Raw genomic sequence first — 57671 nt, forward strand, 5'->3', positions numbered from 1 at the left:
TAGCTTCAATGTTTACTGAGTAACCCATTATTTTGCAGAAGGACGAGTTATTTACACAAAATTATTGACGCTCCCTTATTAATAGTCAGGGTAGAAATGATATCTGCGGAGTTACTAAGATATAATCTTAAATCAACAGTGATAAAGTACTCATTTTTAACGATATGAATTGCCTATCAAATGGATGGTTAATGTACTTTATCATAATTAATCAATCAAGATAATCTTTTGCTTATTATATTCTTTACGAATTTTATCAGGGATTTCTTCTGAAATTAGATAGGTCAGATCATTTACCGGTCCAACAATATGATTACTAATAGTACCAAATTTATCATTAGTAATCATTCCTAAGACCTCAGTAGAAATCCGAACCATTTCACGCTTTATTTCTGATTCTTGCGTAGTTGGTACACTTGTTCCAGTATCCAAATCTAGATTGTAGATTCCCATGATATAAAGATCTGCTCGAATATTTTGTAATTGTTTATGGGTTTGTACACCAATATTTATCATAGATTGTTTGTAAAAAATTCCACCAATATTAATGATTTCAAGGTTTGGGTGTTGTGCTAATTCGATGGCTATTGGCGGACTATTAGTAATGATTGTTGCACGAAAATCTTGTGGAATTTCTTTCGCTAATGCTAAATTTGTTGTACTTCCATCAATAATAATTACAGAATCTTCTTTCAAAAAAGGCAGAGCTTTACGAGCCAAATCTTTTTTTCGATCACTAGCTACAGTTTCTCGATAATTAAAATCAGTAATTGGCGGACCTACTCGTAAAGCCCCACTATGCACTCTTTTTAGGAGACCTTGACTATCTAACTCTTTTAAATCTCGCCGTATCGTATCTTCAGAAACAGCAAAACGTTGACTTAAATCGCTAGCAATTACTTTTTGTTCGATATTTAATAAATCTAAAATCTTTTGGTGACGTTCCTCTTTTAGCATAGTGCATCTCCTTTCGTTTTATCGTATTTATCATGCCATGTATGCGTTTTTATGTCAATTTTGATTTCGATAAAACTATAAACAAGCAAAAACATGCATATAAAATTAAAATATAAGCTTGTTTATATTGACTTATGATTGTTAAGCGATTACAATTGGTTTGTAGATAAGGAGGTAGACTTATGAAAAATGAAATTATTTTATCACCATCAATTATGTGTGGAGATTTGGTCAACTTAGAAAAAAGTATTACAGAATTAACAGAAATTGAGATGGATACATTGCATATTGATGTCATTGATGGATCATTCAGTCCAAGTATGCCATTAGGAATTGAAACAATTAAACGAATGAGAGAAATCACTTCGATGAATTTTGATGTACATATCATGTCAAATGATAATGAATTCTTTATTGGTGAGATGCTGAAAATCGGAGTTGAAGGAATTACTTTCCATCATGAAACAAGTTTGCATGTTGATCGATATATTCAGTTAATCAAAAATGCGGGGACAAAGGTTGGTATTGCATTAAATCCAGCAACTCCGCTAAATGTTTTAGACTATATTTTGCCAGAAATTGATCGAGTATGTTTGATGTTGATTAATCCTGGGTTTGCGACAAACAAAAATGAAAAACAAATTCCTTATGCATTAAAAAAAGTAGCTGATTTACGTCAATTGATTGACCGACAAGGACTAGAAGTGGATATTCAAGTTGATGGACGGGTCTCAATAGCAACGATCCCAGATTTATTAGATGCAGGTGCGACAAATCTAGTATTGGGAAGTACAGGATTGTTTATTGCTGGAAATACGCTAGCAGAAAATCGTCAATTGCTGTTCGAAGCAATAAATAAAGCACAATTAAAATGAGAAGATCGTTTAAAGTGAAAATAGGAGGGAAAATCATTGGAATATAAAATAGTAGAAAAAAAAATTGTAAAAGAAATTGCTGCTACTTTAGATAGTATTGATGTACAAGAAGTAGAACAATTGGTTGTAGAAATTGAAAAAGCTAATCGTGTATTCTTTGTAGGAGTTGGTCGAGTATTACTTTCATTAGAGGGTATCGCTAAACGTTTAGCACACTTAGGTATTCAAACCGTAGTAGTTGGCCAGATTACAGAACCAGCAATTACAGAAAACGACTTGCTAATTGTCGGTTCGGGAAGTGGAGAAAGTTCATTTCCATTAGCTATTGCAAAAAAAGCTAAGAGTTTTAAAGCAAAGGTAGCGCATATTGGATCAAATGCCAACAGTTCAATGAAAGAATACAGTGATTTTTTTATTCGTATCCCCGTACAAACCAAATTAGCTTTACCTGGTGAGATTTCTTCTGTTCAGCCAATGACAAGTTTGTTTGAACAATGCTTACTTTTGCTAGGTGACAGCATTGCTTTAATGATGATAGAAGAAAAATCAATTGATATGCCTAGTTTGTGGCAATATCATGCTAATTTAGAGTAGGTGTAGAAAATGAAAGCGGTACATTTCGGGGCAGGAAACATTGGACGTGGATTTATTGGACAAATCTTACATCAGAATGGTTTTGAATTATGTTTTGTTGATACAAATGCTGATTTAATTCAACAATTAAATCATGATGGTGGTTATTCAATTGAGATTATTGATGAAAATGCTACGACAGATTTTATTAATCAAGTCACAGCACTCAATAGTTTATCTGAAACGGAGAAAGTAATTTCGGCGATTGAAGAAGCAGATATTTTAACAACATCTGTTGGTGCAACTAATTTAGAGAAAATTGCGCCGGTTATTGCAAGAGGATTGAGTAAACGTTTTGAGCAAAAGAATAGTATTAATATTTTAGCAAATGAAAATATAATCAATGCAAGTGATATTTTAAAAAAGGCTGTGTATTCTTTAGTTTCTCCAGAAGAAAAAATTATTTTTGATCAGTTTGCCTATTTTGTAAATACAGCCATTGATCGCCAGTCTTTAGGAAAAATTGTCGATGGGAAATCTATAGCTGTTGTTGAACCTTATTATGAGTGGATAATCAATCGGCGACAATTGGATCCAACGCTATCATTAGAATTAACACATGTAGTTTTGATAGATGAGATGCAACCTTATATTGAACGAAAACTTTATATTGTCAATGCAGCACACGCTGCAGTAGCTTATTTAGGTGCGTTACAAGGATATGAAACTATTCAAGAAGCTATTCAAGATAGAGAAATTTTAATTTTAGTCAATCAATTTCTAGCAGAGAATCTAGAATATTTCGTACAAGAGTATCAGTTTTCACGAAAGGAACTAGAAGATTTTATTGAAAAAACACTAAAGCGTCATGGTAATCAAAAACTTTCAGATGCGATTGTTCGTGTCGGCAGATCGCCAATCAGAAAACTAGGACCTAACGACCGTTTGATTGCACCAGTAACGAAACTAAATGCGAAAAATCTGCCTTATGGAGCAGGTGTCAAAGTCATTGCTGCAGGATACCACTATCGGAATGCTACTGATCCAGAAGCTGAAAAATTAAATATGTTGATTGTAAATGAAGGGTTAGAAACGGCGATTAAACAAATTTCAAAATTAGATGGAGAAGTACTTCAAGAAGTCATTGTTGCGTATGAGTCACAGATATAGGAGGTAAATATGTTAAAAGAACAATTAAAAGGAAATACAATGTTTGTTGATAAAATTGATTCTTGGCAAGAAGCAATCCGTAAAGGTGCGCAGCCTCTTTTAGAAAAAAATCTTATAGAAGAAGCATATATTGAGGCAATGATCCAAAATGTTTTAGACAATGGGAATTATATTATTTTATTGCCACAAGTCGCAATGCCTCATGCACGACCAGAATATGGAAGTAAGGGAATTGGAATCACTTTTTTACATTTAAATGAGGCTGTGCTATTTCCTGGCAAAGAACCAGTAAATGTTTTATTTACACTAGCATCAGATTCACCAGATGGTCATCTAGAGTTAATTGCAAATTTAGGTGAATTATTAAGTGATGAAGAATTATATCAAAAGGTAATCAAGGTTAATTCTGAACAAGCATTGCTGGATTTGATTAAAGAGTAAAGGAGAGAAGGAAATGGATGGAACGAATGTAGAAAAAAAAGTGTCCACACGTGCGAGAGTTCAAGCTTTTGGTGGATTTTTAACAAATATGGTACTGCCTAATATTGGTGCCTTTATTGCTTGGGGAATTGTGACAGCATTATTTATTCCAACCGGTTGGTTTCCTAATAAAGCACTAGGGGAATTAGTATCCCCCACAGTCAGTTATTTATTGCCATTATTGTTAGCCTATACTGGTGGACGCATGATTGGTGGCCAACGTGGTGCAGTTTTAGGTGCACTGGGAACTATTGGATTGATTATCGGTGCAGATATACCGATGTTTATGGGTGCTATGATTATGGGCCCACTAGGCGGTTGGATTATGAAAAAAACAGATAATTTTTTAGATGGAAAAATTCCTGCCGGTTTTGAGATGGTTGTCAACAATTTTTCTATCGGAATTATTGGATTTGTGTTAATGTGCTTGTCGTACCTAGTTGTAGGGCCTACGATCCAATCGGCTAACCAATTTGTAACTAATGCAATTGAAGCACTAGTAGCCACTGGTTTTTTACCATTATTATCTTTAATTAATGAGCCCGCAAAAGTTTTATTCTTAAATAACGTGATTGACCAAGGTGTCTATTACCCACTAGGTATGCAACAAACACTGGAAGCTGGAAAATCAATCTATTTCATGGTAGCATCCAATCCCGGACCAGGGTTAGGTTTATTATTGGCATATTCTTTCTTTGGGAAAAAAGTCGCAAAACGAACAGCACCGGGAGCAATCATCATTCACTTCTTTGGTGGAATCCACGAAATGTATTTTCCTTACGTGTTGATGAAACCGATTACTATTTTATCGATGATTGCAGGTGGTATGGCTGGAACATTGACATTTCAATTACTTGATGTAGGATTAGTTGCTGGGCCAAGTCCAGGTTCAATCTTTTCCTATCTAGCTTTAACACCTCGAGGAAATTTTTTCGGTGTTATTGCTGGTGTAGCAATTGCCACAGTAGTTTCTTTCTTAGTGACGTCTGTAATTTTAAAAGCAGATAAGTCAGAAGATGATGATGAAAGTTTTGAAGAGTCGGTTCAAAAATCAAAATCGATGAAATCAGAAGGAAAAGAGTTATTAAATGGTGAACATTCTAAGATGGAAAACTCAGTTACTGCAGGATTGAGCAAAGTATCCTTCGCTTGTGATGCAGGAATGGGGAGCAGTGCAATGGGAGCGACAACATTTAGAAAAAAATTACAAAAAGCAGGTATTACTGATATCGAAGTAAAAAATTATCGAATCGAAGATGTACCAGAAGACAGTGATATGGTAGTTGTTCACCAAGACTTGGAGGAACGAACGCAGAAGGCACATCCGAAAATGAAGATTGTAACGTTGAAAAATTATTTACAAGATCCAGCAATCGATAAGTTAGTTGATGAAATTGTAAAAGCAAGAAACAAAGCATAAGATTGACACCGGTAAATTTTTTGCCGGTGTTTTTTGTTGGCTGGGCATAATTTATAAGAGCAATGTCTGCTTCTTCGTTGACGGTAGGATCGATTGGACTTATCATGAAAGAAGGACGAAAATAGGAGGCTGACATGAAGAAATTTAAGAAAATGGTTGCGATTGAGCCAACCAAGTTGTTGCCTAAATGGGATGAAAAATTAAAAGATTTGGCAGAAGAAACAATTTTTTATAAAGATATTCCGACAGAGGCCGCAACGATTAGTGAACGAATTGGCGATGCTGATTGTGTGTTGTTGAGCTTTACAAGTTTTATTGATAAAGAAGTGCTAGATGCTTGTCCTAATATTCGTTACATTGGGATCTGTGCTAGTTTGTATGCACCAGAAAATGCCAATGTAGACATTCTTCATGCAGAAAAAAAAGGAATCGTTGTGACCGGGGTTCGTGACTACGGTGATGAAGGGGTAAAAGAATATGCCATCAGTGAGTTGGTTCGTTTGCTACAAGGGCGTGGTCCGGCAATGTGGAAAGCAGAACCAATGGAATTGACCGGCGTTAAAGTTGGAATTGTTGGAATGGGGACAGTGGGCAGTTTATTGGCGCGAACAATGACTTTTTTTGGAATGGATGTAAATTACTATAGTCGGACGCGTAAGCCTGAATTAGAAAAAGAATTGGCGATGGAATATCTCCCATTAAATGACTTACTACAAAAAGTAGACATCATGATTACTTGTCTAAATAAAAATGTTGTTTTGTTAGATGAAACAGCGTTTAAATTTTTTGGTAATGGGAAAATTTTGATGAATGTGTCGATTGCCCCTTCACATGAAGTGGCAGCCTTGAAACACTGGTTGGCTCAACCAGGAAATTTTGCGTTTAGTGATACTGAAGCAGGCTTAGGTAAAGAAGTGATAGGGCTACCCAATGTTTTTGTAGGGAAAACCAATGCTGGTTTGACCTCGATGGCCAAAGTCCGTTTAGCTCAAAAAGTGATCGAGAATATCAAAGTTTTCCAAAAAAACAATTAAATACAATTGATTGGATAATTTTAAAGCTTCAAGTATTACTGCTTGAAGCTTTTTTTGCGTGTATCAACGATATTACCGATAATAAAAATTAAAATTCCTAACCAAATAAAGGCAAAAGCAATGAATTGAGGCAACGCATAGGGTTCATGAAAGAGAAAAATTGCCATAATTAACATGATTGTCGGATTAACGTACTGTAAAAAACCAATCGTGATGTAGGACAATTTTTTAACAGCTATTGCAAATAACAATAATGGAATTGCAGTGACTATTCCAGCTCCGATAAGTAATAGATTAGTATTAAATGAATACTGCATAAATCCAGTTGGAGAAACAAAGAATAAATATCCTAGCGCTAGCGGTGCAATAATCAGGGTTTCCAAGGTAATACTGGTAGCGGCGCTTAGTTGTAACTGTTTTTTGGTCAATCCGTATAAACAAAAACTAGCAGCAATAAAAAGTGAATGAAAAGGAAATACGCCTGTTTGAACGGTCAATAATACGACACCAGTAAAAGCTGAAAGGCTAGCTAATTTGGCTTGTTTTGATAGAGGTTCTTTTAAATAAATCGTACCAGCTAATACATTTAATAAAGGGTTGATGTAATAACCTAAACTAGCTTGTTGAACTTGCCCAATGGAAACTGTGTAAATATAGATTCCCCAGTTAAGAGAAATAAAAATCGCCGCTGCAATGATGGCGAAAATTTTTCGTCTACTTTTTAAAAGTTCTTTGACTTCTTGAATAAAAACAGGCAGTTTTTGTAAACTGGTCAAATAGATAAACATGAAAATCAACGACCAAATAATTCGATAGAATAAGATTTCAATAGGTCCGACATTTCCCAATAATTTCCAATAAAGTGGTAAAAATCCCCAAAATATATATGCGCTAAACCCATAAATCAACCCAGAATCTTTTTTCATTAGAACCTCCGTTAATCACAATATCCATTATTTTAACACAGGAAAATGTGTTAGTCGGTAGAAAAAAGAAAAACCTGTACGTTCACATCCAAAATCTGATTGATAGGTTTACACAATTAAGCAAGTTAGAAAAAAAGATTACTTTTACCAATCTGATAAAAGTAATCTTTTTTATTAACCGATTTTAGTTGTTCCGCTGCCGATATGAGCAACATAAAATTCCGGAGCATAACCAATTATTTTTAAATACTTGTCATATACTGCATTTTTAAATGCAGGGATAGTTTCTTCTTTGACTAAAGCAATGGCGCAGCCGCCAAACCCTGCCCCAGTCATGCGAGCTCCTAGAACACCTTCTTGGGCTTGTGCCGCATCGACTAAAGTGTCTAGTTCAATCCCAGTTACTTCATAATCGTAGCGTAAAGAATGATGTGAAGCATTCAATAATTTCCCGAAAGCAGCCAGATTCCCTTTTTCCAGTTCAGCCTTGGCTAAGAGAGTTCGTTGATTTTCTGTGACAGCATGACGTGCACGACGAATCAATGTATCATCACCAATCAAGTTGCTTTGCGCGTTGAATGTCTCTTCGTCCAGTTCGCCGAGTGAGTGGATAGTTAATTGTTTTTGCAGACGGATTAAGGCTTCTTCACACTCGCTGCGGCGCTCATTGTACTTGGAATCTGCTAATTCACGCCGTTTATTCGTATTCATGATAACAACCGCATAACCCTCAAGTTTTACGGGAACCATTTCGTAAGCTAATGTGTTGGTATCTAGTAAGATTGCGTGATCAACTGCCCCAAAGCCAATAGCAAATTGATCCATGATTCCTGAATTTACTCCGATAAACTCATTTTCAACTTTTTTTCCTGTTTTGACTAACTCAAGTCGCTCCGTTTTTAAGTTAAATAGATCTTCTAAGACAACCCCAACTAATAGCTCCAAAGAAGCGCTGCTCGACAGTCCAGCACCATTTGGGATAGTTCCTTCGACTAATAATTCGAACCCATGATCAATCAAATGTCCAGCCTCTTTTAATTTTAAAACCATTCCTTTGACATAATTTGCCCAGTGATCATTTTTATCATAAGCCAGTTTATCGATACTAAAAGCCAGCACACCGATTTCTTCAAAATTGGTAGAGTAAACGAGAACTTGATCGTCCTCACGTGCTGCTGCAACGCCGTAAGTCCCATAGGTGATAGAAGCAGGGAAGACATGACCACCGTTATAATCAGTATGTTCTCCAATCAAATTGATTCGTCCTGGTGAAAAATACTGTGTTGTTTTTTTGGGTCCAAATATTTGAGCAAATGTAGTATTCAGTTTACGATTGATTTCCATGATTTTTCACTTCTTTCAAGTGTATTTGATAGTTAGTTATTGTTTCAAAGGGTTCATTTGCGGCTAGTTTTATTGAGCCAAAATCTGAAAATTGTTCAGCCCCAGGGGCGATTTGTGTTTCAAAAGTGATTCCGCCATGATCAGCTAAGGGTTTTCCGTGTATCTCTAGAGCTGCCTCACCGAAATTAGCGGTAAAAATGACTATACAAGGTAAATCAGTTGAGACAACAAGCTCGATCGTGTCGTCGGGACTGGTCAATTTAGCAGCAGGTGCGACTAAATTATTTTCAGTTAAAAAGAAGGGATGATCGATTCCGTTTACTAAATTTTTTTGTTCAAAGTCACTAGTAAAGACGTCAGCTAATGTTTTTGTTTTTTGAAAATCAAAGGCTGTACCGCTTGTTTTTACTTTTTTTCCAGTAGGAATACTATCTTGGCGCAATGGGGCAAAAGCAGGACTATCAAGCCAAAGTTTATGTTGCGCGACGGATTGGGTGACGTCACCAGTCAAATTGAAATATACATGATTGGTTGGATTGAACAAAGTAGTACGGTCACTGAGTCCTTTTGTAGTGATTCGCCAAGTATTTTCTTTAGTGAGTGTGTGTCGAACTTCCACACTTAAATTGCCAGGGAAACCGTGTTCATTATCAGGGCTGACAGTAGTAAAAATCACAGAAGCTTCATCGTCGCCGTTTTCAATAGTATAATGCCATTTTTTTGTTTCAAAACCAGGCTGTCCACCATGTAAAGAATGACCAGTTGTGGAATCCGTGGTTACGTGATAAGACTCACCAGCAAGTGTGAAACGTCCATTTTCGATTCGACCAGCTGTTCGGCCAATCGAAGCACCAATAAAGACATCTTTTTCTAAATATTCTTGAGCAGAGTCAAATCCTAAAACTAGATTTTTCTCACGACCGAGACTGACAATCCGTGCACCTAAATCCGTAACAGACAACTGGAAACCGGCTTCATTTTTGATTGTGATTAGCTGGTACCCATTGCCAAAATTTTTTTCTGTAATCTGCATATAAATAACCTCTTTCTTTATGTAATGAATCATCTGTTATATCTTGTTAATTTTAGCGATTTGCATCAAAAGTAACAAGAATAAGCCGGTTTCCAGTTAGGTTTCTTTAAAATTAACAAGAAATCGCTTTCTTTTGAACGTTTTTTTGTGATGATTATTTAACGTTTTGTTGCACGTTTTGATTGAAAGTTAAAGAGTATGAGAATTGCAGATAACAACGCTTAACAATAATTTTGAAAAACGGTATTATCTGGTTCTTTTAGTATACCAATAGATAAGAAAAGTCGCTTAAAAAATTAAAAACTAAGCTAAGGAAAATGAGTTAATCTCATGTATAATTTGAAGTGAGCAATTCAAGGCAGGAGAGTAATCGATGGAGCAGACAATTTTTTTAAAAAAAGAACAGCAGCAATTAACGACCAACCTTCATTTTGACTTTTGCGGTATTTCCAAAACACTGCCCTTTCATTCCTTTGGCCCAGCAATTCGGCAAAATTATATTTTGCATATCGTGATGGAAGGAAAAGGACTGTACCAAGTCAAAAATCAGCACTATCAATTGAAAAAAGGCGATCTATTTTTGATTCGTCCCGGAGATGCGACATTTTATATAGCAGATGGGGAAGACCCGTGGGTGTATTGTTGGCTTTCTTTTGGTGGGTCGGCTGCTGAAGAGATTATCAGTCAGTCTCTTTTTAGAAATGATCAATACACGCTGGTTTCTTCTGATATCCAACAGTATGTGAACACCATTTTGGCTTGCCTATCATTTAAAGAAGAGACTTTAGAAAATGAATTGCATTTAAATGAATTGACCTATCGTTTTTTAGCACTGCTTTTAGCAGATGGGGGGAAGGTCCATCTCGGTGAGCAGAAAATGTATTCGCCACTAGCTGCAGATGCGGTAAAGTATATTGAAACCCACTATGCTGAACAAGTAACGGTTGAAAAAATTGCTCAACAGTTGGCGGTTAATCGTAGTCATTTGTCACGTGTTTTTCGCAATCATTTAGCTATCAGTATCAGAGATTATCTCATGGGTGTACGGATTAATCGCGGAGCATTCTTACTTGCCCAGACAGATCAGTCTGTAGAGATGATTGCTGAACAAGTTGGTTTCAATAGTCTGGTCGTTTTTAGTCGAATGTTTAAGAAATCAACAGGAGAAACTGCGAGTGCCTATCGTAACCGTATGAAAAACGAGAACTTTAAAAATGTCTCACTAAATGAACTGAAAAATCAGCTGGAAAAACAAACGATCGTTACTCGATCAACTTAAAGAGTATCCGATGAAAGATTGGCATTTGTTCGTAACAGCATTAAGGAAAAAACACTGGAATCTATCAAGATTCTAGTGTTTTTTCCTGTTGGATATAAGTGATCAATTCTTTTTGATACTCTTGCCAGTTTGCCTGTCCGGTATTTAAGTAGTTAGCTAATAAATAACCAATATAAGGACCAGTAGTTAAACCGGAAGAACCGAGCCCACTTGCAACGAGCAAGTGATCGTTGAGCTGACCAAAAAATGGAGCGAAATCAGAAGTGTAGGCACGTGTACCGACCCGATAATGAAAAGGTGTAGATAATAATTTTTCTGGATCAGCTAAAAAATTACGAGCATTATCGGTAAGCTGTTTGAAAGCTTCTGGTGTTTCTCTCAAATCCCAAGCCGCATCATTTTCATGAGTAGCTCCTAACAAGATTTTTCCATCCAAAAACGGAATCAGATCAGCTTCACCGTCTAACATGGCAACTGGAAGAGCGCCGCTAGTTTGATAAGCCGTTTGAAAAACTAAAAGTTGTCCTTTTTGGGGGCGGAGATCTACTTGATAACCTAACGGAGCTAATAATCTTTTTAAATGAGGACCGCCAGTTAAAATGATTTGATCAAAAACGGCTTCTTTTTCTCCATAATTAATCGTGGTAGCATCTACTAATTGGACGCGCTGTCCGATAAACTCGATTCCCTTTTGCTCGGCTAGTTGACGTAGCTGAATCAAATAGGCTTTTCCATCTAAGCGTCCGCCGCCGCTAACTTTTAGGGCCGGTAAAGGTTTTAACAACGGCAGCTCTTGTTGAGTCTGTTCTCCAGAAAGTAATTCGATCGTACCGATTTCCGGAGCCTCTTTTTTTCGTTCTTCAGCTAAAGTAAAAAGCTCAGTTAGTTGTTCTTTTGGACGTAACAGCAGAGTGCCAGATTGCTGATAGATTGTTTCATCTAGTTGGAAATCTTGAATTAATTTTGGGAAAAAAGCGGCTCCGTCTTTCGCCAAGCGATACCATTGTTTGTTTCGCCGCTTAGACAGCCAAGGTGAAATAATGCCAGCACTGGCACTAGTCGCCTGCCCAGTGGGTTCATCAAACAACGTTACTTGGTATTTTTTTTGATCTAAATAATTTGCCAACGTCATCCCAATAATCCCGCCGCCAACAATTGCGATTTTTTTCATCGTATTCACTTCTTTCTGTACTGATTTTGCCATAGTAATTAATTTTTTTCAATGAACTATAAATATTTTACTTTACCTGTCGTAGTAATTAGCGTACAATAATTACAACGACAGATGAAGTAATCATAGGAGGGGACAAAATGATTTCAAGCGATGGGATCCGCGGATACAATGACGTGATCATTTTGTCGGTGTTGAAAGATAATGATTCATATGGTTATGCCGTTTCTCAAAAAATACGCGACATAAGTGACGAAATCTATGTGATTAAAGAGACGACACTTTACTCCGCTTTCAATCGATTAGAAAAAAATGGGTATATCCATTCTTATCCTGGAGAGATCACTCATGGAAAAAAGCGAACGTATTACCAAATAACAGCAAAAGGCCTGACTTTTTTAGAAGCGAAACGACAAGAGTGGAAGCAAACTAAAAAAGTTGTGAACCGATTTATGAAAGAAGGGTAAAGATGGATACGATAAAAAATTATGTGGAAACATTATTTCTCGAATTTCCCAATACAAAAGAGGTTCAACGGGCAAAAAAAGAAATTTTAACGATTATGGAAGACCATTATTTGGCACTATTGGATGAAGGAAAAAATGAACATGAAGCAATTGGTAAAGTGATCAGTGAATTTAGTTCAGTAGATGAATTACGTGAAGAATTAGAGTTTACGGCAAAAGAAGAACCGGAGGGAATTCTAGAAGAAGAAATGTATCAATATTTAATAGAGCGAAAAAAAGATGCAAAAGGTCTGAGTCTAGGAATCAGCGGGTGCCTGCTGGCGATTGGGACATTGATTGGGCTAAGTATTCGTGGCGCTGGCATGATAGGAGTATTATTGTTTTTCATTATCATAGCCATCAGTGTTGGAGTGATTATTTATAGTGGTATGCAGTTTTCAAAAAATAATTCACGACTAAATGATCGATATATTCCGAGAGATGTAAATAAAGAAGCTCAAAAATTAAAACAAGGCTATCAAAAAAGTTTTCAAATCAGTTTAGTCTTTGGTATTTGTCTATGTGTATTAAGTGTCTCACCGATTTTCTTTTTTCAGTTGTTTTCGTATGCAGGGTATGGCGTTCCAGTCATGTTTTTCTTTTTAGCGATTGGTCTATTTTTAATTATTTATGGCAGCATCAATTATCACAGTTTTGATAAGTTTATTAAAGAAAAGTATTTTATTGCAGACGAGGATGCCTTGGGACCGAATGCATTGCAGGAAAAATATGGTGACGCTGTTCAAACCAAATATTTATTGGAAAGAATTTATTGGCCGATTATTGTGATGATTTATCTCAGCTGGTCCTTTTTGACTCACTCATGGGGCTATAGTTGGTTAATCTTTATACTAGCCGGCCTGTTGTACCAAATTCTAGAGGCAATCTTTGTAAAAAAATAATCTCAAAGAAGGATCTTACTCCGTTATTTTGGAGTAAGATTTTTTTTTGAGATCCATGCCTAAGTAATGATAGGTTCGTAATTTTTTATTTTCTTTCACAGCTATTACTTGAAAATAAAAAATATGGTCTTGTTTATCACTTGTCATAGATCCGGGGATTCTAAATTTAGTGATGTTTCTTTTTTCCATCAGATAAAGAAGTTCATTTTGTAATGCGAAAAAGGGCACATCCGTTACGATGTAGTCGATGAAATCTTTTGTCAGTTTTTCGATATTTTCAGTCCGATAATCAAATTCGGCGCCGTTGATATTCAAAGTCATGAGAACTCACTCCATTTAATCGTACGTGCCAAATGCACATGGTGGATGGATTCATTAGAAACCGCTTGAATCTCCATGCGGTCATTCATTAAAAAAATAAGTGTGTCATCAAATCCACAAACTACTCCGATAACATCAGCGATTGGCTGACCCTCAGCAGTTAATACCGCTAACTGGATTTCCACTACACTTTTGGTGAGATAGGACCTATGAAGGATATCAGCGATTTCTAGTTCTGACATTTGCGGGTTTCTTTGTTGTCTGAGATTCCGTGCATTTTTTTCGGCGTTCATTTCAGCAGTGTGTTCACTTAAATAAAAGCCTAACCACTTTACCATCCCGCGGTCCTGATAGTCTCGGATCAACGGATCAGGATGATAAGACATGAATGGCTCTCCCATGATTAAAACACCTCCATTGATGTAAAGTTCTTACTTGATGACTAGTTGTTAAGTAAATAAAATGAGAAAAATTCCTTGTTTTTTGAAGGAGCTTGTTGTCAGCTAGCAAGCAGAAAATTTATAAGCCGTCTAATCCTCCAGCGCCGCCGTCATGTCCACCTACAAGATTTGCACGTGTCACACTGCGGGCATGTTCTAACTTAGAACTAGCACGAATCAGTGAGACGAATCCATATCTTTCTCTGATTAAATCTGTAACTTGATCTAAATGTTCCTGGCGTATTTGCTGGTCCACCTCTTTAAAAAGATCTAGTTGCTTACCAACGCAAGGCTGTATAGCAGAATAGCTCACGGCAATACTTCGAACTGCTTCTCCTGTATAAAATTTTTTGAATAAAAACAGCAGGTATTCAGATAGTTCATTAGTATTGTCAGTTGGAGGGATTTTTAATTGTCTACTAAATCCTTTTGTCAGTGCCGTATTAGAATAGCCGATCGCTAGAGAAACTGTCCCGGCTCTTCCTCGCCGCCTTCTCAAACGAGTGGCAACTTGTTCCGCCATTTCACGAATGATTAAAGGCATTTCCTCTCCTCGATAATCTCTGGGAAGGATTTGACTATTGCCGAGATTTTTTGATTTAGGAACGTACCGTTTTTGTAATTTCGTACGATCGATGCCATTGGCGTGGTGATACAGTTGTAACCCTATGATGCCAAATTTCTTTTTCAAGTCAGCAGGAGAAGCGTGAGCTAAATCATAAATAGTTTGAATCCCCATCTGGAGAAAATTCTTCTTCATTCGTTTTCCGATTCCCCAAAAATCGTCTAATTCAGGAATCTGCCAAACTTTATTGGCGATATCTTGATAATTCCATAATGCACGCATATTTTTTGCATGTTTTGCTTCGTTGTCTAAGGCTAATTTTGCCAATAGAGGATTGCTATTTGATAAGCCGACAGTGGCATAGATTCCTGTATTTTGTAAAATATCCAGTTGAATTCTCTGTGCGAGTATATCTAATTTTTTTGTACGGCTAAGATTTTCCGGGACAAAATAATTCAAACTGTGGGTCAAATCGACAACACCTTCATCGATGGAATACCACATAATATCTTCATCTGCTGCATAGTTACGAATGATAGCCTGTATTTTTAAGTTTTCAGAGATATAATACCGCATTCTAGGCGGGACGATAATCAGATCTGCGATGGCAGGATTTTCTATAATGTTAGGTAATTGCCAGGATCTAGTTACATTTGTGATTCCTAGTAAGTTTTTCGCCATAGGACTGCTAGCTAAAATAAGTCCTGAGGTATTATCCGCATGACTCATAACAACTAAAAGATCTTTTAATGGATGACGCCCACGCGCAACTAACTCACAACTAGCATAAAAAGATTTCATGTCGATAAATGCATAATCTCCAGTAGGTTCTAGTTCATAGTTGAAATTCAAATTAATCACCCTTAGTAAGAAAACGGCTTAACAAGTATCCAGCCTTAATAATCCAAAATCAGAACTTGTGTTCGTATATATAGTACGTTGTTTCTTGAAAAAAAGTCAAGGGATTATTATTTTTTACGTAATAAAAAAACAGTACCAACAAGTCCTTTACTTGTTGGTACTGTTTATTTAAGTGCTAAGATATGTTTCTTGATCAGCCCACGAGTTTTTCTAAATTCAGCTAGGATTTCTTCGTCACTTCCAACAGCTTGTGCTGGATCTTGCAAATCCCAATGAAGATGGGTGACACCTTTAGGAATAGTCGGACAGTGATCTTTTGCATCGCCGCAAAGCGTAACGATCAAATCAGCCTGATGAAAATAATCCATGTCTATTAAATCCGACGTTTGATTCGAGATATCGATGCCTTCTTCGGCCATCACTTGTACAGCTTTAGGATTTAAGCCGTGGGTCTCAATCCCGGCACTTTTGACTTCAACTTCTGATTTAGGTAAAAGCTGATGAGCATAACCTTCAGCTATCTGACTTCGACAAGAATTACCTGTACATAAAAAATAAATTTTTTTCATTAGTGTTTCCTCCGGATTTAAGGTCAAAGCTACAGCTAACAAAAAGCCATGAGATCTTCCCATGACTTAATGGTTAGAATAATTTAACTTCTGATAACGGCCAGAACCGTAAAACGACTTTTCCTTGAATCAATGATTGATCTACAAATCCGAAAATGCGGCTGTCTTTTGAGATCAATCGATTATCCCCTAAAACAAAATATTGATTTTCAGGAACGGTTACAGCAAAATCATCTGTGAAGCTGTCAGCATTTGCAGCTTGTTCTTGGAAAGCCGTATTGTAAGAATATTCATCTGCAAGTTTATCTTCTTTGAATTTTTTCTTGAACTCGTCAAGATAAGGCTCAGGATACTCTTTCCCATTGATCGTTAAGACATTTTTTTTCATTTCTACACGATCGCCAGGCAATCCAATAATTCGTTTCACCACATAAAGATTCTGATTGTCAGGTTCTTTTGTCGTGATAATATCTTGTCGATCGAGACTGGATATTTTTGATGTGATCAGACGTTGATTGTCATGAAGCGTGGGGTCCATCGAATGTCCTTCAACTTTCACTGGTGAAAAGACAAATATCCTAGCAAGTAAAATTAAAGCGATGATAAGGACCACTGGAAGCCATTCTTTTATTTTATTGTTCATAAGGTCACCTCGTGATTAAATTTTATCATTCTTCAAAGTAAAAAGCTCTTTTGAGCCACTGTCAGGTTTAGACTAGAGAAAACAAGAAAGTTGTGGGAAACTGAGAACAGAAAGAATGAATAGGAGTAAAGAAATGATTAAACATTATCCTGCATCTCCCGAGTTACCGCAAAATTTTTCGACTGATTTCTATTTAGAAGACGAAGCCAGTATTGAGGCTGTTCACAGTAGCGAGCTTGATTACAGTTATCTGACTTGCGAAAATCTGATGATCCGTCGTTCGATTTTAGAGAAGATTACGATGCAGCGGACAAAACTAGTTCGCTTTGAAGCAAGCAACGTACTCTTCAAGAACTGTGATTTTTCAAATCTAGAATGGATTGGTGGAAGTTTTCACCAAGTTGCATTTGAAAATTGTAAATTAACTGGCTGTAATTTTGCAGAGAGTTATTTACGCGATGGTTGTTTTACCGATTGCTTGATCAACTTTGGTTCATTTAGTGCTACAAATTTAAAAAATGTCGCATTTGAAAATTGCCAACTAAAAGACAGTGAGTTTTTTGAACTGACATGGAAACATTTATTTTTAGTAAATAACGAATTGACTAACAGCAATTGGCAACGGACAAGATTAGCTGGTTTGGATTTTACGACTAATCAATTTAGTAAAATTGCCTTTTCCATGGAGCAGCTAAATGGCTTAAAAGTCGATTCCTATCAAGCATTAGTGATTGCTGCGGGTCTAGGATTACAAATCCAAGACGAAAAATAACTAAAAAACGTATCAAGAAATTTGACGAAACAGTTTACTTAATACACGTTGCCAGAAATAGATCAGCATCTTGGTTCATAAAAATTTTTTCGCCATGATAAAAATTCTGGATAGTTACTTGTGAAAAACCGATTGTTTCCAATAAATCAGTTAATTCAGTTGCAGAAAAACCATTATGAACTTTAGGATGATTTATCAAGGGATTTTTAGCAAAATCAACAATCAATAGCTTTCCCTTGTCTGGCAAGAGTTTAAACAGCTCAGTCAAAATTTTTTTTGTATCAGGAATGTGTAACAAAACTAGCGACATCATGATTAAATCAGCAGTTACTTCAGGAACCTCTTCAGTAAAATCAGCAGGCAGAACATGCACATTAGTCAGCTGTTGCTGATTGATTTTTTGCTGGGCAAGAGCCAACATATTTTCTGCAGGATCAATCAAGAGCAAGTGTTCCGCTTGATTGGCTAAGGGTAAGCTGACCAATCCTGTGCCACAGCCGTAATCGATTACTTTTCCATAGAATTCAGGTTTGATTTTATTCGTTATGATTTGTGCCAATTGTTTCCGTTCAGGTGTATCATACATATGTGCCATGTTTTCAAAGATATTTTTACTCATCTAGTATCGACTCCTATCGATTGAATAGAAGTATTGTACGTTATTTTTGCAAGAAAAGAAACAGATTTTATCTTGCATAATTGATCAAGACTACTAGTTGAATGAAATTACACTAAAATGATGATAGAAAGGTAGAAAGTTATGCTTATTAGTCAGATTGGTTTATTGCTTGTGACAGGCGGTTTTGCCGGAATATTAGGATCGATCTTAGGGATTGGTGGAGGAATCATATTAACGCCTTTTTTAACGCTAGTGATGGGCTTAGAAATTAAATATGCAATCGCAGCAAGTATTGTTTGCGTGATCGCGACCAGTTCAGGAGCGACTATTGCTTATTTGAAAGATGATATGTTGAATCTGCGTGTCGCGATGTTTTTAGAGATCGCCACTACGATTGGAGCGATTGTTGGAGCCATTCTTTCAGGGATCGTACCGACAGGCTTTCTTTTTCTCTTATTTGGCGGGTTTTTACTTTTTTCTGTCATTAATATGATCCAAAAACTGCGGGGAAAATCAGAAGCGCTGTCCAATGAAGCAATTGGTGATCCACTAGCTGAAAAATTAAAACTGAATGGTTCTTATTATGACAAAGTGTTGGAGAAACAGATTGATTATCAAGTTGAAAAGGTTCCTGGCGGTTTTGCGATGATGTTTGGTGCGGGGATTGCTTCTGGATTGTTAGGAATCGGCAGCGGTGTCTTTAAAGTAACAGCGATGGATACTATCATGAAGATGCCTTTGAAACCTTCAAGTGCCACGAGTAATTTAATGATGGGAGTAACTGCTGCGGCATCTGCGATGGTTTACTTTTTTAACGGCACGATCTTACCAGAAATTGCGGCGCCATTAGCTTTAGGGGTTTTAATTGGAGCGACAGTAGGCTCTCGAATCATGCAACGTTTAAGCTCTTTTGTTATTCGGCTGATTTTTATTCCGATATTATTATTTATGGGTATTCAGATGATTCTCCGTGGATTCGGGGTGATTATCTAATGAGAGAAAAGGAAGAAATCCTAAAAATTGAGCGCTCAATTGGTTATATTTTGCGAATTGGGGTGATTGTGTCAGCAGTGATCATTTTGATTGGTATGTTCTTAGTATTTTTTCAAACGAACTCCAGCCAAACACCACAGAACCTGTCACAAATTATTCAAGGATTGTTTCAATTAAAAGGGGACGCGTTTATCCTATTAGGTTTATTTTGTTTGATTTTAACGCCGATTTTACGAGTCGTTGTATCAATTTTTGCTTTTGCAAAAGAAAAAGATTATCTATATGTAGCCATTACAGTAATTGTGCTTCTTATCTTGCTCATCGGTATGGGATTGGGTCTAGTTGAAAAATAAAACGACCAATAATTGGTCGTTTTTTGCTAATATCTAGGCATTCTGAGGTCAATTCAATTGAATTAAAAAGACAAGTAAACTCAAAAATCCTAAGCCAGTCACTAGTGTAAATAGCAGTTTGTCTCGTTTTGTTGCAAATACTGGCCGATGATAGGTATGGCTATTCCACAGCCAAAAAACAAAACCTAATGCATAGATTCCGATACAATAAAGAAAGGTTAATATACCAGAAGAGTATAACATATAGATTCCATATACTATGCCGCCGATTGCCAAAAATTGCCGGCTTTTATGATGGTTATCACGCGCGATTTGCCATAGAAAAGCGGCAGATAAAACGTAAGGGACCAGCACCATGGTCGTTGCAGTATTGGTGACAGCTTGAAAGGCATCCATCGCCCAACGAGAAACAATAAAGACAATTTGCATGATGACACCGTTTAAAAGCAATGCATTCACCGGTGCATTTTGTTTGTTGGCTTTTCCTAAAAATGCTGGGAACATTTTGTCTTGAGCAGCATCAAAAGAAATTTCTGCGGCTAAGATAGTCCATGAGATCCAAGCACCTAAAACAGAGATGATGACACCAATATCGATCATGTGAGCGGCCCAAGCACCTGTCGATGCGCGCAGAACGCCGCTTAAAGACGGACTAGGTAAGGCAGCTAATTCTGCTTGGGGCAATGATCCAAAGCTTAACATGACGATCAATACATAAATAGCTAACGTTACTGTGTATCCAATCAAGGTTGCACGCCCAACATCGCGTGCACGCTTTGCACGTCCTGATAAAACTACGGCTCCTTCGATTCCCACAAAGACCCACATGGTTTGTAACATCGCGTGCCGAATCTGCGTTGGGATACTGCCTAGTTGTCGTCCGTTCAACTGTATATTTTGAGCAAAGACATCAAGTGAAAAAGTCTGATAACTAAAATGAATAAATAAAAGAAAAATTGCCATTAAAATTGGGATGACTTTTGCTCCTGTTGCGATGGTATTTAAAATACTAGCCGTTCGAATGCCACGGGCTACCAAAAAAACAACGCCCCAAATCATAAATGTTCCTAAAAATAAACCGATTCTTCCTTCTGAACCACCAATAGAAGGAATGAATTTGCTCAAGGCATCCAAAAATAAGATAACGAAAGAGACATTTCCAATGATATTGCTCAGCCAGTAGCCCCAAGCAGAATTAAAACCGACGTAATCTCCAAACCCATCCTTAGCATAATAATAAATTCCCCCGATAATCTGAGGTTTTTCTTTTGAAAGAGTTTGAAATACTTTTGCGATAAAGAAAACACCGAGTCCTGTAATCAACCATGCTAATAGTGAAGCGATAACGCCGGCTGATTGAGAGATGCTGCTGGGTAAGTTAAAGACACCGCCGCCTAACATTGAGCCGATTACAATCATACTTAAACCCAATAAACTCATCTCTTTTGTATGGTTATCAGGCACTTGATTTTGTTCCATAAATTTCCTCCTAAGAAACACTGTTTCTATTCAAGCATATTTGTGGGAAAATGACCATAAGGATGAGGTGAAACTACGTGTGTTTAAATGAAAGAATCCTCATTTTCACCTAACTTAATTCGATAATCAGCATAATTCTATGAAAATAAGAAAAATAGATAAAATAATCATTTCTCGTTTAAAGACACCGGCCATAGTTGATATTTCTTGCAGCATCATTAGAGGCTGTTTTTTATTAAATGGAATGATAAAATTAAACGAGTAAGGAGGTTCAATATGATTACAGTTCGAAAAGCAGCACCTGCTGATGCTGCTGCATTAGTTGCTATTTATGCTCCATATGTTCAGGAAACAACAATCACTTTCGATTATGAAGTGCCTAGTGCAGCAGAGTTTGCTCAAAAAATAAATGAAACAATTTATACGTATCCTTATCTCGTAGCAGAAGAGAATGGGAAAATTTTAGGTTATGCCTATGCTCATGCATACAAAGAGCGGGCGGCTTATGATTGGGCGGTGGAGGTCAGTGTTTACGTGGATTCTAAAAAACATGGCCAAGGTACAGGAAAAATTTTGTATCAGACATTGGAAACAGTATTAAAAAAACAAAATGTCGCCATTTTAACAGCCTGTATTACAGGTGGAAATCAGACTAGCCTTCGATTTCATGAAAAGCTTGGGTATCAAGAAGTAGCAAACTTTCCTAAAATTGGCTATAAATTTGATCAATGGCTCGATGTTGTCTGGTTACAAAAATATTTGACCGAAGTAGAAGGAACGCTCCCGCTGTTTATTCCTTTTTCTAAATTAAAAGACATTGAATCTAATCTATAGAGCTAGTTGATTTTACCAAATTATTTTAGATGTAATTAAATTACGCTAATGGTATTCTAATTAAATTCAATAAGAATTGTTACGGACCTATACCGATGGTTTGTTATCCTTGCAGTATCACAGCGAGGAGGGGCTTAATAGCACAATGAAACGAGAAAAGAACGCTTCGAAAAATGAAGTAAAGACGACGGATTTTCTATTGGAAATGTTGGCGTTGTTCATTCTGATTTCCTTAACTATTTACGCCATTAGAACAGGAAAAATCTTTTAAAAAGCAGTTGTTATGAAACTAGACCAAAAAGAAGAACTTGCATATGCAAGTTCTTCTTTTTACTTTTGCGTAAATGTTTCGAGAGCTTTCATTTTTTCAATAATAAGATCTGGTGTGATTGTTTCTTTCATTAAATGGATCATTTCGTCTGGGAGGCAAGCACGTTCAGCCACTGCTTGAAATTCTAAGTCGGTCAGTTTTAAGTTCATATCAGCTAAATTTGTAGGTAAATGCAATTGTCGATAAAAAGGTAACAATCGTTTTATTTCTGTGAGATTATTTTCGATCATCAACTGAACTAAAATCCCATAAGCTACTTTATTTCCATGAAGTTGTTCATGACTAGCTGGTAAGACGGTCAAGGCATCGTGGATCGAATGAGCACCAGCTGTTCGGCCATATTCATCACCAAATCCGCCGACCATTCCTGCTAGTAAAATATTTGCTTCAACAACATCAATAAATGCTTGATTCAGTATTTTTCTATCCATTGCGGCTAAGGCTTCATGGCTTTGTGTTAAAAGAATTTCATGACTTTTCTTAGCAGCAAATTCAGCAACTTGTACCTCAAGTGGTTTTGTTGCTAATTGAGAAATGATCACGTTGGATTCATACCATTTTGCTAAAGTATCCCCGATACCTGCAATCATTAAATCTCGTGGAGAATGTAAAATAATTTCAGGATCAATCAATACTAAATCATTTGATTTTGGGAAGATGTCATAGCGCAGCATAACACTGTCTTGGTTATAAATTACGCTTAATGGTGTATAAGCTGCACAAGTTGCCGCTAACGTGGGCAGGATGATAATTGGCAAATGTGCTTTATAGGCAGTAAATTTCCCCAAATCAGTAACTTTTCCACCGCCAACTGCAACGATTCCATCAAACTGTTCCTTTTTGCATAAAGACGCAAAATTTTCAGCTGCTAAATCTGTGCATTGTCCGCCATAATAATGAGAAGACGTTGTTATGGATAGTTTTGGAAAGTAGGGTTTTACTGCTTGCCATGATCTTTCTCCATGTAAAATGAGGATGTTTTTCATATTTCTTCTATTAAGATGGACGTCTAAAGAGTCCCAAGCATTTGCTTTTAATTCATATTCTTGCGGGGCACCACGTACAATCAATTGTTTTGTCATGAGTAAACTTCTTTCATCATTTTTTTAGATTCATCTTTTTTTATTATAATAGTTGTGGTAGTATAAACGCAAGTTGCTTTTGAATATTTATTCTTTAATTATTTATATAATTATATTATTATTCATAGAAAGATTATCAGTATGCGTTGATTGATCCAGAAAATCCAGATTAACTGCTAAAGCAGTTGGCTGAAGCAACGTCTAGGCAACGAACGAATTTTTCCTAAAAAAAATTTAGTAATTGTAAGAAGGAGCGGGATGAATGAAAAAGAAAATAGGTGTATTGCTCACCATGTTACTAATGGTACTAAATTTTTTACCGGCAAACGTACATGGCGCAGAAAAAGATGAGATTTACGAACGAATTCAACAAAGCGGTGAATTAGTCGTCGGATTATCGGCAGATTATGCTCCCTATGAATTTCATGCTGAAGTGGATGGAAAAGATGAAATCGTTGGTTTTGATATTTCAATCGCAGAAAAAATAGCTAAAGACATGGGTGTCAAATTAAAAATCGAAGAATTAGGTTTTGATGCTTTGTTAGGTGCTTTAAAAACAGGCAAAATCGATTTAGTGATTTCTGGGATGTCGATTACGGAAGAACGATTAAAAGAAGTGGACTTTTCAGATCCTTATTTTGTGGTCCAGCAAAAAGTAATGGTCCGCAAAGAAGATAAGAAACGCTTTAAAACAACTGCTGATTTCAATGGATTGTCAGTTGGAGCACAAAAACAAACAACTCAAGAAGATTTAGTTAAAAATGAGATGACTGGTGCGGAACCGACTTCTTTACAAAAAGTCCCGGACTTGATCAATAATCTCTTGAACAACAAAGTAGAAGCAGTTGTCTTGGAACAGCCTGTGGCTGAGGCATATGTCCAACAAAGTGATAATTTGGCATTAGCACCTGTGAAATTTGAACAAGGGGAAAAAGTTACGGCGATTGCCATGTCTAAAAATACCCCTGAATTGAAAAAACATGTCAATGGATCTATCAAAACAATCAATGATAAAAATTTATTAAAAGGTTATCAAAAAAAAGCCAATGAATTAATGTTCCAAGAGGACAAATCTTTCTTACAAAAGTACGGATCTTATTACTTAGATGGAGCAAAATATACTATTTTGCTTGCGTTTGTAGGTGTCTTGTTTGGGTTGATCTTTGGTAGTCTGTTAGCCTTAATGAAACTTAGCAAGAGCAAGATTTTCAAAGCGATTGCCGTCATTTATATTGAATATGTTCGAGGTACTCCGTTATTGGTTCAAATCTTCATTGTTTATTTTGGTACAGGTGTTTTAGGACTAGACTTATCTAAATTATTAGCAGGTTGTATCGCTGTTTCGTTGAATAGTGCTGCTTATGTGGCTGAAATTGTTCGAGCGGGGATCAATGCGGTGAACAAAGGTCAAATGGAAGCTGCCCGTTCCCTTGGAATGAATCAAAAAGAAGCGATGCGTTACATCATTTTCCCACAAGCCATTAAAAATATTTTGCCGGCATTGGGGAATGAATTTGTGACAATCATCAAAGAATCATCTGTCGTTTCAGTAATCGGCGTTTCAGAATTGATCTTCCAAACCGGAGTAGTACAAGGTGCCAGCTTCAAGCCGTTCTTGCCATATGTGTTGGTTTCATTGATTTATTTCGTGTTAACCTTCTGCATTTCCCGTCTATTAGGTTTAGTTGAAAGGAGAATGGGTCTGAATGATTAATGTACAAAAACTATCAAAAAGTTTTGGAGACAACGAAGTATTAAAATCCATCGATCTTACGGTGAAAGAAGGAGAAGTTGTTGTTATTATTGGCCCTTCTGGAAGTGGAAAAAGTACGATCCTACGCTGCTTGAACTTACTAGAAGAACCTACTTCAGGTGAAATATTTTTTGAAAAACAAAATATCACCGCACCAGATAGCAATATCGACAAGATTCGTCAAAAAATGGGAATGGTGTTTCAAAGCTTCAATTTGTTTCCTCATATGAGTGTAGTAGAAAATTTGACGATTACTCCAGTAAAAATCAAAAAAGCCAATCCAGCAGAGGCTAAAGAACATGCGTTGGCGCTATTAGATCAAGTTGGCTTAAAAGAAAAAGCGACTAGTTATCCTGCTAACTTATCTGGTGGCCAACAGCAACGGGTAGCGATTGCTCGCGCACTAGCGATGAATCCAGATGTGATGTTGTTTGATGAGCCCACTTCAGCACTTGATCCAGAGATGGTAGGCGAGGTACTGACAGTAATGCAAGATTTAGCAAAAAATGGGATGACTATGGTCGTTGTGACACATGAAATGGGTTTTGCAAAAGAAGTAGCTGATCGGGTGATCTTCATGGCAGATGGGATCATTCAAGAAGAAGGCACACCAGAGGAGATTTTTGATCATCCACAAAATAGTCGGACCCAAGATTTCTTGAATAAAGTATTATAGCGAGTAAAAAGTGGAGGAATAAGGATGAATAAAAGCAATATTGCCCATCGCTTCCAGCAACCGGCAGAAAATTTGTTGATGAAGATTGCGATTTTGGCCAAGGAAAAAGAAGATATTATTGATTTATCGATTGGTGATCCCGATTTGGTCACCAATTCGGCAATTATTGAAGCTGCTTATGCAGATGTCAAACAAGGCGCAACAAACTACACCGCGCCTGCTGGCAGTAAAGATTTTTTGCAAGCAGTCATTGATTTTTATCAAAAGAAATATGAATTGACGTTTCAACAAGAACAAGTGCGAGCCACTGTTGGTGCATTGCATGCGATGTATTTAGTGATGCAAGTCCTACTTGATCCTGGTGACGAAGTAATTATTCATGAACCTTATTTTTCACCGTACCGTGAGCAAGTTGTGTTATCGGGAGGAACCCCTATTACTGTTCCCACGTATGAAAAAAACGGATTTCAATTAGACGTAGAAGATCTAAAAAAAGCAATCACCAAACGGACTAAGGCGATTATTATCAATTCACCCAATAATCCAACAGGAGCTGTTTTTTCCGAAGAAACGTTGAAACAAATTGCTAAAGTGGCTATTGAAAATGAACTATTCATTATTTCTGATGAGATTTATGAAGATTTTGCTTTTACGGAAAAATTTGTACCGATGGCTCGTCTTGCTCCAGAAAATACGATTACAATCAGCGGTGTCTCAAAAGGTTTTGCAATGACGGGCTGGCGATTAGGTTATTTGATTGCTCCAGCTTATATTAATCAAATTGCTGGTATGATTAATGAAAGCATCACCTATTCTGCGCCAACTGCGTCTCAACGGGCAGGGATTTATGCCTTGATGCACTACGAAGAGCTTGTTCCTCCAACAGTTGCTGTTTTTAAAGAACGTTTAGAATATATCGAGCAACGAGTGGCTGAAATTTCATATTTATCTTTGCAACCAGTTGCTGGGAGTATGTATGCGTTTATTAATATCAGTAAAAGCGGTCTGGATTCAGTAGCATTTGTAGAAAAAGTTCTAGAACAAAGCGGCGTGTTGTTTGTTCCCGGAAAAGCTTTTGGTGCAACAGGTGACGATTATATCCGTTTAGCTGCGACCCAACCATTGGAGCTTTTAGCTGAAGCCTTTGATCGATTGGAAAGCCTGACCTTTTAACTCGCTAAAAGCGGCATATTTTAAGAGGTACTTTTCCCTTAGTCCCGTTATAGTAAAGACAGGAGGAAAATAAATGGAATGGTTAGATTATTTTAATAAGAGCATTGCCTATGTGGAAGATAATTTGGTAGGAGAGATCGAAGTGGCTAAAGTGGCGCAATTAGCTCACTGCTCAAGTTATCATTACCAACGGATATTTTCTTATATTGCTGGGGTGACTTTGGGCGAATATATTCGGCGCCGGAAAATGAGTTTGGCAAGTGTTGATCTGCAACAAGGAGCAAAAGTTATCGATGTTGCTCTTAAATATGGTTATGACTCGCCAACTTCTTTCAATCGAGTATTTAAAAGTATTCAAGGACTAACACCAAAAGAAGCCAAACAATCAGGCGCAAAACTAACTAGCTATCCTATGTTGACCTTCCAACTTACAGTAAAGGGAGTGCAAGCGATGGAGTATCAAATAATTGACAAAGCATCATTCTTTATTACCGGTGTTAGTTTAAAACTTGGAGAAGATATGGAAGCAGCACAGAAAAAAATTCCCCAATTTTGGAACGAGGTTAGTACGAGTGGTGAATTACAAGAACTACTTCCGTTGATGGATCAAAATAATCCAGGAGTTTTAGGTGCTAGCATGATAACACCAGAAGTTCAAGATGAATGGGAATATGTAATCGGTGTAGTTAGCGAACAAGAAACAAAAGAATTTTCACGCTATGAGATACCGGCAGCTAAATGGGCGGTATTCTCAGGAACGGGTCCTATACCAGGAGCAATTCAAGAATTGCAACAGCAGATTTTTACTGAATGGTTACCAACTTCAGGTTTTGAATATGCTGAATTGCCAGATATCGAATTATATTTAGATGCTGATCCTCAGAAGGCACAGTTCCAAATATGGCTCCCGATTCGTGCAAAATAAAAAGAGTTGTGGCAAGTTTTTTGCCACAACTTTTTTTGAATAAAATGACTCTTAGTATGAATTTTATAACTGACAATCAGCATATTAGATACTATAGTTATTGTTGGCCTTTTAATTTGTTATAATCATATTGAGAGTAATTAGGAAAAAAGGAGCGTGGACAGATGACTAGAACGTGGTTTATTACTGGTGGAAGTAAAGGAATTGGTTTTGAGACAGTAAAATTAGTATTAGAAAATGGCGACCAAGTCATTTCTTTTTCTAGAACAGAAGGAAAACTCAGCAAGTTAAAAACAGAGTATGGATCTTCTTTGCTGATCTGTTTAGGCGATATTGAAGAACGAGACATGGTAGTAGCCGCTGCTGCTAAGGGAGCAGAAAAATTTAATGGCATCGATATTGCTTTGAGTAATGCGGGAATGATGCTTGGAGGAATGATTGAGGAGACAACAGAAGAAGAGGCGCGTCAGATAATGAATGTAAACTTTTTCGGTTCTCTTTGGACGGCTCAAGCCGTTTCACCTTTTTTGCGAGACAAATCAGGTCGTTTTATCCAAATGAGTAGTATCGGGGGCATCATGTCTTGGATGACTTCAGGTCTATACAGTGCTAGTAAATTTGCGGTAGAAGGATTGACGGAAGCTTTAGCACAGGAACTGGCTCCTTTTGGTGTTCATGTGACTATTGTTGAACCAGGAGGTTATTGGACAGATCTTTACAAGAAACTGCATAATAGTAAACGCTTGCCGGATTATCAAGAACTGCATCAACAAATGGATGCCTTTGCAAAAGAACAGGAGGGTCAGGCGACAGATAGTGACCCTATATTAGCAGCAAAGACAATCTTAAAACTTGCGGCATTGCCTGAATCACCACTACGCCTAATATTAAGTGATTCTCTTTTTGATGGGGTGATCGAAGCAACGGAAAATAAAATCGCCGGGTGGAAAGCAGAGGAGAGCCTCAGTCGGGAATCAGAAAAATTGATTCCAATGCCTGAAGGGTATTTAGCTGATAAGTAGATGACGACAGGAAAGTGACAATAAAAAATGAAAGAAATCATTGAAGAAATTCAAGCATACAAACCTTTTACACAGCAAGAAGCAAATGATCAAAAACTTTTTCTAGAACAAATACAATTTCAAAAAAATCTGCTGACACGAGAAAATAGCGACTACCATTTTTCTTCTTCTGCGTGGGTGGTCAATCTTACCTATGATAAAGTATTGATGGTCTATCATAATATTTATCAGTCTTATTCGTGGACAGGTGGACACGCAGATGGCTGTAACGACCTCTTATTAGTCGCTCAAAAAGAACTGGAAGAAGAGACGGGGATCAAGAAATATCGATTGATAACTGATGATTTGTTTGCGTTTGATATTTTGCCAGTCCAAGCACATTTTAAAAATGGCCAGTTTGTCAAAGCGCATCATCATATCAATACGACCTACTTGTTTATGGCGCAAGAAGATCAGCCACTACAAATCAAAGCAGATGAAAACAGTGGAGTAAAGTGGATCAACGTAGCGAATTTGGATCAAGAAGTTGCTGAAAAAGAGATGCAGGTCTATTATCATAAAATGATACAAAAAGCCCGTTTACTTAAAAAATGATTGATTAAAAGAAATAGCAAATACACCGAAAGCCTATCGATGGCTAAAATATTTTATATAGTACAAGCCGTAACGGTTTTTGATTGTATAAAAAGAGTCGATGGGCTCTTTTTTAACTGATAGTTTACATAAATTTATTATGAATTGCTATTGTAAAATTAAATTCTATCCGCTTTTCTATGATTAATCGATGGCTAAAAAATGATTCTAAGCTAAAATAATTCAAATGAAATTATCATAATCTGTTGTAAATAAATAGGTATTTAAAAACTATCCTCATATGTATGGATCATTTATCGGCATATTCCTGTATTTTTTTAATTTTAAATAATAATTCCGTGGCGAACAGGAAACGCTTTCTAATGTTTTTTAGGTATCTACGGTCCGATATATGATCGTTTCAAAAGAAAAATACAAAATAATAAAAAAACAAATTAAAATGATTGTACTTGGTTTTTTAGTTTTTTGTTATTTTTTCATTTTCATGATCTCGTTTTATTGTGAGCAATTATTCAATCGTATAGGTTTTTTCAGAATATTCGTTAACTTGAAGCTATCTTGCGCTTGCTGTTTTTTCATTGTAAAGTAATTTCAGGGGATCTTCCATTTAAATGTTCTTATTCATTCGTTATTACTAATTATAAGATCAAAACATATTTGGTAGTGAATACCCTAGATAAAATTGAATAGGAGTGGTTTTAATGTCCAAAGCAGAAAAAGGCATGACACTTGGCGCTCTGGTCATGATGATCTTCACCTCAGTATTTGGATTTGCTAACGGTCCGGTAGCATTCTACTTAATGGGGTATGGCTCAATCATCTTTTATGTCGTGGCTGCGATTCTATTTTTCATTCCATTTGCTTTAATGATGGCTGAATTTGGTTCAACGATCAAAGGTGAAAATAGTGGGATGTACAAATGGTTGGAAGTCAGCGTGGGACCGCGTTTTGCATTTATTGGAACGTTCATGTGGTTTGCTTCTTACGTTGTCTGGATGGTTTCTACATCATCAAAAGTTTGGATTCCTTTTACAACGGCTTTTGCCGGAAGTGACCAAACACAAAAATTAAGCATGTTCGGTTTGAATTCAACACAAATGGTTGGACTTTTAGCATGTTTATGGATGATCATTGTTACCTTAGTCTCAATCAAAGGGGTTAAAGGAATCGTTAAGATTACCAGTCTTGGCGGACTTGCGGTAACTAGTTTGAATGTTGTTCTTATTGTAATTTCAGGTATTATTTTAGTTGCAAATGAAGGCCACTTGGCTCAACCATTTGATCATATTTTACATTCGCCAAATCCTAGTTATCAAAGCCCAATCGGTTTGTTAGGTTTTGCGGTATTCGCAATCTTCGCTTACGGAGGTCTTGAAGCTGTTGGTGGGATGGTTGATAAAACACGCAACCCAGAAAAAACATTCCCTAAAGCGGTCGTGCTATCAGCATTAATTATTTCGATTGGTTATGCACTAGGGATCTTCTTGTGGGGTGTAAGTACAAACTGGCAAGATATTTTATCAGGCGATACAACAAACTTAGGGAACATCTCTTATGTAATGATGAACAATCTAGGGGTTGAATTTGGTAAAGGTATCGGACTTAGCCAAGCTGCTGCTATCAGCATGGGAAATTGGTTTGCTCGTTACACTGGTTTGGGAATGTTCTTAGCTTATAGCGGAGCCTTCTTCACATTGACGTATTCACCATTGAAAACATTGATTATGGGAACACCGAAGAAATTATGGCCGAAGAAATTTACTGTATTAAATGAAAATGGTATGCCAAGTTATGCAATGTGGGCACAATGTGCGATTGTTGTTGCAATCATCTTGATTGCTTCATTTGCGACACCAGATCCATCAGCGTTTTATAACATTTTAACCTTGATGGCAAATGTGTCGATGACATTGCCTTACTTGTTCTTGATCTACGCATTTCCTAAATTCAAGAAAAAAGAAGGTTTGGATCGTCCGTTTGAAGTATACAAATCACATGGCATGACACTGATTATCAGTATAGTAGTCTTCTTACTAGTATTGGGTGCAAATGTCTTCACAATTTTCCAACCAATCATTGAAGGCGCAGGCGTTCGTGATACACTTTGGATGATCGCAGGTCCAGTTGGATTTACGGTAGTAGGAATTATTCTTTACCAAAACTACGTACGTCGTTCAAAAGCTAAATAATCAATGAAGAAGTCTCAGTCAATGTTACTGAGGCTTCTTTTTTTAGAAAGCACCTTCATGCTCTTGACATCAACAACACAACATATCGTGTTGTTTTTTTACATATCATTAAAAACATACAAAATCTAGTCTTTACTTCAAAAAAATTAAGAGTAATATTTATCAAGGATTTGAAAGAAAAGTTTAGTGAGAAGGGATGGATGAAACGATGTTATTAGTAGCTGGCACGATTGGTGCAGGGAAAAGCAGTTTGACAGATATGTTGTCACAAGAAATGAATTCAAAACCATTTTACGAGAATGTCGATGATAATGAAGTACTGCCATTGTTTTACTCAAATCCAAAAAAATATACATTTTTATTGCAAATATTCTTTTTAAATAAACGTTTTTTGGCGATGAAAGATGCCTTAAAACAAGCAGATAATGTGCTGGATCGATCGATTTATGAGGACAGTCTTCTTTTCCATTTAAATGCCGATCTTGGCAGAGTGAGCGAGGCAGAAGTGATCCAATACGATAACTTATTAGATACGATGTTAAAGGAACTGGAGCTGGTCTCACCTAAAAAACGTCCAGATTTATTGGTACATATCAAAGTATCTTTTGATGTAATGTTGGAACGGATCGAAAAAAGAGGGCGTGATTATGAACAAGTTGCGCTGAATCCAGAATTGTTGGAGTACTACCGATTGGTTAATCAGCGGTATGAACAATGGTTTGATGCCTTTGATATTTGTCCTAAAATTCAAATTGATGGAGATCGTTATGATTTTGTCGCAGATCCTAAAGCTTCAGAAATAGTGATCAAAAAAATCAAAGAAGAGACCAATAAATTGAATCTGCAAATGCCTGGACAGGCGAGGTATTATTCAACAGGGTTAATCGAAAAAGGGATTTTTTAAACGAATCCTTTTTTTGTTTAAAAAAGAACGATTGTTTTCTAGAAGGAGTCACAGATGTTAAATTATTTCAACTTTTTGCTTCATCAATTAAAAGGATGGCCGCAACAAAATTATTATCTTTTTTTCTTTAGTTTAGGGTGCCAAGTCATGACGCTGGTCAATCAACCAATCGATATACTAAGTGTGATCACTTTCATCGGAACAACCCTCGGGGTACTATGTATTCTTTCAATTAATGCCGCTAAATCAGTTAATGGTGTTTTAGGGATTATTTCGGCAATTTGCTTTATTTACGTTGGTTATTCAGCTAAAAATTATTTGAGTATCGGGGAACAGATTGCTTATATGATTACATTGGATATTCCAGTATTATTAAGTAAAGAGTGGAATCATAATATGGCGTCAAAAATCCGTAAATTTACAGGTAAAAGTTGGTTCGTCGCAATTATCTGTACTATCATCGTCTATTTTGTTTCTGGTTATTTGATCCAAAGAGTTACGGATGATCCTCGTCCATGGATTGACGCAATCGCTTTTTCAATCAGTTTAAGTGCTGGAATCATCAGTTTTTTACGCTATAATAATCAATATTTTTGGTGGCTGGCTTCGGGGCTTGCTCAGATGGTTCTTTGGTATATTTCTTTTGCCCATGGTTCGGCTAGTTTAGCGATGTTTGTCAATAGTTCGGTCTATCTAATCAATGATGTTTTGGCATTCACCGTTTCGCCTTGGTACAATAAAAAAACTCGAAAGCAAATGCAACAGATGGAAGAAGAGTATTATTTGAGCCATCAGTAGAGAATTGACACTTGTTACAGTATCCAATCATATTGGATACTGTTTTTTTATTTATAGATCTAGGTGAAATCCATCGTACGAGCTATCATAAATAATAGAACGCATTTTATCTATATGAAATCAGTTGAATAAGTGATTGTTACAGCATCATTCATATTAATAAGGTTGATATTCATAGATTAATTAATAATTGAGAGAACTTTTCTGTTTATAGGAAAAATAACAGAATGATTGTTGATTGTTTGGTGAAAATTTAGACTAGAATTTCAAAACCATATCCACGGATATGTTCTTTTAAAAGTTCTAAATAATGTTGAGCCAAAGGGCTGAGTTCTAGTTGTTGTTGTTTGATCCAGCCTAATGTGATGACATCATTGTATTCTAACGGAATGGCTACGATCTTATCGTCATTCAATTCACTACTGATAATCCCGGAACTTATCGTGTATCCGTTAAGTCCGACCATTAAATTGAAAATCGTTGCGCGATCGCTGACTTTGATATTTTTTTTGCGATCCCAAGTACTCAAAATCTCTTCAGAAAAATAAAATGAATTCGTCTCTCCTTGTTCGTAAGACAAATAAGGATATCCTTCAAGATCAGCTAAAGTGATTTGTTTTTTAGCTACTAAAGGATTCGAACGACTGACAAAAACGTGTGGTTTTGCTTCAAATAGCGGGGTAAATTCAAGCCCTTTTTCTTTGAATAATTTTTTCATGACTTGTTGATTAAACGAATTTAAATACAAAACACCCACTTCACTTTTAAAAGTAGTCAAATCGTCAAAAATATTTTCTGTTTCCGTTTCACGTAAAGTAAAGTTGTATTCATCAGCATTTACGGTTCGCAATAATTCTACAAACGCATGGACCACAAAGGCATAATGCTGGGCAGAGACCGAAAAACTTTGTTTGCGAAGCGGTTTATTTTTGAATTTTTCTTCTAACAGATTGACTTGATCTAAAATTTGACGACAATAGATCAAAAATTCACGCCCTTCTGATGTAGGAATGATCCCTTGTTTGTTTCGTACGAGCAGTTGAACATTCATTTCATTTTCTAACTCTTTCAAGGCGTTAGAAAGACTGGGTTGAGTGAGATATAACGCTTTGGCAGCTTCATTGATGGATCCTTTTTCGATAATTTTTTCAAAATAAATCAGTTGTTGTAAACGCATCGTTTCACCTCTATTTTTTATGAGTATAACGGATGTTATAGCTGTTGGCTATAACTAGTTATTACTTTTTTCAGTTATTCAAGTAAAAAGAAGCATGATAATGTGTACCGTACACAGCTGAAGGAGGAAATTATATGAAAACAGCGATTATTGGATTTCCCAGAATTGGAGAAAATCGGGAATTAAAATTTGCAACTGAAAAATACTTTAGAAATGAATTAACGATTGACGAATTGGAAGATTTTTCAAAGGAGTTACGGAAGAAACATTGGCAATTGATTAAAAATAGTGGAGTCGAAGGAATTCCTAGTAATGACTTCTCTTTTTATGATACGACACTCGATACAGCTTGTTTGCTAAATATCATCCCCAAAGAACTAACTGAGTTGAGTTTATCTGAAAGTGAAAAATACTTTGCTTTGGCTCGGGGCTATCAAGGAGAAAAAGGGGATATCAAAGCACGTCCCATGAAGAAATGGTTTAATACTAATTATCACTATATCGTGCCGAAATTTGAAAAAGATACAACGATTTCTGTGACTGGTGACAAAATTTTCAAAGAATACCAAGAAGCAAAGAACCTGGGGATAGATACCCGTCCAGTAATCGTTGGACCATTTACATTATTACAATTGAGTGAATTTGCTCCTGAAGTTGATCGGGGAAATATCGTTGTGGAATTAACAACTGCATATAAAGAAATTATCCAACGCCTTAGTGATCTGGGGGCTGAATGGCTCCAAATAGATGAACCAAGCTTAGTAAAAGATGTGACGGCTGCAGAATTACAAGAATTTCAAGCAATCTATCAAGAATTATTAGCAGATGCTAAAATTAAAGTCTTGTTACAAACTTATTTTGGGGATATTCGTGATGCCTATGAGACAGTAATCAAGTTACCTTTTGCTGGGATAGGATTGGATTTTATCGAAGGCCGCAAAACAGTAGAATTACTTAAACAAGGATTTCCTCAAGACAAAGTATTGTTTGCCGGAGTGGTGAATGGAAAAAACATTTGGCGAAACAATTACCAACAAACAGTCGATGTATTAACCCAAATCAATCAGGAAAATCTTGTACTAACAACTTCTTGTTCACTACTTCATGTACCATTTACAACTGAGAACGAAGATTTTTCTAATGAAATCAAACAACATTTTGCTTTTGCCAAAGAGAAGCTGACGGAACTAGTGGATTTAGCAGATATTCTAGCTGGAGCAGAAGAGGCATTAAAGACTAATCAAAAATTATTCGCAGATAATCGTTTTATCGAAAACAAAGTAGTACAAGAAAAAATCAAAGCATTGGCAGCAGAAGACTATGTGCGAAAACCAGATTTTGAAGAACGAAAAGAGTTACAAAAAGATGCCTTTGATTTTCCGATATTACCAACGACAACGATTGGTTCGTTTCCTCAAACAAGAGAAGTTAAGCTGACTCGAGCAAAGTATAAACGTCATGAAATCAGTGAAGAAGTCTATGATCAATTTATTGCTCAGCAGATTAATGAATGGCTCAAATGGCAAGAAGAAATCGGCTTAGATGTCTTAGTTCATGGTGAGTTTGAACGAAACGACATGGTAGAGTACTTTGGACAAAACTTGTCAGGCTATTTATTTAGTAAAAATGGTTGGGTCCAATCTTATGGTACACGCGGAGTCAAACCACCAATTATTTGGGGAGATGTTGCTCGTGAAAAGCCGATCACCGTTAAATGGTCATCTTATGCTCAAAATCAAACAGAAAAAATTGTGAAGGGTATGCTGACAGGGCCAGTGACTATATTAAACTGGTCATTCCCGCGAGAAGACATCAGCTTAAAAGATTCAACCTTGCAAATTGCTTTAGCCATTCAAGAAGAGGTACTTGATTTAGAAAAAAATGGGGTGCGAGTGATCCAAATTGATGAGGCTGCATTGAGAGAGAAATTACCGCTAAGAAAAACAGATTGGTACTCGGAATATTTAGACTGGTCAATTCCAGCCTTTCGTTTAGTACACAGTAAAGTACAAGCAACGACCCAGATTCATACGCATATGTGCTATAGCGAATTTACCGATATTATCCCAGCCATCGATCAAATGGATGCAGATGTGATTTCTTTTGAAGCTTCGCGTTCAAATCTAGCTATTTTAGATGAATTGAAACGCCAACATTTCAAAACAGCGGTTGGACCAGGTGTTTATGATATCCACTCACCACGAATCCCAGCAGTTGATGAAATCAAACAGACGATTGGTAAAATCTTAGCTAAAGTACCCTTAGAAAAAGTTTGGATCAATCCCGATTGCGGGTTAAAGACACGGGGGATTCCTGAAACGACTGCTAGTTTAACGAATATGACAGAAGCGGTGAAACAAATCAGAGAGGAACTGTAGCCTATGTCCAGTACACTATCATTTGAAGTCTTTCCGCCAAATACTCAAATTGGTGCGAATAAACTGTTTGAAACATTGAAAGAATTGCAGCAACTGCAGCCTGATTTTATCAGTGTTACTTGCAGCAACAATCGTCAGACAATCGCAGAGACGACACTAAAAGTAGCGGACTACATTCACAATGAATTAAAGGTTCAGACAATTGCTCATTTACCGGCAGTCTATTTAAATCAAGCACAGGCTGATGAATTGGTTAAACAGTTAGACAAGTTGGGGATTGATCGAATCTTAGCCTTACGAGGAGATATTATTCCAGAATTACCGCCAGAAAATGATTTTCATTATGCAAGTGATTTAGTAGATTATGTAAAAAAAGAAGCTCCGCATTTTCACATCAGCGGAGCTTGTTATCCAGAGGTACATCCAGAGTCAGTAAGCAGAGTCGCCGACATACAAAATTTGAAGAAAAAAGTTTCTGTCGGTTGTGAACAGCTGATCACCCAGCTGTTCTTTGACAATGAGTTGTTTTATCATTTTCAAGAATCTTGTTACCTAGCAGATATTAAAGTTCCGATCCTTGCAGGAATTATGCCAATAGTTAACCGCAATCAAGCCTTGCGTCTGATTAAGACGACGCAAACTAAATTGCCGCGCAAGTTTCTAGCTATTTTAGAAAAATACGAACATGATCCAACATCCTTAAAAGAAGCTGGTTTGGCCTATGCAGTCGATCAAATCATTGATCTATCAACACAAGATGTTGCTGGTATCCATCTTTATACGATGAATAATGCCGAAGTGGCAAAACATATTTATCATAATACTAAAAATGTCTTACATGGGCAGATTAAAGCGGGATAATTTTTTATTATTTGACATAAATGATAAAATGATTATAATTACATTAACGTTAATATTGAAACAGTGATGAGAAGAGTAATTGACGGAACTAGTTACAGAGACCCTGGTTGGTGAGAAAGGGGACAAAGCAAACTCAATGAAGATGAACTCTGAGTTCTCTTGCGGGTTAACGCTCGTTAGACGGCAGCGACCGTTATCTCGCCGAGCTTCAATTGGAGCTGTCGAGGTATTTTTAGATACGAATTTGGGTGGTAACACGGTTCAAACCGTCCCTTTGTCAAGTTGACAAAGGGACGGTTTTTTTATTCTAAAAAGGGGTGAGTAGTATGGAAGCAACAGAATTTGTTCAAAATTATTATCAAAAGAGATATCAAACGGATTCATTAAAATGGGATGGACTAGAAGAGCGCTATGGAGACGGGAAATTATTACCTTTGTGGGTAGCAGATATGGATTTTTCCGTTCCGCCATTTGTTCAAGAAACTTTGAAAAAACGGATTGATCATGGGATTTTTGGTTATTCTTTGGTTCCAACGACCTATTTTTCTGCTTATGAAGGCTGGCAAAGACGACATGAACAAACAGCATTTCAAAAAGACTGGCTGCACTTTACAACAGGTGTTGTTCAAGGATTGTACGATCTAATCAGTTGTTTTACTGAAGAAGAAGATCAAATTATCATACAACCACCGGTATACTATCCTTTTTTCGATGCAATCAAAAAACAAAAACGACAGTTAATAACTTCTAATTTAGTTGAAACAAAAGCTGGGTATCAGATGGATCTGGTGGATTTTGAGAATCAGTTGATAAACAATAACGTAAAACTTTTCATTTTATGTTCTCCCCATAACCCAGTTGGTCGTGTGTGGACTAAGGTAGAATTAACCGAGGTCTTTCGTTTGTGTAAAGAAAACGATGTATTGGTTATTTCAGATGAGATCCATTCCGATCTGATTCTACCAGGACATTCCTTTGTTTCTGCTGTAACGGTAGCTGAGGAATTAAATTTTTTGGATCATCTGATTGTTTGCAATGCACCATCTAAAACATTCAATTTAGCGGCATTACTTAACGCTCATATTTGGTTGCCAGATAAAGATTTACAAATACAATACCAAGACTGGGAAAACAAGCATCGTCAAACGGAAAATAGTGTATTAGGACAATTAGCGGGACTGACTGCCTATGATAAAGGCGATGACTGGCTGCAAAGTTTGTTGTCGGTAATAAATCAAAATTATCAATTATTGAAAGAGCAACTTGGTAAAAATATTCCAGAAATCAAGGTTCATGATCTCCAAGGAACGTATTTGGCTTGGCTCGATTTAAGAAATTGGCTCACAACACCAGAGACAAAGTCATTTATTCAAGAACAGGCTGGTTTAGCGATTGATTATGGAGAGTGGTTTTCAGCTGAAACGAAAGGATTTATTCGGATAAATTTAGCGACAAGTTCTGACAATATTAAGTTTACCTTAAATAGGCTATATGAGGTAAACCGCAAAATCAAAGGAGGAAAATAAGATGTATCATACTGCGACAGAATTAGCACAAATTGGAAATCATAGTGACAAACAAACGGGGGCAGTTTCTGCACCAATTTATTTATCGACCACATACTCTCATCCTGAACTAGGACAAGGTACCGGTTATGACTATACTCGTACAAAAAATCCCACAAGAACGATTTTAGAAGATGCTTTGGCTAAATTAGAAGCTGGTAGCCAAGGAATCGTCACTAGCTCTGGGATGAGTGCAATCCAACTAGTATTTAATTATTTCCCAGCCAAAAGTGAGTTTTTGGTTTCTCGTGATCTTTATGGTGGTAGTTATCGTTATTTCAAAGAACTGGAACGACAAAATTTTTCAAGATTTCATTATTTTGATGATTTCGATAGTTTAAAAAAACAATTGAATGAAAAAATCGACGCTGTTTTCTTAGAAACACCGACGAATCCATTAATGCAAGAAGTTTCAATTGCAGATACGGCAGAATTAGCTCATCAAAATGATGCCCTGTTGATTGTCGACAATACGTTCTCTACCCCATTGAGACAACAGCCATTAAAAGAGGGGGCAGATATCGTGGTTCATTCAGGAACGAAATTTTTGAGCGGACACAATGATTTGCTTGCCGGTGTCGTAATTGCAAAAGAAGCTGAATTAGGAGAAAAACTGGCATGGCTTTGCAATACAACTGGACCTACTTTATCAAGTTTTGATAGTTGGTTGTTTATCCGCAGCTTAAAGACTTTAAAAGTTCGTTTTGAACAACAAGAAAAAAATGCACAGGAAATCGCCAAAGTATTGGCATCGTTGCCTCAGATTGAAAAAGTACTATATCCAGGAATCGGCGGAATGATTAGTTTTTATGTGAAAGATGCACATAAAATCGATCGTTTTCTAGCAGAATTAAAATTGGTTACCTTTGCCGAAAGCCTAGGTGGAGTGGAAACATTAATTACTTATCCAACGACACAAACGCATGCAGATATTCCTAAAGAGTTACGGGAATCTTATGGATTGAGGGATAATTTGCTTCGTTTGTCAGTCGGGATTGAAGACAGCCAGGATTTATTGTACGATCTTACCCAAGGATTGCAGGTTTTTGAAGAATAGACCGGTGTTCTAATACTCAAGGAGGAATGATAATGAATTTACAGCAATACCGGTATGTAGTAACGATTGCCCAAGTAGGCAGCTTCAGCCAAGCAGCAAAAGAATTATTCGTGACACAACCTAGTCTTTCTAGTTCAATTAAAGAAGTAGAAAGTGAATTAGATGTCCAACTGTTTCATCGCTCAAAGTCAGGCGTTTGCCTGACTGAAGCGGGCAGTGATTTTTTGATCTATGCAAAACGGATCTTATCACAAGTCGAAGAGATGGAAAAACACTTTGTGTCTGGAACTAAAAAGAATTTTACTGTAAGTTCTCAACATTACGATTTTTTATATGAACCATTCACCAAAGTCACAAAAAAATTTCAGTCTGTTTGTCAAAATTTTTATTTAGTTGAAACTACAACGAAAAAAATTTTAGAGAGTATTCGAGATTTTGAAAGTGAATTAGGAATTATTTATCTAAACCCTCAGAGCAAACGGATGCTCGAGCGCTATTTTAGTCAAGAAAGCCTTAATTTTGAAGTATTAGGGAATTTTTCCACCCACATCTATTTAGGGAAAGATCATCCACTTGCGGCAAAGCCTTTTTTAACAAAAGAAGATCTGATTCCGTACCCGCAAGTTCGTTTTATCCAAGAAGATCATGGATCTGCTCATTTAGATGAAGATCCTATTGATATTTCTAAAGAACAATCAAATCTTTATACAAATGATCGAGGTACATTGATGAACTTATTGGATGCCTCCGATGCTTATGCTTCAGGTCTAGGGATCATCAATGGATTAACTAAAGATCAAATCGTTTTACGCCCATTGAAAGATGCAGACGTTCATTCTTTGGTTGTAATAACCAACGGTCGACGCAAACAGTCAGAAATCGGAGCCTTTTTTTTAACCGAATTGAAGAAAACATTAGAAAAAGCACAAGATGTTATAATCAAAAACAATGGATAGTCATAAAAAATCTCAATTAGCTTAGTCCTACTACTAACTGGTATAGTTATTCCATTGAATAGAACTTATTTGGAAGGGACGATTTTTTATGGAGAGTATAAAACAAACAAGTAAAATGATGCCATGCATGATGTGTCTATGTCCATCATGTTCTTTGGCATACTCTTAAATGGCGATATTAACAACTGACGACATTTAATGATGACCAAAGGACTTGAATTTCATTCAGGTCCTTTTTATTTTTCTTAAAAAAATGAGGGAGCGATTTTATGACAAAAAAAGAGTTAGTATTACGAGCGTTGAAAAAAGAGAAAGTAGAACGAGTCCCAGTTGGATTTTGGTTTCATTTTTTAGATGATCCCGAGAATGCAGCACCAAGTAAAGAAAATATTCAATTAAATATTGAAGGACATAAAAAATTTATTGAAGTTTTTAGGCCTGATTTTGTGAAATTGATGAGTGATGGATATTTTTACTATCCTAATGAGGTTATTCAACAAATTGAAACGACAGATGATCTTAAAGTAATTCAAGCTATTGATAGCAATCATTCTTGGTTTCAAGGCCAAGTTGAGCTGATAAAAAAACAGACGGATCAATTTGTCGAAGAAATTGCTGCTTTTTACAATATCTTTGCTCCCGCTACTTATTTCAAATGGCAACTACCTGGAGGAGAAGCACAATTTGCTGAATTATTAGTAAAAGCACCGGAATTAGTTGCTCAAGCATTAGAAGTAATTGCAGAGGACTTAGTGACATTAGTAACAAAAATTTTAGCCGAAACAACTATCGATGGGATTTATTTAAGCGTTCAAAATGTTCAAGATTCTCGCATTACTAAAGAAACTTATGAGACGGTTATCCAACCAAGTGATTTGAAAGTCTTAGAAGCCGCAAATAAGTCGGGTGGACAAAATATTTTGCATATTTGTGGTTATGAAGGTGCCAAGAATGATTTAAATTTATATCAAAATTACCCAGCTGCTGCGGTGAACTGGGCGGTTGGGCCAGAAGATGTTTCTTTAATCGAAGGACAGAAATTTTTTGATAAGACAGTTATTGGTGGTTTTGAAAATTCTAGCCGTGGACTCTTGTATCAAGGTTCGCCAGCTAAGATTCAAGGAGCTGTTGAAGAATTATTGAAAAATGCTGGAACAACAGGGATTATCCTTGGTGCAGATTGCACGGTACCTAGTGATATCTCATTAGAGAACCTTGAAGCGGTTCGTCAAGCAGCAAAACTATTTGTATAAAAAGGGAGAATGAAAATGAAAAAATGGTTAGTCATAGGAGCTGCGGTAATCGCAGTAGTCGCAATTACCATAGGTGTTCGAAGCAATAATAAAAAAGCGGTCGCTAAGGAGCAGGTGACAACTATCAATGTTGCTCATACTCAAAATTACGTACCGTATGATTATATCAACGACAAAGGAGACTCTGATGGCTTTGAAGTACAAGTATTGAAAGCTATTGATAAAAAGCTGCCTCAATACAAATTGAAATTTACAGGAACAAGTGATGAAGATTTATTGATTGGACTAGAGTCAGGAAAATATGATCTGGGGGTCAAAGGTGCCTGGTACACAGCTGAACGTGCGGAGAAATTTATCATTCCTAAAGAAAAAATTGGTGCTAGCGTCATTGGTTTTACTATTCGCAAAGCAGATGAACAAAAATATAAAAATATTGATGATATCGCAAAAGCAGGTGGTGTACCAATTTCACCTCAAAATGCTCAATGGAATGTGATTGAAGAGTACAACAAAGATCATACCGATAAACCGATCCAATTAAAAGCTGCCGAAGCATTCAATGTCTCTGACGCATATGCATGGGTCTTGGAAAAACGTTATGATGCCTATTTTGATATTAAATTGTCTTTTGAAGAGGCTATTCAAAATGAGAAAGGATCGTACCACCAATATGCGGATCAATTGAGTTATGTTCCATACAAAGGAATTCCAACATATCCATTGTTGCATAAAAGTGAGAAAAACGAAAAGTTCTCAAAGGCTTATGAAAAGGCAGTTAAAGAATTACAAGATGAAGGTACATTAACTAAGCTTTCAAAGAAATATTTTGATGAGGATGTTTTTAAATTTATTCAAGAATAGAGGGATTTTGATGGTTCGTTATGATTGGTCAAAAGTTTGGCAAACACTTCCGCAATTAATTGAGTATGTTCCTAAGACTTTACTTGTCATAGGATTAACAGTTCTTTTAGGAACAATTTTAGGTTTCTTAGTTTCTTGGGGAACTTTTGCGCCGGAACGAACGATTCGACGCCTAGCTGAAAGTTACATTTTTATTTTACGTTGTACGCCACCGATAGTGTTATTGTTTCTTGTCTTTTACGGATTACCGAAGTTATTATTTTGGTGGTTAGGTATTCAAAGTGATGAATGGTCACGAACAGCCTTTGCAGTGATAGCATTAACATTGTTATTTGCAGCGATGATCTCAAAAGTTTTCATTTCAGCATATTCAGCGGTACCTAAAGGGCAAACAGAAGCTAGTCTCAGTGTTGGATTAACTCAAAGTCAGACTTTTAGAAGAATTATTCTTCCTCAGGCTTTCCGAATTGCTTTGCCGAACTTTTCGACGGCATTGTTAAACTTGATGAAGGATGCTGCATTAGCTTACACGATCGGTTTGATAGATGTTCTTGGCGGGGCAAATTTATTGATCAGTCGTAACTTTGGGAATCATTCATTAGAAGTTTATTCTGCTGCTGCTATTATTTATTGGGTGATGGCATTGATCATTGCTCTTGGTACACAAGGTTTAGAAATCCTATTGATTCCTCAAAGAAAAGGGGCACTTAAATGAATTTAGATTATATTTTTGAAACATTTGTTTTGGCATTACATGGTGTCCCAATCACACTTTTGATTGCAGGAGTATCAATCATTTTTAGTATTATCCCAGCTATCTTATTAGCACTTGGAAGAATACATAAAATAAAAGGTGTGACGACTTTTTCAATCGTATACCTTGCCTTTATTCGAGCTACGCCACCTATTTTATTGATTCTGTTTTTTTATAGTTTGTTGCCTAGTTTGTTAAATCGATTATTGAGCGCTATTAATAGCTCATTTAATATATTTAATCTATCACCGATTTATTATGCGTTTATTATTTTTAGTTTTTTGACAACGGGTAGTTTATCAGAGATTTTTCGTTCGGCACTTTCAACGGTGAGTAAACAGCAACTTGAGGCTGGTCAGTCAGTAGGCTTGACGACATTTCAGACGTACCGCCGAATTATCTTTCCGCAAGCTTTGATCTCAGCGTTACCGAATTTATCAAATCTAACAATAAATTTGGTAAAAGGTACTTCATTGGTTTTTGTGATGACGATTAAGGACATCACAGCAATCGCAAAAGTTCAAGCAGCCCATGGGTATCAATATTTTGAATCCTACTTCGTAATATTTGTTATCTATTTATTACTTTGTGGCGGTCTGCAAGGTGCCTTTTATTTATTGAATAAACAGCTAAATTTCCGAACGATTAGGAAGGAGCAACAACATGTTAAAAGTCAAAAATATCCGCAAGCACTTTTATCAACAGGAAATTCTCAACAACGTTAGTTTAAATGTAAATAAAGGAGATGTAGTAGTTATTTTAGGCCCTAGTGGATCTGGGAAAACCACCTTTTTACGATGCTTGAATGGACTGGAAAGAGCCGATGCAGGGACATTAAAAATTAATCAGCAAGAATTTGATCTTGCTAAAATAAAAAATAAAGAAATGCTTCAAATACGACGAAAGACAGCATTTGTTTTTCAACACTATAATTTATTTGCTAATAAGACAGCATTGGAAAATGTATCAGAAGGGTTGATCATCGCACGTAAAATTCCTAAACAGGAAGCGTTGAAACTTTCTAAAGCAGCTATTGAAAAGGTTGGTCTGGGTGCTTATGAAGATTACTATCCTCATGAATTATCTGGAGGACAGCAACAACGTATTGGGATTGCTCGGGCAATTGCACTTAAACCAGAAGTCATCTTATTTGATGAACCAACTTCTGCCTTGGATCCAGAGCTGATTGGCGATGTACTACAAGTGATGCGTCAGCTGGCTGAAGAAGGAGTGACTATGGTAGTAGTAACTCATGAGATGAGTTTTGCTCGTGATGTCGCAAATCACGTGATGTTCATGGATCAAGGACAAATTGTTGAAGAAGGAAGTCCAAGTGAGTTTTTTACTCAACCGAAGGAAGAACGAACTCGAAGATTTTTACAAAGGATCTTACCGGAAGCAACTAGTGAATTTTAGTTAAAATTTTTTTACATTTAAATAGTACTAAAACAAGAGATCGTTGCATCAGGCGCGATCTCTTGTTTTAGTAAAAAGTTGGGATTAATCTTTGGAAAATGATAGGATGATAACGAAAGAAAGGAGCAGCTGCAATGAAAACGTGGAAAAAGGTTCTTTGGGTAATTTTTATTAGTGTGCTCTTTGTAATTATTGGCGGAATGGCTTATTTACACACACAGGCTCATCCTCCGACAAAGCAAGCACAACAAGTAGCTAGACATGCACAAGAAACGAATGATTGGTTATATTTTCCGTCTAAAAATTCTTCTAAACCAATCATTATTTTTTATCCAGGGGCATTGGTTGAGCCAGATAGTTATAGTCTCTGGGCACAAGAACTTGCAAATGCGGGCTATCCAGTCTATTTATTAAAAATGCCTTTTGATTTGGCGATTTTGGCACCAAAAAGCGGAGAAAAAGTTCTTACTAGTCAAACTGATCGAAATTATGTGGTCGGTGGGCACTCTTTAGGTGGCGTTATGGCTAGCCGTTTTGCAAAAGAACATCCTAAGAAATTAAGCGGAGTATTTTTTTTAGCAAGCTATCCAGATGAACAGGGACGTTTGACAACTCTGAAGATACCAACACTGTCATTGACGGCAGAAAATGATACTGTGTTAAATCATCAAGCATATCAACAGGCTAAAAAATATTTGCCTATTAAGACTGAATACCAAGAAATATCTGGAGGAAATCATGCTGGTTTTGGGTCTTATGGGACACAAAAAAACGATGGAAAAAGTACCATCAATGATCAAAACGAACAAGTAGCGCGACGTATAATCACTTGGTTAGCCAGGAAAGTTTATCAATGAGAACTAATTAAAGCCATTTTTTAAATAACAACAGCTACACATTGTATGCGATTACATTATATTGTTGCTATCCGTATTTAAACCTTGTATGCTTAAGTTGTACGAGTGTAACACATTATTTATTTTGAAAGAGAGGGTTCTCTATGAAACAGCATCCTTTAGAAGGAAAAACAGCGATTATTAAATTTGATTCAGGGCTCCAGTTTCGTATTGATTTTTTAGCAGAAAAGCAGTTGCGTTGGACGTCTATTCGGCCAGAAGATGCTGGAGCAACTGATGTTGAAAAGATTCATATCGAAGAATATCCCGGCGGTATTTTTTCCGTTGATTGGATTGAAGCATCTGGCCTTTGCGTTTCTTATACGATTGATACGAAAAATGAGTTTGTTAAAAGTTTTATGACATTTCCTGATGAGAATTATCGTGGTGGACGGAGACCGTTTATTCATGAAGGAAGCTTTCACTTTATCTCAGAAAATGGGGAACCAGACCTGACAGTTTGATAAAACGATTCCTGATTAAGTTTCTATATGTTAAAAGTCATCCTCGCTTAAAAGAGACAAAAGAGACAATGTGCTCTTTTGTTTTTTTATGAGGATTTTAATTTTTAACCATTGATGTAAGGGCTACTTAGAAATTTTGTTCTATAAGAAAAAATAGTTGTTCATTAAGAAAAAATAGTTGTTCATTTTTCGGCAGAAATTATTGTTTCATCACGCTATACTTGATGGATAAAGGAGGGGAAAGTGATGATTACAATTTCCCAACAACAGGAATTCTATCAAGCATTCCTTGAAAAAAATCGCGCATACGACGGTATATTTTTTGTAGGAATCAAAACGACCGGAATCTTTTGTCATCCCTCATGCCGTGCTAGAAAACCCAAATTTGAAAATTGTGCCTTTTATAAAACGGCGGAGGAAGCGCTGCTAGCAGGTTTTCGTCCATGTAAAATATGTCAGCCGCTATCATTTCCGCAGTTGATCCCTGAAGAAGTCCAAAAATTAGTAGACGAAGTAGAAGCTCATCCAGAAAAGCGATGGAAAGAAGCAGATTTTTCAGCACTTGGGTTAAATTCGGCCACTGCTCGCAGAAAATTTAAAGAGATTTACCAGATGACTTTTGTCCAATATGCAAGAGCACGAAGAATGGGAATCGCTCTTAAAGCAATTACCCAAGGGAGCAAGGTGATTGATCAACAATTGCAAGCGGGTTATGAATCGGCTAGCGGATTCAATGATGCTTTCACTAAAATCATGGGAAATCCAGTAAAAAAAATTGCAGTCCAAACATTAATGGCTTCCTTTATATCTACACCTATTGGTCGGATGCTTTGTTTAACAAATGATGAATACTTGTATTTATTAGAATTTGAAAATCGGCGAGGACTAGAGCGTGAGATTGAACGCTTGCGAGAAAAATATAATTTTCGGATTATTTATGGTCAAACGACAATCAGCCAAAGAGTTGGAGAACAGTTAAGGGAGTATTTTAAAGGAGAGCGTTTTGAATTTTCAATTCCAGTATTTTACGACGGCTCACCATTTCAAAAACAAGTTTGGGATCGTTTGGTTCAAATTCCTTACGGACAAACACTTAGTTATCAAGAAATCGCTGTTCAATTAGGGGATAAAAACAAAGTTCGAGCAGTAGGTGGTGCTAATGGAGCAAATAAATTGGCGATCATTATCCCCTGTCACCGCGTCATTGCTCAAAATGGACGTTTAACAGGTTATGCTGGTGGTTTAGAACGAAAAAAATATTTACTTGAATTAGAGCAGAAATATACGAATAGAGAGATTGAAAATAAAAAATGATGGGCTGAGTAGTTGTATAAACAAGTAGAAGCGACTTTGCTATAACTAAGAAAAACAGCCAAATTATGTCTGTTCCTGTAATTTCGTGCTTTACAGACATAGTTCGGCTGTTCTTTTAATGGTCATATGTATTACGAATTCTTAGTAAAAGAGTAAAAAGATGAATGACAAAAATAAAAAGAGAAGCAATAACATTAAATAATAGATTTTTTGTTTCAAGCGCTTGAGTTTCTGTTGTTCAGCGGGAGAAAGCGTACTTGTTGTTTTTCTGCGGTTAAACAGATAGAGTAATAATCCGCTGCCATTTTGACCGCCTGCGGCAAGTAATGACCAAAATCTCGGATGTTTGATCCCACGATTTTTTGCATCGATCAAGACCAACGAATAGAAATAGTAGCCTACGCCGACAATCACAACTAAAAGTAAACATAGAAAAAGAATCAGGATAATTGATTGAGTCATAACATCCACCCCTAAATTTTTTTGACGATCAGATAAAATAAAGTAAGAGTATTCACCCCAATTAGAGCAAATATAATAAAGATAAACGTATTACTGATTGTTTGATTTGTTACTAGTACGATCATCAGTAAGATATTTATTGATAGCATGATAATAAATACTTTTAAAAAGTGATTGACGAGGGTATTTTCTTGAAGGTGTTTGACCATTTTTTTATCTCCTTTTAATAATTCATCTAATGAAAGTGAATAGACATCGGACAATCGGATCATCCGCTCAATATCAGGATAGCTTCGTCCGTTTTCCCAATTCGATATTGTTTGTCGAGTAATACCTAATACCTCAGCAACATACTCTTGTGTTAAATTTAATTCCACTCTCCGAAGCTTTAAACGCTCCCCAACTTCCATTATTGACACTCCTATCCTCACATAATTTAATCTAAGAATAAATCAAAAATCGTTTACTAACGAGATAAAAAGCAAATTCTAAGGTAAAAAAGCTTTTCCATCCGCCTAAATATTCCAAAAGACGAACAAAAAAGTCAATCTAAGACTATATAAGAATTAAAAATATCGCAAATAAAATTTATATCTAAAAAACAATTACTTCAAACTTAAATATGGAGTTTTCACATCAGAGGAGTATAAATAATTTCTGGAAAATTAAATTTTTAAAGATTAGTGCATTGACTTTAGAAATATTTCAACCCTATTAATAAAAGGATTAATGATTTTATTATATAAATTTGAAAAAATTTCGCATATAATAAAAGCGCTATCAATATTATTGAATAGTGATTGACAAAATTTATAATAGAAATGGCTATAAAACAACATACATGAGGAGCGAAGATAGTGCGATTAATTGAACCTTGGGAAAATATTAAAATAAATATTCTGTCAGAAAACCGTATCATTCAACATTTTGACGCTAATATCCACATAGTATATGTCTTAGCTGGTGAATTAACGATCGAAAAAGAAGGGAAATTAATATCACTACAGAAAAATGATTTTATTCTTTTATCAAAATCATTGGTACACAAAGTTTATGCAGAAGATACTAAAGCTTTTGAAATTATTTTAAATCACTATTTTGAAAATCAGGAAGGAATGATTTTTGAAGGGAACTCCGTAACAGAAAGTAAAAATACAGATCATCAACTAATTCAATCGATTGAGAGATTGTTAAAACTTTATATTCTACAAGATGCGCATACTACCTCAGAAGTATTTGCAGAATATTTTCATTTAATTCAATTAATAGAGAAAGGTTATGCCAAAACGTCTAGTTTAGAAGAAGAACGAAGTATGAAACAAAAAGTATACGAGTTAAAATTTTATATTGATAATAATTTCGATAAAGATATTCATCTTGCAGATATTGCTAGCAAATTTTATGTTTCTGATCAATATCTATCTCGTAGTTTCTCTAGTGAAATTGGGATGCCAATGAATGAGTATTTGATACGTAAACGTTTGGAGAAGGTACGTAAAGATCTACTGGAGACTGAAAGATCAATTACAGAGATTGCTTTTTCAGCAGGATTTTCAAATATTAATTCATTTAATCGATTATTTAAAAAGTATCAAGGATTGACTCCTAGTGAATTCCGCAAAGAAATAAAAGCTGAAACAAAAGTTACACGTACATATAATTTAGCTAAAAAAGATATTCAAAATTTAGAAGCTTACTTTAAAGAAAAAGCTGAAAAAATTAATGAGGAAACTCTACAAGTTTCCATAAAGAATACCTACCAACAAAATTTCCAGAAAAATATGATTAATCTTGGATATGCAGGAGATCTTACTCATGCTTCATTTGTAGAACAGATTCATTTTTTACAAAAAAATAATCCTTTTAAATATGGTCGTGTTTGGGGTCTGCTAAGTGAAGAAATATTGGAACAAAATAATGAAATCTATGATTTTTCTACTGTTGATGAAATATTACAAATAATAATAAAAGCAGGTATGACTCCTTTTTTAGAACTAGGATTTAAGGGGAAGTTAATCCATGAATCTCATACACAGATTATTAAAAGATATCCCTTCACCCGAAAATCTTATGAGCTTTCGGATTTAATTCGGAGATTTCAAACATTTTTCCGTCATTGTATCGATGTTTTTGGCTTGGAAGAAGTGTCCTCGTGGATTATTGAAATATGGAAGCCTAATCCATTGGTCATAAAAACGATTGGTCATGAGGACTTAACTAGAATAGATGATCAAGGTGTTCAATTAAATTTAGCTCAAGAAAAAGTATATATTGATGCGTTTTCTGCTATCAAAGAAGCTATCCATCAGATTGTTCCAACAATTCAAGTAGGCGGATGTGGACTCAGTTTAGATATAGAGTCACAAGATTTAACTCTATTTCTTAATCAATGGACTAAGGGAAAAGGACGTCCAGATTTTATTAGTTTATCTATTTACCCAATGGATGCTGTAAAACAACAGATAAATCAGAAAAAGAATTATCATGCATCTATTTCTCCAGATTCTGATTATATGTTACACCGAATAAAAAAATTCAAGAAATTATTAACAGAAATTAATTATCAAGGAAAAGTTTATATTACGGAATTTAACGTAACGATTTTGAATCGGGATATTATAAACGATACAGCGTTTAAGGGAAGCTATATTCTAAAAAATGTATTATCAGTTATTCCACATTGTGACCTCATTGGTTATTGGCAACTATCTGATTTATCTGTGACTACATTTGATACAGCTACTAAAGAAATATTTGGAGGCTCTGGCTTGATTTCTAAAAGTGGAATTCCTAAAATTGGTTACTATGCGTATCTATTTTTAAGTAAATTAAACGATCTAGTGGTATATCAATCTGAAGATTTATTGATTACACAAAGGGGATCCAATCGAATTCAGATACTATGCTTCTCATATAGTCATTTGAATTCAACCTATTATTATGATTTTAATAGTGTTTTTACGAGAAGAAATGCTACTTCTTTATTTGCAACAGCAGATGTTCAAAAAAGAAAAATTTTGCTAAAGGATTTAAATGAAAAGTCATGTAATTACCGGATTAAATACTATCGTATAGGTCAAGAGTCAGGAAATATTTTAGAAGAGATTAATCAAGTTAGTAATTTAGATCGGTTAGATGATGAAATAATTACTTATCTGAAGTATCGTTGTCAACCACAGATAAAAATAAAAGAACAGCTTTCTAATGATAATCAATTAAGAGTAGAACTGGACATCTATCCTCAAGATATTCAATTAATCGATATTCAAAAGATTTCAAGTTAACAAGATTGTATTATACAATCTTGTTTTTTGTATATGTATGCGTTACATTGTCCTCTTTAAGTATCATTAAATGATTGATGAAACGTTGAGTAATGAATATTTTATAATATTACAATGTTTATTGTAAACGTTTGCAAATTCAATTATTTATAGGAGGTTCACATGGAGAAAAATATCTTTGATAGTGAAATGAACGTAGAGAAAAAGAAACTTACCAAATTTTCTATGATGACTTATGGTTTGGGAGATTTAGCTAGTCAGTTTGTTTGGACATTTGTAGGTACTTATTTGACTGTTTTTTATACTGATATTGTAGGATTAGCACCAGTGGCGGTTTCAATGATTATGTTAGTAGCAAGACTATGGGACGGCATTAATGATCCAATCATGGGGATGGTTGCTGAGCGTACTAGAAGTAAACTCGGTCGTTTTCGTCCATATATTGCCTTTGGCTCTCCATTTTTAGCACTTTTCTCCGTATTAACATTTACTGGTCCCTTTGGTAATGGTCCTGCAGGAGTCATTTGGGCTGCTATTATTTATATTATCGCAGGAATGATTTATACATTAGTAAACATTCCTTATGGAGCATTAGCAGCAGTAATGAGTGAAGATGCTAATGAAAGAAATCAATTAAATGCTTGGCGTTCAGTTGGTATGAATGTAGGAATGATAATTGTTAATTCATTGTCATCTTTTATCATGATTGCATTTTCTGATGGTTCAAAAGTGGCAACTGGTCGTGGCTATTTTATGACAGCATTAATTTATGCAGTAGTTTCAATCCCACTATTTTTTATTGTATTTATGACGTCTAGAGAAGTTGTCCAACCAATGAAAAATGATAAAAAAGTACCATTTCGTACGACTATCAAAAATGTGATTGGAAATAAGTATTTAATGATTGTTTTTTTAATTATGATTTTACAAATGACTGCTTTTATGGGAAGAATTGCTGTAACTACTTTTTATGTAATTTATTGTCTTGGAGCATTTACTTTGATTGCTTTACTAATGACAATCCCATCAATCGGTGGTGCAATATGCTCACTAGCGATTGTCCCTCTAGTTAAACGTTTTGGTAAGCGAAATGTTTTGATGATTTCTCTAATTCTTCAAGGGATTGGATTGCTGGTAGTTTATTTCTCAGAGTTTGATAATTTATCAATGATTATTGCAGGTCATATAATTTTTGGATTATTCAACATGGGCTTTCCGATATCTCTTTCGCTGGTTGCAGATTCTGTGGATTATCAAGAATTAAAATCCGGTGTTCGAACAGATGGGACAGCCTACGCTACTTATGGCTTAGCAACAAAAATTGGCAATGCTATCGGAGCATCCATAGGGATTATGTTGCTACATTCTTTTGGTTATCAAGCTAATATAGAGCAAACAGCAGCAACTAAAGATGGAATTAATTTAGTTGTCAATTTGATTCCGGCTATCCTCTTTTTTGTAGCTGCTTTCTCTTGTTTATTATGGGATTTAAGTGATAAAGATACAGACGACATACGGGAGAAACTAGATAGAGAACGTGGGAGAACACATAATTAAACAAAAAAGTATGATATATATTTGCTTTTTAAATAAATTTGCATATAAATATACAAATTTGTTTGATCTTTTATTAAACAGTTTAAAGAGTAAAAGGAATGACTATATATTAAAATAACGTTTGTAATCGATATATTTACTATTCCCAAAATAATTTAAAGATTGGGTATCAATTATAAGGAGGAGATTAATATGAAAAAATTAAAATTTGGTATTATCGGATGCGGAGGAATCGCAAATCAAAAGCATCTACCGGCATTAGCAAAGTTGTCTGATCAAGTAGAATTAGTTGCTTTTTGTGACACAGTTATTGAAAGAGCTACAATTGCTGCCACAGAATATGGTATTCCTAATGCTTTAGTGACCTCGGACTATAAAGATGTAGTGAGCCAAAAAGATATTGATGTAGTTCATGTATTAACCCCGAATATTTCTCATTCATTCATCACAGTTGATGCATTAGAGAGCGGAAAACATGTAATGTGTGAAAAGCCAATGGCTATTAACTATAAAGAAGCCAAAAAAATGTTAGAAGCGGCAGAAAGAACGGGGAAAAAACTAACTATTGGATATCAAAATCGTTTCCGTGCAGATTCATTAGCAACATATGATGCCTGTAGTAAAGGAGAACTAGGAGAAATCTATTTTGCTAAAGCGCATGCTGTACGTAGAAAAGGTGTTCCAACTTGGGGAGTTTTTCCAGATAAAGAAAAACAGGGTGGTGGCCCGTTGATTGATATTGGTACACATGCCTTAGATTTAACACTTTGGTATATGAATAATTATAAACCTAAAATGGTGTTAGGTTCGACATATCAAAAACTGAAAAATAATCCAATGGCTAATATGTTTGGTCCTTGGGAACCTGAAAAATTTGAGACGGAAGACTCAGCCTTTGGTTTGATTAAAATGGAAAACGGCGCAACAATTTTTTTAGAAGCTGCTTGGGCATTAAATATGATCAATCCCAAAGAAGCACAAGTTACTTTATGCGGTACAGATGGTGGGGCAGAAATGTTCGGTAAAGCTTTTTTAGACCAAGGATATGTTGTGTTTAATAAAGCAGCCCATGATCAATTGGAACAAACTGAACCTTCAGATGCTGGTGGTATCTTTGGTTTTGAAGGAGCTAGTCTAGAGCAAAAAGATGCAGAAGCGAAACAATGGGTGGAGGCAATCTTAAACGATACTGAACCATTAGTAAAACCAGAACAAGCTATTGTTGTTACACAAATTTTAGAAGCGATTTATAAATCTGCAGAAACTGGAAAAGTCGTAGAATTGTAGGTTTGAAAGAAAGACAATCCAATATTTATGACTCATTCTATGATGAAATCGAATAAGGAGGAATATGAATGTCGAAAATTAAAACGGCTGTGAGTTTATATAGTTTACAAGATGAATATCTGAATCATCGTATGGATTTGGATGATTTAATGTATTTTTTAAAGGAGCACAAGGTAGAAGGAGTTGAGATTTTACCAGATCAAATGATCAAAAAAGCTCCTCATCCAGTGGGAAAGGACGTTGATCACTGGCAACACCTTTTAGAAGAAACAGGAATTAAACCGGTGATTGCAGATGTTTTTTTAAACACGAATCTTTATAATAACCGTACCTTGACTAAGCAAGAATGTATTAATTTGTTAATAGAAGAAATCAAACAGGCCAATCTTCTGGGATTTAAGTTGATTCGCTTAGTTTCAATGGTACCATATTGGGTTTGTGAACCGCTATTACCATACTGTAAGAAATATGATGTAACGATTGCCTTAGAAATTCATGCTGGAATGGCTTTTGACGAGCCAGAAACACATCAATTTATTGAAGAGATGAAGCGATTAGATTCACCATATATTGGCTTGGTTATTGATACAGGAATTTTCTGCCAGAAATTTCCACGTGTTGTAGCTGCTTATGAAATAAACAATGGAGCTAGTCCAGAAATGTTTGATTATTTAGATAGATTATTTGAACAAAAAACAGATCTTCATCGTGTATTAAGTGAAAATAATGGCAACTATCCAGAAGAATTCAAAAAAGTAATTAAAACTAAAGAGGATCAAATGTTTGCACCGCTTTGTGATGGATATGAGAATTATCCATTTACAATTATGGATGAATATATACCTTATATTAAACATTTTCACATTAAATTATTTGAAATGACACCTGAAGGTCCAGAGTATTCAATGGATTATAAAGGTCTTTTAGAATATTTGCATGAAAAGAACTATGATGGGTATGTAGCGACAGAATATGAAGGAAATCGCTTTACCCTTCCCGGCGAATCAGTGCAAGAAAAAGAACAAGTAGCTGCAAATCAGAAATACCTTCAAGATTGTTTAAAAGATATTCAAGGGTAGGAGGATATAAATAATGTTTGACAACAATGTATTCAAAAAAAATAGCTGTAAGAATATTGAAGAAAATAGTGAAGTAATAGGCTATGAATTACAGACCTTAATTACTTATTATCGCGGCATTCCTCTTTCAATGTTAGAATTCATCAAAATAGAGGTGGATGACGTTGAGGTATCGTCAAAAGATATCCGAATTTCGATAGATAGAAAAGACTGGTTTAGTCTAACAGAATCAGTTACTGTAACTACTTATAAGTGGGAATACGGCGAACCATTATATATTCGTGTATTAAAAACAGGTGGATTATCTAAAGGAAATCATCAAGTTAAGTTAACAGTAGCAACAAGAACGGCTTATATCCCAGTGCCACTTGTAGGTGTAAAAGTACGAACTGTGGCAGTTTAAAAAAATTGAGGAGAAACTAAATATGTTGAATTTTGGAATTATTGGATATGGATTCATGGGGCAAACCCATGGAGAAACCATAAAAAAATTAGATTATGCTAAGATAGTTGCTATTTGTGATATTAATAAAGATCAATTAACAGATTTAGAAGAAGTCCAAACATTTTTAAAAGCAGATGACCTTTTATCTGAGTCAAAAATAAACACAGTAATTATTGCGGTTCCTAACCACCTTCATTTAGAAATGGTGAAAAAAGTTGCAGCTGCAAAAAAAGATATCATTCTGGAAAAGCCAGCAGCTATGAATGCCAAAGAGTTTCAAGAAATGATAGATATTACCCAAGAAGCAGGTGTTCGTTTTACTATTCATCATCAAAGACGTTGGGATAAAGACTATCGAATAATTAAAAAAGTTGTGGAAAATCAGACTCTCGGAGAGATTTATACAATTAAAAATAGTTTATATGGTTTCAATGGGAATATGCATGATTGGCATGTTTATCCTGAATTTGGTGGGGGAATGCTCTACGATTGGGGTGTTCACTTGTTAGATCAAATGCTTTGGATGATTCCGGGGAAATTAAAAACAGTTTATGCAGATGTACGAAATATCATTAATCAAAATGTCGATGATTATTTCAATGTCCAATTGTATTTTGATAGCGGTATCACAGGACAGGTAGAACTAGGGACCTATTTTCTAAAAGATGAATCTAGTTGGTTTGAACGTCATTGGTTTGTCGGAGGAGATAAGGGAAGTGCTTATGTTGATGGATTTCATCCTCAAGGGAAAATTGTTCGTACAAGTGAATTATTGACGAATGTTCCAGGTAAAATAACCATGACTGCTGCTGGTCCAACACGTTCTTTTGGTCCGCCACCTCAAGGACGATTAATCACAGAAGAACTGCCTGAGGTTAATGTAAATCATCAAATGTTCTTTGATCATTATTATAATTATGTCGAAGGTAAGGAAGAATTAGTTGTGAAACCTTCTGAAATTCTACGTTTGATGAAACTATTAGATATAATAAAAATTTCTGCACACGATCATCGTTCAATTAACTTTGAATAGAAAGAA

At 35.9% G+C, this 57671-nt stretch carries 58 protein-coding genes; 42 read left to right on the top strand and 16 right to left on the bottom strand.

Features of this window, described 5'->3' with window-relative positions; genetic code table 11:
- Positions 1 to 207: 207 nt before the first annotated feature.
- Positions 208 to 957, bottom strand: coding sequence for a DeoR/GlpR family DNA-binding transcription regulator (locus tag P7D84_RS11345; protein ID WP_311806478.1), 750 nt, complete (start codon positions 955 to 957; stop codon positions 208 to 210).
- A gap of 182 nt (positions 958 to 1139) precedes the next feature.
- Between P7D84_RS11345 and P7D84_RS11350 the strand changes: the two genes are divergently transcribed.
- The 6 genes from P7D84_RS11350 (at position 1140) to P7D84_RS11375 (ending at position 6509) form a co-directional block, all read left to right on the top strand.
- Positions 1140 to 1832 carry a ribulose-phosphate 3-epimerase gene (locus P7D84_RS11350; protein WP_311806479.1) on the top strand — a complete coding sequence of 231 codons (693 nt, stop codon included), beginning with the start codon at positions 1140 to 1142 and terminating at the stop codon, positions 1830 to 1832.
- Between the two features lie 36 nt (positions 1833 to 1868).
- Positions 1869 to 2426, top strand: coding sequence for a 6-phospho-3-hexuloisomerase (gene hxlB / locus P7D84_RS11355; RefSeq protein ID WP_311806480.1), 558 nt, complete (start codon positions 1869 to 1871; stop codon positions 2424 to 2426).
- Between the two features lie 9 nt (positions 2427 to 2435).
- A complete protein-coding gene (locus tag P7D84_RS11360) occupies positions 2436 to 3575 on the top strand; it encodes a mannitol-1-phosphate 5-dehydrogenase (RefSeq protein WP_311806481.1) in 1140 nt (379 codons plus the stop codon).
- Between the two features lie 9 nt (positions 3576 to 3584).
- On the top strand, positions 3585 to 4016 hold the full coding sequence (locus P7D84_RS11365; protein ID WP_311806482.1) for a PTS sugar transporter subunit IIA: 432 nt from the start codon (positions 3585 to 3587) through the stop codon (positions 4014 to 4016).
- Positions 4017 to 4029: 13 nt separating this feature from the next.
- On the top strand, positions 4030 to 5475 hold the full coding sequence (locus P7D84_RS11370) for a PTS mannitol transporter subunit IIBC (RefSeq protein WP_311806483.1): 1446 nt from the start codon (positions 4030 to 4032) through the stop codon (positions 5473 to 5475).
- 134 nt (positions 5476 to 5609) lie between these two features.
- Positions 5610 to 6509: an NAD(P)-dependent oxidoreductase gene (locus P7D84_RS11375; protein WP_311806484.1), complete on the top strand. Its 900-nt coding sequence runs from the start codon at positions 5610 to 5612 to the stop codon at positions 6507 to 6509.
- 35 nt (positions 6510 to 6544) lie between these two features.
- Here the strand turns inward: P7D84_RS11375 and rarD are convergent, their stop codons facing one another.
- The 3 genes from rarD to P7D84_RS11390 all read right to left on the bottom strand — a co-directional run bounded on the left by rarD (position 6545) and on the right by P7D84_RS11390 (position 9812).
- On the bottom strand, positions 6545 to 7435 hold the full coding sequence (rarD, locus tag P7D84_RS11380) for an EamA family transporter RarD (protein WP_311806485.1): 891 nt from the start codon (positions 7433 to 7435) through the stop codon (positions 6545 to 6547).
- 174 nt (positions 7436 to 7609) lie between these two features.
- Positions 7610 to 8779 (bottom strand): galactokinase, encoded by a 1170-nt coding sequence (locus tag P7D84_RS11385; RefSeq protein WP_311806486.1) that lies wholly within the window; start codon positions 8777 to 8779, stop codon positions 7610 to 7612.
- Positions 8763 to 9812, bottom strand: a complete 1050-nt coding sequence (locus P7D84_RS11390; protein WP_311806487.1) for an aldose epimerase family protein — start codon at positions 9810 to 9812, stop codon at positions 8763 to 8765. The genes P7D84_RS11385 and P7D84_RS11390 overlap by 17 nt, the downstream gene beginning before the upstream one ends.
- 373 nt (positions 9813 to 10185) lie before the next feature.
- Between P7D84_RS11390 and P7D84_RS11395 the strand changes: the two genes are divergently transcribed.
- Positions 10186 to 11091: an AraC family transcriptional regulator gene (locus P7D84_RS11395; protein ID WP_311806488.1), complete on the top strand. Its 906-nt coding sequence runs from the start codon at positions 10186 to 10188 to the stop codon at positions 11089 to 11091.
- A 64-nt stretch (positions 11092 to 11155) separates the two neighbouring features.
- Here the strand turns inward: P7D84_RS11395 and P7D84_RS11400 are convergent, their stop codons facing one another.
- Complete coding sequence (locus tag P7D84_RS11400) at positions 11156 to 12262, bottom strand: NAD(P)/FAD-dependent oxidoreductase (RefSeq protein WP_311806489.1); 1107 nt, start codon at positions 12260 to 12262, stop codon at positions 11156 to 11158.
- Positions 12263 to 12402: 140 nt separating this feature from the next.
- Here P7D84_RS11400 and P7D84_RS11405 point away from each other — a divergent pair, with 140 nt between their 5' ends.
- Together P7D84_RS11405 and P7D84_RS11410 are read left to right on the top strand one after the other, a co-directional pair.
- Positions 12403 to 12729: a PadR family transcriptional regulator gene (locus P7D84_RS11405; RefSeq protein ID WP_311800421.1), complete on the top strand. Its 327-nt coding sequence runs from the start codon at positions 12403 to 12405 to the stop codon at positions 12727 to 12729.
- Between the two features lie 2 nt (positions 12730 to 12731).
- Complete coding sequence (locus P7D84_RS11410; protein ID WP_311806490.1) at positions 12732 to 13670, top strand: permease prefix domain 1-containing protein; 939 nt, start codon at positions 12732 to 12734, stop codon at positions 13668 to 13670.
- Between the two features lie 15 nt (positions 13671 to 13685).
- Here the strand turns inward: P7D84_RS11410 and P7D84_RS11415 are convergent, their stop codons facing one another.
- The 5 genes from P7D84_RS11415 to lepB all read right to left on the bottom strand — a co-directional run bounded on the left by P7D84_RS11415 (position 13686) and on the right by lepB (position 17069).
- Entirely contained in the window at positions 13686 to 13991 is a 306-nt protein-coding gene (locus P7D84_RS11415) for a DUF5960 family protein (protein WP_311801389.1), read from the bottom strand.
- Entirely contained in the window at positions 13988 to 14392 is a 405-nt protein-coding gene (locus tag P7D84_RS11420; RefSeq protein WP_311806491.1) for a hypothetical protein, read from the bottom strand. The genes P7D84_RS11415 and P7D84_RS11420 overlap by 4 nt, the downstream gene beginning before the upstream one ends.
- A gap of 118 nt (positions 14393 to 14510) precedes the next feature.
- On the bottom strand, positions 14511 to 15797 hold the full coding sequence (locus P7D84_RS11425; RefSeq protein WP_311806524.1) for a Y-family DNA polymerase: 1287 nt from the start codon (positions 15795 to 15797) through the stop codon (positions 14511 to 14513).
- 224 nt (positions 15798 to 16021) lie between these two features.
- Positions 16022 to 16426 (bottom strand): arsenate reductase (thioredoxin), encoded by a 405-nt coding sequence (arsC, locus tag P7D84_RS11430; RefSeq protein WP_311806492.1) that lies wholly within the window; start codon positions 16424 to 16426, stop codon positions 16022 to 16024.
- A 73-nt stretch (positions 16427 to 16499) separates the two neighbouring features.
- Positions 16500 to 17069: a signal peptidase I gene (lepB, locus tag P7D84_RS11435; RefSeq protein ID WP_311801387.1), complete on the bottom strand. Its 570-nt coding sequence runs from the start codon at positions 17067 to 17069 to the stop codon at positions 16500 to 16502.
- Positions 17070 to 17202: 133 nt separating this feature from the next.
- On the opposite strand from lepB, the gene P7D84_RS11440 reads away from it, so the two are divergent.
- Positions 17203 to 17841 carry a pentapeptide repeat-containing protein gene (locus tag P7D84_RS11440; RefSeq protein ID WP_311806493.1) on the top strand — a complete coding sequence of 213 codons (639 nt, stop codon included), beginning with the start codon at positions 17203 to 17205 and terminating at the stop codon, positions 17839 to 17841.
- Positions 17842 to 17875: 34 nt separating this feature from the next.
- Here P7D84_RS11440 and P7D84_RS11445 read toward each other — a convergent pair whose 3' ends face one another.
- Positions 17876 to 18460, bottom strand: a complete 585-nt coding sequence (locus tag P7D84_RS11445) for a class I SAM-dependent methyltransferase (RefSeq protein ID WP_311801385.1) — start codon at positions 18458 to 18460, stop codon at positions 17876 to 17878.
- A gap of 141 nt (positions 18461 to 18601) precedes the next feature.
- On the opposite strand from P7D84_RS11445, the gene P7D84_RS11450 reads away from it, so the two are divergent.
- Positions 18602 to 19453 (top strand): sulfite exporter TauE/SafE family protein, encoded by an 852-nt coding sequence (locus tag P7D84_RS11450; protein WP_311803546.1) that lies wholly within the window; start codon positions 18602 to 18604, stop codon positions 19451 to 19453.
- A complete protein-coding gene (locus P7D84_RS11455; RefSeq protein WP_311801383.1) occupies positions 19453 to 19806 on the top strand; it encodes a DUF1634 domain-containing protein in 354 nt (117 codons plus the stop codon). The genes P7D84_RS11450 and P7D84_RS11455 overlap by 1 nt, the downstream gene beginning before the upstream one ends.
- A 48-nt stretch (positions 19807 to 19854) precedes the next feature.
- Here the strand turns inward: P7D84_RS11455 and P7D84_RS11460 are convergent, their stop codons facing one another.
- Complete coding sequence (locus P7D84_RS11460; protein WP_311806494.1) at positions 19855 to 21285, bottom strand: basic amino acid/polyamine antiporter; 1431 nt, start codon at positions 21283 to 21285, stop codon at positions 19855 to 19857.
- 276 nt (positions 21286 to 21561) lie between these two features.
- On the opposite strand from P7D84_RS11460, the gene P7D84_RS11465 reads away from it, so the two are divergent.
- Both P7D84_RS11465 and P7D84_RS11470 read left to right on the top strand, forming a co-directional pair.
- A complete protein-coding gene (locus tag P7D84_RS11465) occupies positions 21562 to 22119 on the top strand; it encodes a GNAT family N-acetyltransferase (protein WP_311806495.1) in 558 nt (185 codons plus the stop codon).
- Positions 22120 to 22264: 145 nt separating this feature from the next.
- Positions 22265 to 22390 carry a hypothetical protein gene (locus tag P7D84_RS11470; protein ID WP_311800709.1) on the top strand — a complete coding sequence of 42 codons (126 nt, stop codon included), beginning with the start codon at positions 22265 to 22267 and terminating at the stop codon, positions 22388 to 22390.
- 59 nt (positions 22391 to 22449) lie between these two features.
- Here the strand turns inward: P7D84_RS11470 and P7D84_RS11475 are convergent, their stop codons facing one another.
- Entirely contained in the window at positions 22450 to 23532 is a 1083-nt protein-coding gene (locus P7D84_RS11475) for an iron-containing alcohol dehydrogenase family protein (protein ID WP_311800710.1), read from the bottom strand.
- Between the two features lie 262 nt (positions 23533 to 23794).
- Here P7D84_RS11475 and P7D84_RS11480 point away from each other — a divergent pair, with 262 nt between their 5' ends.
- The 9 genes from P7D84_RS11480 (at position 23795) to pnuC (ending at position 33566) form a co-directional block, all read left to right on the top strand.
- Positions 23795 to 25246 (top strand): ABC transporter substrate-binding protein/permease, encoded by a 1452-nt coding sequence (locus P7D84_RS11480; protein ID WP_311800711.1) that lies wholly within the window; start codon positions 23795 to 23797, stop codon positions 25244 to 25246.
- Complete coding sequence (locus P7D84_RS11485; RefSeq protein WP_311800713.1) at positions 25239 to 25961, top strand: amino acid ABC transporter ATP-binding protein; 723 nt, start codon at positions 25239 to 25241, stop codon at positions 25959 to 25961. The genes P7D84_RS11480 and P7D84_RS11485 overlap by 8 nt, the downstream gene beginning before the upstream one ends.
- A 24-nt stretch (positions 25962 to 25985) precedes the next feature.
- Positions 25986 to 27134, top strand: a complete 1149-nt coding sequence (locus tag P7D84_RS11490) for a pyridoxal phosphate-dependent aminotransferase (protein ID WP_311806496.1) — start codon at positions 25986 to 25988, stop codon at positions 27132 to 27134.
- Positions 27135 to 27207: 73 nt separating this feature from the next.
- Positions 27208 to 28059 carry an AraC family transcriptional regulator gene (locus P7D84_RS11495; protein WP_311806497.1) on the top strand — a complete coding sequence of 284 codons (852 nt, stop codon included), beginning with the start codon at positions 27208 to 27210 and terminating at the stop codon, positions 28057 to 28059.
- A gap of 164 nt (positions 28060 to 28223) precedes the next feature.
- The gene (locus tag P7D84_RS11500; RefSeq protein WP_311806498.1) at positions 28224 to 29081 is read left to right on the top strand and encodes an SDR family NAD(P)-dependent oxidoreductase; all 858 of its coding nucleotides are present in this window, start codon (positions 28224 to 28226) and stop codon (positions 29079 to 29081) included.
- 27 nt (positions 29082 to 29108) lie between these two features.
- Positions 29109 to 29675 carry an NUDIX hydrolase gene (locus P7D84_RS11505; RefSeq protein WP_311806499.1) on the top strand — a complete coding sequence of 189 codons (567 nt, stop codon included), beginning with the start codon at positions 29109 to 29111 and terminating at the stop codon, positions 29673 to 29675.
- A 701-nt stretch (positions 29676 to 30376) separates the two neighbouring features.
- Positions 30377 to 31864 (top strand): glutamate/gamma-aminobutyrate family transporter YjeM, encoded by a 1488-nt coding sequence (gene yjeM / locus P7D84_RS11510; protein ID WP_311806500.1) that lies wholly within the window; start codon positions 30377 to 30379, stop codon positions 31862 to 31864.
- 196 nt (positions 31865 to 32060) lie between these two features.
- Positions 32061 to 32768: a deoxynucleoside kinase gene (locus P7D84_RS11515; protein ID WP_311806501.1), complete on the top strand. Its 708-nt coding sequence runs from the start codon at positions 32061 to 32063 to the stop codon at positions 32766 to 32768.
- A 54-nt stretch (positions 32769 to 32822) separates the two neighbouring features.
- Positions 32823 to 33566, top strand: coding sequence for a nicotinamide riboside transporter PnuC (pnuC, locus tag P7D84_RS11520; RefSeq protein WP_311801374.1), 744 nt, complete (start codon positions 32823 to 32825; stop codon positions 33564 to 33566).
- Positions 33567 to 33819: 253 nt separating this feature from the next.
- On the opposite strand, the gene P7D84_RS11525 is transcribed toward pnuC, so the two are convergent.
- Positions 33820 to 34743 carry a LysR family transcriptional regulator gene (locus tag P7D84_RS11525; protein WP_311806502.1) on the bottom strand — a complete coding sequence of 308 codons (924 nt, stop codon included), beginning with the start codon at positions 34741 to 34743 and terminating at the stop codon, positions 33820 to 33822.
- Positions 34744 to 34877: 134 nt separating this feature from the next.
- On the opposite strand from P7D84_RS11525, the gene metE reads away from it, so the two are divergent.
- The 13 genes from metE (at position 34878) to P7D84_RS11590 (ending at position 48518) form a co-directional block, all read left to right on the top strand.
- Positions 34878 to 37121 (top strand): 5-methyltetrahydropteroyltriglutamate--homocysteine S-methyltransferase, encoded by a 2244-nt coding sequence (gene metE, locus P7D84_RS11530; RefSeq protein WP_311800722.1) that lies wholly within the window; start codon positions 34878 to 34880, stop codon positions 37119 to 37121.
- A 3-nt stretch (positions 37122 to 37124) separates the two neighbouring features.
- Positions 37125 to 37982: a methylenetetrahydrofolate reductase [NAD(P)H] gene (gene metF / locus P7D84_RS11535; protein ID WP_311800723.1), complete on the top strand. Its 858-nt coding sequence runs from the start codon at positions 37125 to 37127 to the stop codon at positions 37980 to 37982.
- A gap of 326 nt (positions 37983 to 38308) precedes the next feature.
- The gene (locus P7D84_RS11540) at positions 38309 to 39508 is read left to right on the top strand and encodes a MalY/PatB family protein (RefSeq protein WP_311806503.1); all 1200 of its coding nucleotides are present in this window, start codon (positions 38309 to 38311) and stop codon (positions 39506 to 39508) included.
- Position 39509: 1 nt separating this feature from the next.
- The gene (locus P7D84_RS11545) at positions 39510 to 40604 is read left to right on the top strand and encodes a PLP-dependent transferase (RefSeq protein WP_311806504.1); all 1095 of its coding nucleotides are present in this window, start codon (positions 39510 to 39512) and stop codon (positions 40602 to 40604) included.
- A gap of 32 nt (positions 40605 to 40636) precedes the next feature.
- Entirely contained in the window at positions 40637 to 41560 is a 924-nt protein-coding gene (locus tag P7D84_RS11550) for a LysR family transcriptional regulator (protein WP_311800727.1), read from the top strand.
- Positions 41561 to 41829: 269 nt separating this feature from the next.
- On the top strand, positions 41830 to 42813 hold the full coding sequence (locus P7D84_RS11555; RefSeq protein WP_311806505.1) for a uroporphyrinogen decarboxylase family protein: 984 nt from the start codon (positions 41830 to 41832) through the stop codon (positions 42811 to 42813).
- A gap of 9 nt (positions 42814 to 42822) precedes the next feature.
- Complete coding sequence (locus P7D84_RS11560; protein ID WP_311806506.1) at positions 42823 to 43674, top strand: transporter substrate-binding domain-containing protein; 852 nt, start codon at positions 42823 to 42825, stop codon at positions 43672 to 43674.
- Positions 43675 to 43684: 10 nt separating this feature from the next.
- Positions 43685 to 44389, top strand: a complete 705-nt coding sequence (locus P7D84_RS11565; RefSeq protein WP_311800730.1) for an amino acid ABC transporter permease — start codon at positions 43685 to 43687, stop codon at positions 44387 to 44389.
- A complete protein-coding gene (locus tag P7D84_RS11570) occupies positions 44386 to 45153 on the top strand; it encodes an amino acid ABC transporter permease (RefSeq protein ID WP_311806507.1) in 768 nt (255 codons plus the stop codon). Before P7D84_RS11565 ends, P7D84_RS11570 begins: the two co-directional genes overlap by 4 nt.
- The gene (locus P7D84_RS11575) at positions 45092 to 45844 is read left to right on the top strand and encodes an amino acid ABC transporter ATP-binding protein (RefSeq protein WP_311806508.1); all 753 of its coding nucleotides are present in this window, start codon (positions 45092 to 45094) and stop codon (positions 45842 to 45844) included. The genes P7D84_RS11570 and P7D84_RS11575 overlap by 62 nt, the downstream gene beginning before the upstream one ends.
- Before the next feature lie 134 nt (positions 45845 to 45978).
- Positions 45979 to 46701: an alpha/beta hydrolase gene (locus tag P7D84_RS11580; protein WP_311806509.1), complete on the top strand. Its 723-nt coding sequence runs from the start codon at positions 45979 to 45981 to the stop codon at positions 46699 to 46701.
- Positions 46702 to 46844: 143 nt separating this feature from the next.
- Positions 46845 to 47204 (top strand): MoaF-related domain-containing protein, encoded by a 360-nt coding sequence (locus tag P7D84_RS11585; RefSeq protein WP_311806510.1) that lies wholly within the window; start codon positions 46845 to 46847, stop codon positions 47202 to 47204.
- Positions 47205 to 47450: 246 nt separating this feature from the next.
- On the top strand, positions 47451 to 48518 hold the full coding sequence (locus tag P7D84_RS11590; protein ID WP_311806511.1) for a bifunctional transcriptional activator/DNA repair enzyme AdaA: 1068 nt from the start codon (positions 47451 to 47453) through the stop codon (positions 48516 to 48518).
- Positions 48519 to 48659: 141 nt separating this feature from the next.
- Here the strand turns inward: P7D84_RS11590 and P7D84_RS11595 are convergent, their stop codons facing one another.
- Both P7D84_RS11595 and P7D84_RS11600 read right to left on the bottom strand, forming a co-directional pair.
- Positions 48660 to 48980, bottom strand: coding sequence for a hypothetical protein (locus P7D84_RS11595; RefSeq protein WP_311806512.1), 321 nt, complete (start codon positions 48978 to 48980; stop codon positions 48660 to 48662).
- Between the two features lie 11 nt (positions 48981 to 48991).
- Complete coding sequence (locus tag P7D84_RS11600) at positions 48992 to 49390, bottom strand: helix-turn-helix domain-containing protein (protein WP_311800738.1); 399 nt, start codon at positions 49388 to 49390, stop codon at positions 48992 to 48994.
- 447 nt (positions 49391 to 49837) lie between these two features.
- Here P7D84_RS11600 and P7D84_RS11605 point away from each other — a divergent pair, with 447 nt between their 5' ends.
- The 6 genes from P7D84_RS11605 (at position 49838) to P7D84_RS11630 (ending at position 57665) form a co-directional block, all read left to right on the top strand.
- Complete coding sequence (locus tag P7D84_RS11605; protein WP_311806513.1) at positions 49838 to 52264, top strand: GH39 family glycosyl hydrolase; 2427 nt, start codon at positions 49838 to 49840, stop codon at positions 52262 to 52264.
- 162 nt (positions 52265 to 52426) lie between these two features.
- Positions 52427 to 53821 (top strand): MFS transporter, encoded by a 1395-nt coding sequence (locus P7D84_RS11610; RefSeq protein WP_311806514.1) that lies wholly within the window; start codon positions 52427 to 52429, stop codon positions 53819 to 53821.
- A gap of 192 nt (positions 53822 to 54013) precedes the next feature.
- Complete coding sequence (locus P7D84_RS11615) at positions 54014 to 55108, top strand: Gfo/Idh/MocA family protein (RefSeq protein ID WP_311806515.1); 1095 nt, start codon at positions 54014 to 54016, stop codon at positions 55106 to 55108.
- Between the two features lie 68 nt (positions 55109 to 55176).
- Positions 55177 to 56187, top strand: coding sequence for a sugar phosphate isomerase/epimerase family protein (locus P7D84_RS11620; RefSeq protein ID WP_311806516.1), 1011 nt, complete (start codon positions 55177 to 55179; stop codon positions 56185 to 56187).
- A gap of 13 nt (positions 56188 to 56200) precedes the next feature.
- Positions 56201 to 56590 carry a C-glycoside deglycosidase beta subunit domain-containing protein gene (locus P7D84_RS11625; protein WP_311806517.1) on the top strand — a complete coding sequence of 130 codons (390 nt, stop codon included), beginning with the start codon at positions 56201 to 56203 and terminating at the stop codon, positions 56588 to 56590.
- A 22-nt stretch (positions 56591 to 56612) separates the two neighbouring features.
- Positions 56613 to 57665 (top strand): Gfo/Idh/MocA family protein, encoded by a 1053-nt coding sequence (locus tag P7D84_RS11630; RefSeq protein ID WP_311806518.1) that lies wholly within the window; start codon positions 56613 to 56615, stop codon positions 57663 to 57665.
- The last annotated feature ends 6 nt before the right edge of the window (positions 57666 to 57671 follow it).

The organism is Enterococcus dongliensis, from assembly GCF_031927985.1.
Lineage (GTDB): Bacteria > Bacillota > Bacilli > Lactobacillales > Enterococcaceae > Enterococcus_A > Enterococcus_A dongliensis.

Excerpts from the sequence above, each read along its gene's own strand:
- P7D84_RS11370 (WP_311806483.1), top strand. The coding sequence starts at position 4,030 with ATGGATGGAACGAATGTAGAAAAAAAAGTGTCCACACGTGCGAGAGTT.
- P7D84_RS11480 (WP_311800711.1), top strand. The coding sequence starts at position 23,795 with ATGAAAAAGAAAATAGGTGTATTGCTCACCATGTTACTAATGGTACTA.
- P7D84_RS11485 (WP_311800713.1), top strand. The coding sequence starts at position 25,239 with ATGATTAATGTACAAAAACTATCAAAAAGTTTTGGAGACAACGAAGTA.
- P7D84_RS11365 (WP_311806482.1), top strand. The coding sequence starts at position 3,585 with ATGTTAAAAGAACAATTAAAAGGAAATACAATGTTTGTTGATAAAATT.
- P7D84_RS11360 (WP_311806481.1), top strand. The coding sequence starts at position 2,436 with ATGAAAGCGGTACATTTCGGGGCAGGAAACATTGGACGTGGATTTATT.
- P7D84_RS11410 (WP_311806490.1), top strand. The coding sequence starts at position 12,732 with ATGGATACGATAAAAAATTATGTGGAAACATTATTTCTCGAATTTCCC.
- arsC (WP_311806492.1), bottom strand. The coding sequence starts at position 16,426 with ATGAAAAAAATTTATTTTTTATGTACAGGTAATTCTTGTCGAAGTCAG.
- P7D84_RS11475 (WP_311800710.1), bottom strand. The coding sequence starts at position 23,532 with ATGACAAAACAATTGATTGTACGTGGTGCCCCGCAAGAATATGAATTA.
- P7D84_RS11390 (WP_311806487.1), bottom strand. The coding sequence starts at position 9,812 with ATGCAGATTACAGAAAAAAATTTTGGCAATGGGTACCAGCTAATCACA.
- P7D84_RS11405 (WP_311800421.1), top strand. The coding sequence starts at position 12,403 with ATGATTTCAAGCGATGGGATCCGCGGATACAATGACGTGATCATTTTG.
- P7D84_RS11465 (WP_311806495.1), top strand. The coding sequence starts at position 21,562 with ATGATTACAGTTCGAAAAGCAGCACCTGCTGATGCTGCTGCATTAGTT.
- P7D84_RS11625 (WP_311806517.1), top strand. The coding sequence starts at position 56,201 with ATGTTTGACAACAATGTATTCAAAAAAAATAGCTGTAAGAATATTGAA.
- P7D84_RS11420 (WP_311806491.1), bottom strand. The coding sequence starts at position 14,392 with ATGGGAGAGCCATTCATGTCTTATCATCCTGATCCGTTGATCCGAGAC.
- P7D84_RS11580 (WP_311806509.1), top strand. The coding sequence starts at position 45,979 with ATGAAAACGTGGAAAAAGGTTCTTTGGGTAATTTTTATTAGTGTGCTC.
- P7D84_RS11490 (WP_311806496.1), top strand. The coding sequence starts at position 25,986 with ATGAATAAAAGCAATATTGCCCATCGCTTCCAGCAACCGGCAGAAAAT.
- P7D84_RS11395 (WP_311806488.1), top strand. The coding sequence starts at position 10,186 with ATGGAGCAGACAATTTTTTTAAAAAAAGAACAGCAGCAATTAACGACC.
- P7D84_RS11610 (WP_311806514.1), top strand. The coding sequence starts at position 52,427 with ATGGAGAAAAATATCTTTGATAGTGAAATGAACGTAGAGAAAAAGAAA.
- P7D84_RS11425 (WP_311806524.1), bottom strand. The coding sequence starts at position 15,797 with ATGAAATCTTTTTATGCTAGTTGTGAGTTAGTTGCGCGTGGGCGTCAT.
- P7D84_RS11450 (WP_311803546.1), top strand. The coding sequence starts at position 18,602 with ATGCTTATTAGTCAGATTGGTTTATTGCTTGTGACAGGCGGTTTTGCC.
- P7D84_RS11590 (WP_311806511.1), top strand. The coding sequence starts at position 47,451 with ATGATTACAATTTCCCAACAACAGGAATTCTATCAAGCATTCCTTGAA.
- P7D84_RS11550 (WP_311800727.1), top strand. The coding sequence starts at position 40,637 with ATGAATTTACAGCAATACCGGTATGTAGTAACGATTGCCCAAGTAGGC.
- metE (WP_311800722.1), top strand. The coding sequence starts at position 34,878 with ATGAAAACAGCGATTATTGGATTTCCCAGAATTGGAGAAAATCGGGAA.
- P7D84_RS11615 (WP_311806515.1), top strand. The coding sequence starts at position 54,014 with ATGAAAAAATTAAAATTTGGTATTATCGGATGCGGAGGAATCGCAAAT.
- P7D84_RS11560 (WP_311806506.1), top strand. The coding sequence starts at position 42,823 with ATGAAAATGAAAAAATGGTTAGTCATAGGAGCTGCGGTAATCGCAGTA.
- P7D84_RS11385 (WP_311806486.1), bottom strand. The coding sequence starts at position 8,779 with ATGGAAATCAATCGTAAACTGAATACTACATTTGCTCAAATATTTGGA.
- P7D84_RS11345 (WP_311806478.1), bottom strand. The coding sequence starts at position 957 with ATGCTAAAAGAGGAACGTCACCAAAAGATTTTAGATTTATTAAATATC.
- P7D84_RS11500 (WP_311806498.1), top strand. The coding sequence starts at position 28,224 with ATGACTAGAACGTGGTTTATTACTGGTGGAAGTAAAGGAATTGGTTTT.
- metF (WP_311800723.1), top strand. The coding sequence starts at position 37,125 with ATGTCCAGTACACTATCATTTGAAGTCTTTCCGCCAAATACTCAAATT.
- rarD (WP_311806485.1), bottom strand. The coding sequence starts at position 7,435 with ATGAAAAAAGATTCTGGGTTGATTTATGGGTTTAGCGCATATATATTT.
- P7D84_RS11455 (WP_311801383.1), top strand. The coding sequence starts at position 19,453 with ATGAGAGAAAAGGAAGAAATCCTAAAAATTGAGCGCTCAATTGGTTAT.
- P7D84_RS11570 (WP_311806507.1), top strand. The coding sequence starts at position 44,386 with ATGAATTTAGATTATATTTTTGAAACATTTGTTTTGGCATTACATGGT.
- P7D84_RS11620 (WP_311806516.1), top strand. The coding sequence starts at position 55,177 with ATGTCGAAAATTAAAACGGCTGTGAGTTTATATAGTTTACAAGATGAA.
- P7D84_RS11595 (WP_311806512.1), bottom strand. The coding sequence starts at position 48,980 with ATGACTCAATCAATTATCCTGATTCTTTTTCTATGTTTACTTTTAGTT.
- yjeM (WP_311806500.1), top strand. The coding sequence starts at position 30,377 with ATGTCCAAAGCAGAAAAAGGCATGACACTTGGCGCTCTGGTCATGATG.
- P7D84_RS11630 (WP_311806518.1), top strand. The coding sequence starts at position 56,613 with ATGTTGAATTTTGGAATTATTGGATATGGATTCATGGGGCAAACCCAT.
- pnuC (WP_311801374.1), top strand. The coding sequence starts at position 32,823 with ATGTTAAATTATTTCAACTTTTTGCTTCATCAATTAAAAGGATGGCCG.
- P7D84_RS11460 (WP_311806494.1), bottom strand. The coding sequence starts at position 21,285 with ATGGAACAAAATCAAGTGCCTGATAACCATACAAAAGAGATGAGTTTA.
- P7D84_RS11505 (WP_311806499.1), top strand. The coding sequence starts at position 29,109 with ATGAAAGAAATCATTGAAGAAATTCAAGCATACAAACCTTTTACACAG.
- P7D84_RS11515 (WP_311806501.1), top strand. The coding sequence starts at position 32,061 with ATGGATGAAACGATGTTATTAGTAGCTGGCACGATTGGTGCAGGGAAA.
- P7D84_RS11575 (WP_311806508.1), top strand. The coding sequence starts at position 45,092 with ATGTTAAAAGTCAAAAATATCCGCAAGCACTTTTATCAACAGGAAATT.
- P7D84_RS11440 (WP_311806493.1), top strand. The coding sequence starts at position 17,203 with ATGATTAAACATTATCCTGCATCTCCCGAGTTACCGCAAAATTTTTCG.
- P7D84_RS11470 (WP_311800709.1), top strand. The coding sequence starts at position 22,265 with ATGAAACGAGAAAAGAACGCTTCGAAAAATGAAGTAAAGACGACGGAT.
- P7D84_RS11525 (WP_311806502.1), bottom strand. The coding sequence starts at position 34,743 with ATGCGTTTACAACAACTGATTTATTTTGAAAAAATTATCGAAAAAGGA.
- P7D84_RS11350 (WP_311806479.1), top strand. The coding sequence starts at position 1,140 with ATGAAAAATGAAATTATTTTATCACCATCAATTATGTGTGGAGATTTG.
- P7D84_RS11400 (WP_311806489.1), bottom strand. The coding sequence starts at position 12,262 with ATGAAAAAAATCGCAATTGTTGGCGGCGGGATTATTGGGATGACGTTG.
- P7D84_RS11545 (WP_311806504.1), top strand. The coding sequence starts at position 39,510 with ATGTATCATACTGCGACAGAATTAGCACAAATTGGAAATCATAGTGAC.
- P7D84_RS11445 (WP_311801385.1), bottom strand. The coding sequence starts at position 18,460 with ATGAGTAAAAATATCTTTGAAAACATGGCACATATGTATGATACACCT.
- P7D84_RS11415 (WP_311801389.1), bottom strand. The coding sequence starts at position 13,991 with ATGACTTTGAATATCAACGGCGCCGAATTTGATTATCGGACTGAAAAT.
- P7D84_RS11495 (WP_311806497.1), top strand. The coding sequence starts at position 27,208 with ATGGAATGGTTAGATTATTTTAATAAGAGCATTGCCTATGTGGAAGAT.
- P7D84_RS11600 (WP_311800738.1), bottom strand. The coding sequence starts at position 49,390 with ATGGAAGTTGGGGAGCGTTTAAAGCTTCGGAGAGTGGAATTAAATTTA.
- P7D84_RS11375 (WP_311806484.1), top strand. The coding sequence starts at position 5,610 with ATGAAGAAATTTAAGAAAATGGTTGCGATTGAGCCAACCAAGTTGTTG.
- P7D84_RS11585 (WP_311806510.1), top strand. The coding sequence starts at position 46,845 with ATGAAACAGCATCCTTTAGAAGGAAAAACAGCGATTATTAAATTTGAT.
- P7D84_RS11555 (WP_311806505.1), top strand. The coding sequence starts at position 41,830 with ATGACAAAAAAAGAGTTAGTATTACGAGCGTTGAAAAAAGAGAAAGTA.
- P7D84_RS11540 (WP_311806503.1), top strand. The coding sequence starts at position 38,309 with ATGGAAGCAACAGAATTTGTTCAAAATTATTATCAAAAGAGATATCAA.
- P7D84_RS11565 (WP_311800730.1), top strand. The coding sequence starts at position 43,685 with ATGGTTCGTTATGATTGGTCAAAAGTTTGGCAAACACTTCCGCAATTA.
- lepB (WP_311801387.1), bottom strand. The coding sequence starts at position 17,069 with ATGAACAATAAAATAAAAGAATGGCTTCCAGTGGTCCTTATCATCGCT.